The sequence below is a fragment of the Micromonospora sp. NPDC049274 genome (assembly GCF_040678875.1).
Lineage (GTDB): Bacteria > Actinomycetota > Actinomycetes > Mycobacteriales > Micromonosporaceae > Micromonospora.
On record NZ_JBFAQS010000007.1, the window covers coordinates 1 to 57,104 of the forward strand.

A 57,104-nucleotide genomic window follows, 5' to 3' on the forward strand; every position below is an offset into this window, starting at 1 on the left:
GTGCCGGCTGCGGGTCCGGTTCCGCCGCCTCCGGCGAGGTTGAGGTACTCGACCGAGTCGGTGAAGACCGTGCTGCCGGACTTCGTGGTCGACAGCTGCAGGTAGACGCGGCTGCCGGTGGCGGGGGCGGTGAAGGACACCGGTTGGGTGACCCGTGAGCCGAGCGGGACGGTCAGGGTGGTGTTGCCGGACGCGACGACCGCGCCGGTGGGGCTGTCGAGCCGGGCCGTCCAGGTGAAGCCCACCGAGGTGTTGGTCACGTCGTCGTTGAACACGGTGATGGTGCGGGTCACCGTGGCGTTGCGCGCGTAGCTGGGCACCGCCTGCGGCAACGGGAAGGTGCCGTTGGAGTCCGAATTACCGGACGCCGACCAGTACGGCAGATCGACCGCGGCCACCGGGTTGAACGCCGCCTGCACCCGCTGGATCTGCGCGTTGCTCCACGGATCCGGCAGATTGTCGACGCCGTAGACCGGGCGAGTGTTCTCCTCCGGGGTGAAGTCGGTGGACCGCACGCCCGGCACCACGCTGGCCCAGGCGGACAGCAGCGTGTACGGGCGCAGGTCGCTGGCGTCCTTGCCGCGCTTGGCAGCAGTTGCGGTGGCGAACCATGTGAAGCCCTGCTTGGTGCTGCAGGCGGGCCAGATGTACTCGCCTTCGCCGTCCGGACGCCCGGAATTGCGATTCAGGGCCTCGCCGTACCGGCCGACGCCGTCCAGGTAGTGCGCGAAGATGGCGAAGTTGGAGTAGTTCATGGCCGGGTACCGGCTGGGCGAGTCCGCGCCCGGGCCGGCGTCGATGCTGATCGGCCGGGTGCCGTCATTGCCGTTCATCGCCGCGTAAAGGTCCTGTTGGAACTGCTGCGAGTCGTTGTTGTTGGAGCTGGGCTCGTTGATCTGGCTCCAGCGGATGATCGCGGGGTGGTTGCGGTCGCGCAGGGTCAGCGCACGAGCGTGGGCCACCATGTTGTCGCGTCCGGACACGAAGTCCTGGGAACCACTGCGGATGGCCGTTTCGTCGATGACCATCAGGCCCATCTCGTCGGCCACGTCGAGCATGTACGGGCTGGCCGGTTCCATGTGCATGCGTACCACGTTGTAGTTGAGACGCTGGTAGTTGTCCACCGCCTGGGGCCAGCCGCCGTTGCCGGACGACGGCGGCAGGAAGCCGGGCAGGGTGTCGTACGCGTCGCCCTTGCCGCCGTAGTTGACCCGGTCGTAGTCGGCGCCCTGCAGGCTGTCGCCACGGAAGTTCACCCGCACGCCGTTGAGGTAGTAGTACTCGCCGTTCTGTGTGCTCTCCCGGAACCCGAAGCGGTACGTGGCGTCACTGGTGCGGCCGTCGTCAGCGGTGGCGTGGATCGCCAGGCGGTGCAGTTGGGCCCGGTATCCGGACCGGTACGGCACGTTGGGCCACCAGTACGAGGTGGCGCCGAGGTCCCACGCCACCGGGCCCACCGTGACCTTCGCCGTCGAACGGGCCGCCACCGTCAGGGTCTGCTGCGGCAGCTGGGGGTAGCTGAAAGAGCCCGCGCCGTCGGACGTGAGCGACCCGCCCAGGGTGATCGTTCTGGTCGTGGCCGAGGAGTTGGTCACCGACACGTCGTAGCTGAGGGTGCGGTTCGCCACCGAGGTACGGACGAACGCGTCGCTGACGTACACCGCCGGGTACACCCGCAGCGACGCGGACCGGTAGATCCCCTGCGGTATCGCCTCGGACCAGTCGGCCGCTATGGGGACCAGGTACTTGCCGCCCGACGACTTCAACGCACCGCGGCCCTTCACCTGCACGCTGATCGTGTGTGTGGTGCCCGGTGCGGCGTAGCTACTGATGTCGAAGTTCGACGGGGTGAACGCGGTGGTCTGGGTCGCCACCACGCGGCCGTCGACCGACAGTGTCGCCTGGTGGTTGACGGCACCGAACTCGATCCAGGTCGACTGCGGCTGCCCCGAGTCCGGAACCGTGATGCTGCGCGAGTACACCGCCTCGTTCACGTCGGTGAAACCCTGCTTGTACCAGCCGCCACCGGGCACCGCGATCGAGGTCGTCCCCCGACCCGCGGGCGTGAAGTTCCACGTCCCGCTCAGATCGACCGAGGCGATCGCGGCGTTGCCGGCCGCCACACCGTCAAGCCCGGCGGCCGAGACACTCCGGGTCGCGACGGGCGCGGCCAGGGCCGACCCGGGGGTCGCCAGGGTCAGGCCACCCAGCGTCAGGGGCAGGGCGAGCGCCACGGTCGCGGCCAGTCCTCTGGCCGACGTCGACAATCGGCCGCCCCGGCGGACGTTCGTATGATGCACGGTTACCTCCTGTGACTTACCCGATGGCCTTCGTGACTTCGAGTCAAGGCATATGCGCCGGCTGTAGTCGAATCGATTCGACGATCGGCCGACGTCGTCGACCGCCCGGGCGGGTGAACACAGCCGACATGTAGATGTGATTAACCGGCAACACGGGCACTGAGTCAAGGATTTCAACTCATCTATCTTGTGTCAGGGCTTGAAGTTCCATCAATCCCGACAAAAGCCTCGGCAAAGGTAGGACGAAAGGTGTGTCGGTGCCACCGTCGACGCACCGGTCTCCGACTGGGGCGCCTCGGGATCTCGTCACAACGCGGTACGGTCGCAGCGATCGGATTCCAGGAGCGCACCTGTCGCTCGGTCCCGGCAACGAAGGACGAGTCCATGTCCACTCTGTACGAATTTGCCGGCGGCGACGAGGCGCTGCATCGTCTGGAGGAACTTTTCTACACCAAGGTGCTGGACGACCCCGTGTTGCGCACGGTGTTCCCCGCTCGCCAGCCGGACCATGTCGAACACCTCACGTGGTTCACCGCCGAGTCCTTCGGCGGCCCCGACAGGTTCACGACCGGACTGGGATTTCAGTACATCATTGACGCCCATCGCCATCTGAAGATCACCGACGAGCAGCGGGAGCGGTTCGTCGCCCTCTATCTCGAAGCGATCGATGAAGCCGGCCTACCGGACGACGACGCTTTCCGCGCGGCGGTGCGCGAACACCTCGAGTTCGGCGCCCGCGTGGCCCAGCAGAACTCGCACGCCAAGAGCGATGACCAGCTGCATCCGATCCGTGAGGTTCCCGCTTGGACGTGGCCGCGACAGTCTGAAGACTGACGGGCACCAGCGGACCCTGACGTCCTCGAGGCTTCCTCCGGCGGGCTGCCACGGACGTCCGCGCGTAGTCTGCGTGGATCATTGACGCTGGAGGCGGAAGATCGATGGGCGCGAAGACCGCACTGCTCGCTTTCACCGAGGGTGATTTGCGCCCTTCTCTCTGGGGAGCGGTCCGGTCGGATCCGCTGGGGGCCATCGACCTCGTGCGCGAGCTGCATCCCGGCTACGAGGTGACACCGATCGGCGACGGCTCGCTCGGTGACCACAGTTATCCGCCGGACGACACCAGCTACGCGACGGTCCTTGCTGGCGCCGAACTGTTCTGCGACCTTCGGCTCGTCTGCGATCTCCCATCACAGCTACCGGCCAGGCTGCTCCGGGCCGGCGCGGGCCGGCGGATCATCATGCACGGGATGCACTCGGCCTCCGATTGGCTGTGCTTCGCGGTGTGGGAGAACGGCGAGCTCGTCCGTTCGCTGAGCCTCTCCCCGGATGCCGGCATCGGGGAGAACATCGGCGAGCCGTACGACTTCGAGCTGCCGTACTGGGCGGGCGAGCATCCGGTCGAGCCGATGTTCTCCGAGGATCCGTACCCTCTTCCCTTCCACCCCCTGGATCTGGGTGAGCAGGCCCTGCGCGCACTTTTCGGTTTCACCATCGAGGGTCGTCCCGACCCGGACGACATCGATCCGTTCGACATCCACCTGCACGGCTTCCGCGTCGCCGACCCGAGCGGCCGGGAACAGGCGGAACGCGAGGCCAGGATGGAACAAATCCTGCAGAGCATGAAACCGCCACGCCGCTACCGCATGATGCCGGACGGCACGCTGCGCGAACTTGGCGACGACGACTTCTGACGCCGGGTGAGGCGTCCTGAGGGAGTGTGGACAGGTCAAGGCGGTAAGCAGTGCAGCGCCGCCGTGGGGGTGCGGAAGCACTGCAATGGCTCGCCGAGCACGTCGCGGCTGGGGCACCGGGTCCACGTCGTCGAGGTATGTCTGCCGGACGCGACGAACTCGCGGGTGACGACCGGCAGCCGGTCCGCTGTGGTCCCTTGAGTTGCCGACATCCGGCGCTGTACGGGCGAGGTTGCAGGCCCAGGAGCGGAACCTGGGATGGGCGAGGACGACCAACGGCCCAGGGTCGTGCGCCTGACAGGCGATCGTGCCGCTGTCGACGGTCACGTGTTCGGTCATGGCGATCTCCAGAGCGTCCAGTTCGCTCAGTGGTCAGGTCGATAGGCGTTTCTGTTGAGGGACGAGGCCGTCGATGAGGCAGGAGCGAAGGTCGGTGGGGTCACCGGTCGAGCCTGTCCGCAGCCGGTTGTAGACGGCGTCCTTCTCGGGATCGCCCTGTGTCAGAACGAATGGGACGGGATCAGGCATCGCCATCTCCGTGTCCGCCGTGGCGGCCGATCCGTGCGCGAGTGTCTGCAACCAGACGACCACCAGGCCGGCGACACCGAGGGCCAGGAGGAACAGCGTTCGCTGCCACCACGGCACGTTGATGCCGCGTATCGCGACGGCGGCGACGGTTACGAGCGTCGCGAGAAGAACGGCTGCGGAAACCCACAACGCGGGGGTGACGGGCCAGGCGCCGAGAGCAGAGGCGCCGAGCAGAACAAAGGGAGCGACGACCGTCACCAACGGGCCCAACGAGGCCCGCAGCGCGTGGCGCAGCTCCGGACCGTTCAAGAACCGATCGTGTACTGCCAGGTGTGAGAGCGCGTCGGCGGTGAGTGCGGCGACCACGGTCCCGGTGGTCGTGGCGAGCAGAACGAGTGCCGCCGCAAGAGGTGTCCCGGGGTGGGAGGCCACGACGAGAGTCACGGAGAGCGCGGTGAAGGTGACGTAGATCCCCTCGCGTAGGGAGTCGGTCTGCTGCGCGGGGGTCGCGGCCGGAGTGAACCGCTGGCGTCGAGAGAATTTCCTGTCAGTATTAATGACTACAGCGTATCCATAAATCCTCGAGCAGGCCAGTGAATCCCCCTGCGATTTCGAACTCCGCTGCTGGGGTAGCCGTCGTCGACCCGGGCGCGCGGGGATCAACGGCCCGGCCAGGCACCGGTACGGAGGCAGCCGAGGCCAGAGCGCCGCGACGCCGGAGCCGCGGTCTGCAAGCGGCCCCTTGAGTCCGGCAAATGCCCGCATCCACCTCTCCTGGCCCCAGGCGTGTAGCGTCTTCGTACTGTCCTGACCCGAAGGTCGTGGCCTCGAACTCGTGATGGGAGACGCGATCGAATGGACGGGCCGGCCAGGGAAGAACCAAAGCGGCCACGAGGACGTCCCGCCGTCGGTCGCGCCCGCATCATCGAGGCGGCACTCGGCGTCCTCGACGAGGAAGGCGCGGACGCACTCACCTTCCGAGCTGTGGCAAAGCGTCTCTCCTCGAGCACAGCGACGCTCTATCGTCATATCGAAGGCCGCTCTGAACTGCTCGGGCTTGTCATGGATCACCTTCTTGGCGAAGCTGACGGGCAGATCCGAGCCCAGCTCGGCACGAACGCGAACTGGGACGAGGTCTGCCGCAACTCCGCCAGAATCTCGTACCGGGTCATGTCGAGCCACAACGCCTCAGCGCACCTGTTCACCAACAAATTTCCGCTTGGGCCGAACGGCCTGGTCATCCGGGAACGAATGCTGGCCGCGCTGTTGCAGGCCGGGTTTCCCCCTCTGATGTCCGTGAACACGGTCGCGATGATCTCCCATTACGTGGTGGGGTTCGCGATGCAGGACGACGCGACGGTCAGCCGTTCGACACTGGAGGACACCTTTCTGGGGAAAGGCGGCGATCGGTACCCCGCCACGGCCTCGGTCGTGCACCTCCTGCCCCGTCCGCTGGACGAGGAATTCGAGTTCGGGCTCGATCTGATCCTCCAAGCTCTGAACAACGGACTCCCGGGTCCCGCACCTCCGGTGGGGCAGCGACAGCGACCACCACAATCACGCGAGGGTGCATAGGAGGCCGCTCCAGGGGGATGGGCCTTAAAAGGTGATCTTCGCGGCGCTGCTCGGCAGCCCGTCGGAGGAGCCGATGAAGAGGTGGTCTGCGTACTCGGCCGGTAGGTGCATCGAGTGGGTTACCCGACCGGTCAGGTCGACCACGAGCAGGCGGTCGTACTCGTCATCACCTGGTCCGAGGACTGGGGCGGGCTGGTCCGATGCCGGTATCCCGCCCGCGTCGTGGACGACGCGGATCAGCAGCTGCCGATCGTCCGTCCAGCCGATCAGGCCGCCGGAAAGGGGCACCTTGAAGCTGTGCTGGACCGCCCCGGTGACCGGATCGACCACCGTGACGGAGGTCTGCCGCACCCCATCGGAGTACGGTGCCAGCGCCAGTTGCCCGCCGTCCGGGAAGAAGCTGACGGCGTCCAGCGGGCCGCCGCTGGCGGGAACGGTACGCACCACTCTGCCAGCCAGGTCGTAGATGCGGATTCCGGTCACCGTGGGCTCATCAACAGACGTGGAGAGCGTCAGCGCGAGCCCCTTACTGTCTGGCGTCCAGATCAGGCCGGTGGCCTGGTCGTTCTGCGCGGCCAGGTCGGGCAGCGGGACGAACGTTGTCGTGAGCGTGTCCGAATCCACCAGCACGAAGCCGGGCGTACCCGTGCGCGGCATGTGGGTGAAGAGTATGCGCTGCCCGTCCGGCGACCAGCGTCCGTCGTTCGAATCGGCGGGAAAGCGGGCGCCGCCGGTGCTGCCGGAGTCGGCGATCCACCGTACGTTCCCGCTGGCCCGGTCCAGTACGCCCGCCCGGGTTGGATGGCGCGGACTGTTGTCACCCGTCGCGACCAGCACCTGGCTGCCGTCCGGGGACGGCATGGCATACCGGTATGGCACCCGGTCGTACCGGCCGGTCTTCGCGTTCAGCAGGAGCGAGTACTGAAAGTGCGGGCTCGGATCATCGATTTTCGGATCGCGGATGCCGCTGTACGCGGTCACCACGAGTGGCCTCAGCCCGTTATCGGCGAACTGGTCGCCGGCCGTACCGCTGATCGGGGCGATGACGGCGACCACGCCGATCAGGGCGGCGCAGATCGCCGCGGCGAAGCCACCGCCGACGGCCAGCCGGGTGACCCGTTGCCGGCGGGCGCTGACCAGTGCGGCCTGGGCCAGCCCGACCGGCGCGGGCGCGGTCTCGGCCAGTTCCTCGAAAGCGGTCCGGAGCGCGGTGGTGAGGTGCGGGTTCATCGGTCTGCCGCCTCCTTCGTGGCGAGGATGTCGAGCCTGGGACAGAGTTCGCGCAGCCGGGCGAGAGCCCGTGCGGCCTGGCTGCGTACCGTGGATTGGGTGCAGCCCAGAATCTCCGCGATCTCGCTGTCCGGCCGGTCTTCGAAGTAGCGCAGCACAAGCACCGCCCGGTGTTTGGGCGCGAGCTGCGCCAACGCCTGTCTGAGCGCCAGGTTCAGGTCGACGGTGGCGGTGGCATCGGCCGTCGCCGCGACCTCCGGCAACTGTTCAGTGCTCACCTCGCGCCCCCGCCGGAGGCTGCGCCACCAACTCGTCTGCTGGCGGTACAGCGCGGTGCGCAGGTACGCCTCGGGGTTTCCGCTGCGGATCCGGCCCCAGTGCCGGGCGCCCTTGGTCAGTACCGTCTGGAGTAGATCCTCGGCCTGCTGACGGTGCCCGGTCAGGGCGAGCGCGGTCCGGAACAGTGCGTGCGAGCGGGCCGCGACGAAGTCGCTGAACTCCCGATCGAGGTCAGCGTCCATGGGTGTACCTATCCCTCATGCCGATAACAACGCCAGGCCCGCGGCGGCTGCTGCTCTGCCGGCCAAGACACTTGCCGCCTGACCCCGCCTGGGCCTCGGACGAGCACCATCTCAGACCCGAATCTGCGGGCGCGGACTACGCACCGAACCCTGATCGGAACATGCATAACGAACTTATATAGAACTGCTATGCTTCAGGCGTGAGTCGCCGAGACGCCGCGCACAGCGCTTCCGATGCCATCGGGTCAGCCCTCTACGGTCTGGCCACCAGGGCCGTGCGACGCCTTCCCCGCGACATGAGCCTGACGTCCGCCGCCACCCTGGCCACCTTGGACAAGACCGGCCCGCGACGGATCACCGATCTGGCGGTGGCCGAGGGCGTCACCCAGCCCGCGATGACCGTCCTGGTCCGGGTGATGGAGGAATCCGGGCTGGTCGAGCGGAAGGGTGATTCGTCCGACAAGCGGGTCACGCTTGTGTGCCTGACGGAGGCCGGCGCGTCGTACGTCCGGACGCGACGCCAGGCGGGCGTGAACGCGTACGCGCGGTTGATCGACGAACTCACCGGTGACGAGGTCGCGGCCCTGGCGGCGGCCCTTCCGGCGCTGCTGCATCTGGCGGAGCTCGACAGCCACGCCCGAGAGAAGTCGGACCGGTGACCGCGGCGCAGGCCGATGGCCAGCCCCTGAGCACTGCCCCGATACGTTCCGAGGCACGTCTGCTGGTCCCCGCCCTGATGTTCGTCGCACTGGTCGTGGCGGCGGTCGCCAGCCTCGGAACGCCGCTCATCACCAGCGTGGCGACCACGTTCCACGTCTCCCTCGACAGCGCACAGTGGACGCTGACCATCGCCCTGCTCAGCGGTGCCGTCGCCACACCCGTCCTCGGTCGACTCGGAGCCGGTCCGCGCCGGCGGGCCACGATTCTCGCCACGCTGGCGATCGTCGTCGGCGGCAGTGCGCTCACCGTGTTGCCACTGCCGTTCGCGTGGCTGCTCGTGGGCCGGGCGGCCCAGGGCATCGGCCTCGGTCTCACGGCGCTGATGATGGGCGTGGCCCGCGACCATCTTCCCGAGGAGCGCAGCGCGCCCACGATTGCCCTGATCTCGGTGGTCTCCATCATCGGAGCCGGCGTCGGCTACCCGCTGGCCGCGCTGCTCGCCGAGTTCGGCGGACTGCGGGCCGCGTACGGGCTCGGCCTGCTCGTCACCGCCGTCGCCTTCGTGGCCGCCTGGCGCTCCATGCCGGCAGCTCCCGAAGGCCGCTCCGCTCACGTGAACGTGGCCGGTGCCCTCGTTCTGGCGGGTGGACTGCTCCTCGTCCTGTTCCTGGCGGGCGAGAGCAGCCTGTGGAGCCGGCACCTCGCCGTGGCGGTGACCCTTGCTGTCGCCGCCGTGCTCCTGCTCTGCGTCTGGACCGCTTCCGAACTGCGAACCACGACGCCCCTGGTCGACGTGCGGGCGATGCGGCACCCGGCGGTCGCCGGGGCGAACATCGCCACGTTCGTCGGCGGGATCGGCATGTATCTCCTGCTCACACTCATCACCCGCTACGCGCAGACGCCGCACGGCGCCGGCTACGGTTTCGGACTGACCACCTTCGTGGCGGGGCTGGTCCTCATCCCGTTCTCCGTGCTGGGGTTCGTCGCCGGCAAGCTCACGCCGCGGGTCCGCGAGCGGATCGACGGCCCTCTGCTCCTGGCCGGCAGCGCCGTCATCGTCGGCGGCGGGTGCGTCCTGTTCGCCATCGCCCGGTCCAACCTGGCCGAACTGCTCGCGGCCATGGGCGTGCTGGGCTTCGGCGTCGGCAGCTTCTCGGCCGCCATGCCCGGCGTCATCCTGGCCGTCACCCGCAAGAGCGAGACGTCGAGCGCCATGAGCTTCAACTACGTCGTCCGCAGCGTCGGGTACTCCCTGGGCAGCGCCGTCGGCGGTCTGGTCCTGGCCGCCGGCACCGCCACGGGCCGCCTCTTCCCGAACGACGACGCCTACACGACCGCGGCGCTGGTCGGCGTCGCCGCGATGGCGATCACGACAGTGGTCAGCCTCGCCCTCGCCCGCCGCCGCTGAGCATACTTCTGGGCATCGATTCCGAACACAGGAGGTTACCGTGGCCAAGGGCTACTGGGTCAGCGCCTACCGCACCATTTTCGACCCCGAGAAGCTGGCCGCCTACAACGAATTGGCCCGTCCGGCCGTCGAGGCCGGGGGCGGACGGGTGCTCGCCCGCGACGGTCGCGTCGTCGCGCACGACGCCGGAATCGCCGGGCGCACCATCCTGATCGAGTTCGACAGCTTCGAACAGGCGGTCGCCGCACACGCGAGTGCTGCCTACCAGGAGGCGCTGGCCGTACTTGCCGACGGTGTCGAGCGCGACTTCCGCATCATCGAAGGCCTCGACTGACGATCGAGGCGACGGGTGCTGTTCGGCGCTCGATCGACACGCCAGGTGTGTCTGGGGGGTGAGGGTGGGCTCGGCGTACTGCCGAGCCCACCCGTGTGCGGTCCGAGCGGTCTCAGGTGCGGTGGATCTGGCCCTGCGGCGCGTCGGTCCGCGGGTCCCGGATCAGGTCGTGGGCGACGTTTGCCGTGATCATCACGCGAGGGAGGCGAGCCCGAATTGTTGGTTGGTCTGTCCGTGGCAGTCGTAGAGCTGGATCTGGGCCCCGTTGGTGGTGCTCCAGACGTCGAGGCACCGTCCGGACTGAACGCTGCTGATGGTGCCGTTGGAGTTGACGTTCCATTGTTGGTTGGTCTGTCCGTGGCAGCTGTAGATCTGGACTGCGGCGCCGTTGCCGGTGCCCGCGGCGTCGAGGCACATGGTGCCGTACACCTGTAGTTGTTTGTTCGCGGTGTAGGTCCAGGCCTGGTTGATCTGCCTGTTGCAGTCGTAGAGCGTTACCCGGGTGCCGTTGTTACGTGAGGCGTTGGGTACGTCGATGCACCGGCCGGACTGGGTGCCGACGATCTGGCTGGCGGAGGTGGGTGGGACGGTCGGCGAAGCGGTGGGAGTCGGCGTGTTGGTGGGGGTCGCCGTCGGGGTGGTCGGCGTGGAGGGCAGCAGGGGGCAGGTGCTGCGGTAGGTGACCACGCCGCTGGAGTCCAGCAGCGGGCAGAGGAACTGGCTGTACCGGGCGTCGTTGTCGACGAACATCTTGACGAACGGCAGCATGGTCCGGACCAGGACCGGGTTCGACCGTCCGACCATGAACCCGTGGTCCGCGCCAGCGACCTCCAGGTAGGCGCTCTCCGTCGTGGCCGGGAGGCTGTTGTACAGGCCGGTGGCGTAGGACGGGGTGACCACCGTGTCCGCCTGCCCGGCGAAGACCATCGGCCTTCAACGACGAGCGCCGGGTTGCCGCGCTCAACGCGCCACCGCCGCCCATCGAGTGACCGGCGACCGCCAGCCGGGTGGGGTCGACCCGGTCGCGTACGGGGCTCTGCTGCGTCAGGTAGTCCAGCGCCGCGAGCAGTTGGGTGCCCCGGGCCGTGTCGAAGTCGTTGCGGCTGTTGGTCTCGATGCCGATCACGACGAAGCCGTGCGACGCCAGCCACGGTCCCATCCAAGCGAGTTCGGCGGAGAACAACGCGGTGTAGCCCGGCGAGATCGCGATGGCCCCGAACGTACCCTGGCTGGTGTCGGTCGGGTAGTAGATCCGGCCACCGTTGAAGCCGTACCCGGTCGGGACGCTTACCGACGTGTTGGCGAAGGGGCCGTTCACGGCCGTGACGCTGCTCCGGGTGGGGTCCGGGCCCCGCTGGTACGGGTTGTCGGCGGCGGACGCCGACCCGGTCGCCATCGTCATGGTGAACAACCCGACCGCGGCGGCGATCCCGACTGCGGCGAGCTTGAAAAGCCGTCCCCGAAAACGGGGGGACACCCGGTCGGCATGGGCATTCCCCGAGGGCGGCGGGTGGTTGGCGTGTCCTCGCACTGTCGGTACCTCCTGGTGGTGGGTGAGCGCGGGGCGGGCGGGCTCGGTCGTCTGCCGAACCCGCCCGCCCCGACGTTGTCCGATCGTCAGCGTTGCAGCGTCAGCGGACCCGGCCGGTACGGCGGAAGGCCGTAGTCGCCGCCGGAGCGGCGGCGCCGAAGTACCGGCCAGACTGGGCGGCGCCGCCGAGGATCGTCTCGGCGGCCCGGGCGAGATTGGGCAGCAGTGCGACGACCGGAGTCGCAACTATCGCGGCCGTTCCGGAAATAGCCGGGGTTCGGAATCGAGTGTGCCGGGTGAGACGGTTCCGGGAAATCATGCTGATCCTCCGGTGGGAGAGCCTTGTCGCCGTTCGAGGAAGCGCCGGGTGCGGGGCTAGCCGAGTGGTGAGTGGGCCGGACGGTCGCGTGCAGCGCCTCCAGAGGAAAGGATCTTGTTAACGTTCACACTGATCGATGGCTTTCAGGCTGGCAGAAATTTCCAGGATATTCAACCGGTAGTTTCGGGCCTGTTACGGATCAGCGCGGCGCGGTTCGCGCCCGTCCGGGGGCCTCGGCGTGCGGCGCTGCGAGCCGACGCCGAACTCCGGACCAGCTCTGTCGACGGCTTGGACATCATGTCGGTACGCTGCACGCCAATGACGCCTGTGAATCCGAGGAGGCACGATGTCGCGCCGGACAGGCAAGCCTTCCTACCTGTCGACACTTCCCGACAGCCGCAGGCAGCGGATCACTCGTCTGGCCGCGGCGGGCGCGGGGCTCGTCGTGGCGGCGAGCCTGCTGGGCGGCGGCATCGGCTACGGCATCGGGCGGCCGGATGCCACCGAGGCGAGCATTGCCGACCTGCGTCGAGCGGAAATCAAGCGGGACCTGCAGCAGATCGCCGATCTCACCGCGCTGGCCCGTCGGACCAGTGATCAGATCTCGCCCGTCCTCGCCGCCCTCGGGGCTGGCGGCACGACCGGGCCGGCGCCTGACCCGGGTCAGGCCCGACAGTGGCAACAGACCGTGCGCGCCGCCGCCGAACCATTCGCCAACCCGCCGTCAGGCACCACCGCCACGAACGTGGCCCGGGGTGGCCTGCGCAGCGCTGTCGATCAGGCTGCCGTGGCGGTGGACACGTACGCCCTGGTCGCGAACTCGCCGGCGGCCGATCGCAAGGCGCTGACGGACCTCGCGGCGCGGCAGGCGACCCTCGCGGCCACCACCTGGTCGGTGGCCGCGACCCAACTCGACCAGATCAACATCGACGTGGGGCACGGTCACCAACATGTCTATCTCGACACCGGCAAGGACAGCGGCGCCCTCACGCCCGACCAGGAAGCCGAGGGCACCGGAGGTTGAGCCGGTACGCCTCTGACCCCGCCGGGGCGTAGCCGCGGCAGCCCGGAGTCGAGAGAACCGGGCCGGGTGCGGCTCAGGCCACCCACCCCCCGAGGAGCCGCGAGAGCACTGCTGGGTTCGTTACCTTCGTGGCGTGACCGAATACGCCACTCTGCTGCACGCCTACGGCCTCGCCGTGGACACCCCTGGCCACCTGGCGGCGCTCGCCGGCGACGACCCGGCTGCCCGCGCGAGGGCGCTCGAGCACCTGTGGTCAGCGATCATCCACCAGGGGACACCGTGGACCGCGACCCCGCCGGCAGCCCTTGAGGTGGCCGCGCTGCTCTCCGACCCGCGGGTGACCGATCCCGGCCTGCGTGCCGAATTGCTCAACTTCCTGGCCGCGGTGGCCGAGGCGGGTCGCATGACCGAGGGCCTGTCCGAGCCGGACTTCGACGTGAATGCTGTTCTGGCAGAGGTGCTCCGCGACGGGGACGAGGAGGCGATCTGGGAGGACGAACGGCTGCCGGACGCCCTTTACCTCCGGGCCGTGCTCGGTTGCCAACAGATCGTGCCGGCATTGCTGGCCACGGCCACCGCGGCGTTGTCCGATCCGTCCCCACAGGTCCGAGCTGCGGCCGCGTACACGATCGGCGCCTGCGGTAGGGGTGATGCCTCTCGTTTGGAGCAGTTGGCGGAGGCGGCCGCTCCGGACGAGCGAGCGGCCCTGGTCCTGGCCATCGGTGACCTCGGCATCGCGCCTCGCCGTCATCTCCAAGATCCTCATCCGGGGGTACGCGCCTGCGCAGCCCTCGCCCCCGCCCTGGCCGGCGACCCCGCTGCGACGGCCGAACTGCTCGCGGCGCTGGACGACCCGACCGCCGCCGACGACTGGTTCACCAATCGGCCGCCCCAATTGCCCACCCGGATGCGGTTCTTCCTGCTGGCGGCCGCGATCGACCGGCTTCCCGCGCCCGACCCGCTGCTTCCAGCGGCCGTGCGGCTCGCCGGGGTTGCCACCGCGCACACCTGCGACCAGGACTGGGGCCTGCTGCTGCGGACCTTCTTCGCCGGGTACGCAGGCGGGCCCCTTACCGCGGTTCAGCGCGCATACCTGAGCGCGCTCACCGCCAATCTGGACCTGTGGGACCCCACCCACGGCAACGCCGCCCTGGCCTTCCGCGACGCCGGCCTGCCCTACGACCGCGAGACATGCCGCGCCCTGGCCCAGCCTTCCCGTTGTGCCACCTGATCGTGCTGGTGCTCGTCGCCGCCCTGCCGCCGCTCGTCGCGAGCACATACACCCGGGCCCGGCTGGCCGCTGTCAGACGCCCGCAAGTCCCCCGGGCGACGGGCGCAGGTACACGAACCAGGTGATGAGGAAGCAGATCGCGTAGAAGGCGATGAAGGCGATGTAGGCCGCATCAGCGGTCTTGTAGGCCAGGAAAGACTGCCGGAAGGCAAGATTGACGAGGACTCCGCCGAACGCGCCGACGGCGCCGGCGACGCCGATGAGCGCGCCGGAGAGGCGTCGCGCCTCGTGCTCCGCCGCCCGGTCGTGCGGGTCGGCCGCACCGCCGACGGTCGGCCGCACACCGCACCTGGCCCGGAAGATCGCCGGGATCATCTTGTACGTCGAGCCGTTGCCGATGCCACTGAACACGAACAGCGCGATGAACCCGACCAGGTACAGCGGCAGCGAACGTTGCTGGGAGGCGAGCAGGACGACCGACGCGCCGGCCGCCATGGCCACGAAGTTCACGAAGGTGACCCGGGCGCCGCCGAGCCGGTCGGCGAGGACACCGCCCACGGGCCGGATGAGCGAGCCGAGCAGCGGTCCGAGGAACGTCAGGTACGCGGCCTTCACCGGGGTGTCGAAGGTGTCGGCGAACTGCACCTGGAGCACCTGGCCGAAGGCGAACCCGAAGCCGATGAACGATCCGAACGTGCCGATGTAGAGCAGGGACATGATCCAGGTGTGCGGTTCGCGGGTGACGTCGCGCATGGCCCGTTTCTCGTTGCGGGCATGGCTGAGGTTGTCCATGTACATCGCGGAACCGAGCGCGGCAAGCACGATCGCCGGCAGGTAGATGCCGGCGACGATACCGGGGCTGGCCGTCCCCAGGACCGCCAGCACGAACAGGCCGACGAGCTGGACCGCCGCGACGCCGAGGTTGCCGCCGCCGGCGTTGATGCCGAGCGCCCAACCCTTGAGTCGGTCGGGGTAGTACGCGTTGATGTTCGCCATCGAGGAGGCGAAGTTCCCGCCGCCGACGCCCGCCAGCGCGGCGATGAGCACAAGCGTCGAGTACGAGACGCCGGGCCGGATCAGGAAGGCGCCGAGCAGGCTCGGGATCAGCAGCAGCGACGCGCTGATGATCGTCCAGTTGCGGCCGCCGAACCGGGCCACGGCAAGGGTGTACGGGATCCGCAGCATCGACCCGACAAGTGCGGGCACGGCGGTGAGCAGGAATTTCCCTGCCGGATCGATGCCGTACCGCGGCCCGAGGAACAGCACAAGTACCGACCACATCGTCCAGATGGAGAAGCCGATGTGTTCGGAGTAGATGGAGAAGATCAGGTTGCGCCGCGCGATGCGGGATCCCCGACGTTCCCAGAAGATGGGGTCCTCGGGCCGCCAGTCGTCGATCCAGTGGCCGCGAAGGGTCAGGCTGCGCCGGTCCTGCTCGATGCTGCCGGGCACGGCCGTGGTCATGGTTCCTCCCAGGTGAGTCCTCGGTCCGCTCGACACCGTGACTGATTCGCTCCTCACGCCGACGGCAGACCCACCACCAGGCTTCCGTCGGCGTCGGCACGGACCGGATACACGGTGAGTGGGGACTGTCCGGTGGTCGAACATCCGGTCGCCAACTCGAAGGTGTTCTGATGCAGGGGGCAGACGACGACAGTCATGTCCACCAGGCCGTCCGCGAGCGGCCCGCCGGCGTGCGGGCAGACCGCCGACACCGCGCGCAGACTGCCGTCGCGCAGCCGGAAGATCGCGATCATGTCGTCACCGACGGCGTACGCGCGCCCCTCCCCGAGGGGGATCTCGTCGACCGGCCCGAGCCGATGTTCCACGGCGATGAGCCTGGCCATCACGCACCCCTCGCGGAAGCTGGGCCGGCGCCGTTCCCGTTGTGCCCGTTGCCACGGTGCCCGTTGCCGGCCGAGCCGCCGCCCGGCACGGCGGAGCCGATCGACGGCGCCACCGGCCCCGGGACAGCAACCGGTACGGCTTCGCGGACCGGCACCTGAGGCAGGACCGCCAGCGGCAGGGAGGTGCGGAACTGCCCCGGGGTGACCGGGTCGCGCCGTTCCAGCCACGGATCCCGGTACGCGGCCACGGAAGCAGCCATGGCCGCGTCGAGCCGCGCCGCCATGCCGTCGCTGTCGTCGACGACCACCGCCCGGATGTGGTCGATGCCGAGCCGGGGCACCCACGCGTACGTGCGCTCCAACCAGTTCGCGCTCTCCCGGTAGTACTGCAGGAACCGGCCGGTCAGCGTGATGACCTCGTCGGGGGAGTCGACGACGGCGAGGAGGTCCCCCTTGCGTACGTGGGCGCCGGCGGCCCCGCCGACGTAGATCTCCCACCTGCCGCCGTCGATGGCGACCACACCGAGATCCTTCACGTACGCCTCGGCGCAGTTGCGGGGGCAGCCGGTGACGGCGAGCTTCATCTTGCCGGGGCCCTCGATGGCCTTGAACCGGTCCTCGATCGCGATGCCGAGAGCTGTGGAGTCGCCGACGCCGAAGCGGCAGAAGTCGGAGCCGACGCAGGTCTTGACGGTGCGGAAGCTCTTGCCGTACGCGTACCCGGACGGCATGTCGAGGTCCGCCCACACCCTCGGCAGGTCCTCCTTGCGGATGCCGAGCAGATCGATGCGCTGGCCGCCGGTGATCTTCACCAGTGGCACCGAGTACTTCTCGGCCACCTCGGCGATCCGCTTGAGCTGCGCCGGTGTGGTCACACCGCCCTTGATCTGGGGGACTACCGAGAAGGTGCCGTCTCGCTGGATGTTGGCGTGCACCCGGTCGTTGATGAAGCGGGCGTCGCGTTCGTCGACGTACTCGTCGCCCCACATCATCCGCAGCAGCGAGGCCAGGCCCATCTTGCTCTTCGCGTCCTCCTCGCCGCCGGGCACGAGGGTGGCGAACACCGCGGAGACGGATTTCAGGCCGTGTTCGCGGATCGCCGCCATCAGCTCCGCCTTGGGCATCGGCACGCCGGGGACGTACCAGCTCGCGGCCGGATCGTCCTCGACCTCGCCGTCGGCGGCCCACTCGACGATCTGGGCGACCAGCCCCTTGCACGACCCGCAGCCCTTGCCGGCACGGGTGGCGTCCATGACCCCGGTGAGCGTCTTCACGCCGCCCTGCACGGTGCCGACAAGCGCCCGCTTGGTGACGCCGTTGCAGTTGCACACCTGCACGTCGTCGCCGAGCTCCGCGGCACTCACCTCCGCCGACGGGGCGCCGAGGTCGAACAACATCTCGACCCGCTCCTTGGGCAGGGCGAGGCCACGGTCGAAGGCCTGCATGAGGAATGCGACCTTCCGCACGTCGCCGAGGAGGGTCGCGCCGACGAGCCGGTCGTCGCGGATGATGATGCTCTTGTAGACGCCCTTGCGCGGCTCGGCGAAGACGACCGTCTCGTCGTCGTCGCGCTCGGCCTCCTTCAGGCCCATCGAGGCGACGTCCACGCCCGCCACCTTGAGCTTCGTGGCCAGCCGAGAGCCGTGGTACGCAGCTTTCGGGTTCGTCCCGGTGATGTGGTCGGCGAGCACCCGCGCCTGTTCCCACAGCGGAGCCACCAGGCCGTACGTCTCGCCGCGGTGCTGGGCGCACTCGCCGACCGAGTAGATGTCGACCTCGTCCTGCACGCGCATCTGGTCGTCGACGACGATGCCCCGCTCCACCGGCAGCCCGCTGGTCGCGGCCATCTCGGCGTTCGCCCGGATGCCGGCGGCCACGACGACGACGTCGCAGGCGACGGTCCGACCGTCCTTGAGCTTGACCCCCGTCACGGCGTGCTTGCCGAGCACCTCGGTGGTGTGCGCGCCGAGGACGACCTCGATGCCGAGTCGCTCGATGCTGCGCCGCAGGATCGCGCCCGCCTGGGCGTCCAGCTGAGCGTTCATCAGATGGCCGGCGGCGTGCACCAGTGTCACGTGGGCCAGGTGGTTCTGCAGGCCGCGGGCGGCCTCCAGACCGAGCAGACCCCCGCCGATCACCACCGCGCGCTCGTGCTCGCGGGCGTACCGAATCATGTTGCGGGTGTCGTCGATGGTGCGAAACGCGAACACTCCCTGGTGGTAGCCACGCCCAGGGCGGTGGATGCCGGGAATCGGCGGAACGAACGCCCGGCTGCCGGTGGCGATGATCAGCTTGTCGTACGGCGTCTCGGTGCCGTCGTCCGCGTAGATCCGTCGCGCGAAGCGGTCGATGCGGGTGACCCGGGTGCCGACGTGCAGGGTGATGCCGTTCTCGGCGTACCACGACATGTCGTTGAGGAAGATGCCCGCCTCGTCGTCGACCCCGGAGAGCACGTTGGAGAGCAGGATGCGGTTGTAGTTGCCGTACGGCTCCTCGCCGAACATCGTGATGGCGAACTGGTCGCCTCCGCCGCGTTCGAGGATCTCCTCGACCGTGCGGGCGCCGGCCATCCCGTTGCCCACCACGACGAGGCGCCGGCGCTTGTCGACGGCGTCCATCAGACCTCGACCAACCCCAGGTCGACGATCACGGTGCCGGACACCCCGGCGGGCGCCGCCACGTGCACCTCGATACCGGTGCCGGAGTCGAGGTCCTCGACCACCCGCAGCGGGACGTGGACGTCGGACTTGGCACCGATCGGGAAGTACCGCATCGGCTGGCCGTCGCGCATGAGCAGGACACAGATCAGCTCGTCACTGGCATTGCCGCCCCGGAAGTAGACCGGCTGGGCGACGACGCCGCCCGGCACCACGTAGCTGAGCGTGCCGTCGACGAGGCCGGGCCGGTCGAGGCCCTTGCCCTCGAAGCTGTAGACGCCTTGCAAGAAACGGGGAGTGGTGTGCACAGCGACGCTCCCTTGCTCAAAGAGATGCTGGATTGGGCGGTTGGCTGGTCAACAGGTCGGTGTCGTCCGGGCCGCCCACGCGCGCGATCGACACCGCGCAGGATTTGAAGGCCGGCATCCGCGAATGGCGGTCCAGCGTCGGGTCGGTGAGCGCGTTCACGGAGGAGCTGCCGGCCCAGTGGAACGGTGCGAAGATGGTGTCGCGGCGGATGCCGTTGGTGAGGCGCGCCCGGAAGAGAGCCCGCCCGCGTCTGCTGCGCAGTTCCACCACGTCGTTGTCGGCGATGCCGTGCCGGCGGGCGAGGTCCGGGTGCAGCTCCGCCCGAGCGTCCGGCAGCGCCATGGTCAGGGCGCCGACCCGGCGGGTCTGGTTGCCGCTCTGGTACTGCTGCATGTTGCGGCCGGTGGTCAGCACGTACGGGTAGTCGGCGTCGGGCAGTTCCGCCGGATCGCGGTGCTCCACCCGGAAGAACCTCGCCCGCCCGTCGGCGGTCGGGAATCGGTCGGTGAACAGCCGGGGCGTACCGGGATGGTCCTCGCTCGGGCACGGCCAGAAGACCCCCTGCTCCGCCTCGATGCGCTCGTACGTGATGCCGGCGTAGTCGGCCGTCCCGCCGGCGCTGGCCCGGCGCAGCTCGTCGAAGACGCGACGCGGATCGTCGTCGAAGTAGCGACCGCGCCCGAGCCGGCCGGCGAGGTCGGCGAGCATCCGCAGGTCGGTGCGGACCTGCGGCGGCGGCGACAGGGCCCGCTTACGGCGAATGACGCGCCCCTCCAGATTCGTCATCGTGCCGTCCTCCTCCGCCCACTGAGCCGTGGGCAGCACCACGTCGGCCACGGCTGCGGTCTCGGAGAGGAAGATGTCGGAGACGACAAGTAGGTCCAGTGCCCGCAGCCGGTCCATCACCCGGTTGGTGTGCGGGGCCGACACGGCGATGTTGCTGGCGAGCACGAGCAGCACGCGTACCCCGCCGTCGGTCCCGAGCCGGTCGAGCATCTCCCACGCCGACCGGCCCGGTCGGGGCAGCTCGTCCGGGTCGATGCCCCAGACTGCCGCGACGTGCGCGCGCGCCGCGGGGTCGTCCAGGCGTCGGTAGCCGGGCAGTTGATCGGCTTTCTGTCCGTGCTCGCGGCCACCCTGCCCGTTGCCCTGCCCGGTGATCGTGCCGTAGCCGGAGAAGGGCCGTCCGGGAAGGCCCAGGGCGAGGGCGAGATTGAGGTACGCCTGCGCGGTGTCCGTGCCGTTGCTGTGCTGCTCGGCGCCGCGAGCGGTGAGTACCATCGCGGACGTCGCGGTCGCCAGCAGCCGTACCGTCTCTCGCAGGTCCCGTTCCGGTACGCCGGTCATCCGCTCCACCCGGTCCGGCCAGTACGCCGCGACGGTGGCCCGGACCGCTTCGAACCCGCTCGTACGGTCGCGCACGTACGTCTCGTCGACCAGGCCCTCGCGGATCGCGACGTGCAGCATCCCGTTCGCCAGGGCGAGGTCCGTGCCGGGCAGCGGCTGCAGGTGCAGATGAGCACCCCCTGCGGTGGTCGTCCGGCGGGGGTCGACGACGACGTGCCGCGCGCCGGCGGCCCGACCGGCGTCGAAGTACTGCATGGACGGCGGCAGCGCGTCCGCCGGATTCGCGCCGACCAGCAGCACGGCCTGCGCCTGGGCGATGTCGGCCAGGGGGAACGGCAGGCCCCGGTCGATCCCGAGGGAGCGGTTGGAGGCGGTCGCCGCGGACGACATGCAGAACCGGCCGTTGTAGTCGATCGACGCCGACCGCAGCGCCACCCGGACGAACTTGCCCAGCGCGTACGCCTTCTCGTTTGTCAGCCCGCCGCCACCGAAGGCCCCGACGCTGTCGCGGCCGTACCGGTGTTGGCTGGTACGGATGGCGTCGACGATACGGTCGAGGGCCTCGTCCCAGCCCGCCGGTCGCAACGGGCTGGTGCGGTCGGCGGGATCCTTGCGGACGAGCGGGCTCAGCAGCCGGTCACTGTGGTCGAGAAGGTCGGCAGCCGTCCAGCCCTTGGCGCACAGACCGCCCCTGTTGACCGGGAATTCGGTGGGCGCCAGCCGAGGCGGCCCGTCGCCGGTCGTCAGGGAGATCCCGCACTGCATGGCGCAGTAGGGGCAGTGCGTATCGATCATGGGCGATGCGCTCACCCGTCCGATGCTTGCCGGACACTGTTTCCGATCCATACCGGGGTCGTAACGCTCTGCGACCCTCGGGCCGCCAGGAAATCGCCCGCGACATCGAAAGAGAAGGCCAGCCCCCGGCCCGGCCGCCCGGTGCGACGTTCAGTTCTCGGGCAGCCGCAGCCGCGCGATGCGGCGATCGCCGTCCAGGGCGCGCATCGCCCGGGCCAGCGTCGCGGTGTGCAGCTCGTCCTCGCCGCGTTCGAGCATGGTCTCCGCGGCCACGCCGATCGCCCTGGCCTCCGCCGCCAGCGCCTGCGCGGCGAGGACGCAACCCCGTGCGTCGAAGTGACCGCTGTCCCGAGCCGGGTTGAGTCGGGCCACCAGGTCGATGATGCGCAGGTAGCGGTCCACGAGTTCCTGCTCGGCGCGGGTCAGCGCGGGGAGCTCTCGTTCCGTCATCGCATTCCTTCCGGGGCATGCCGCGGTCAGGGGTTGAGCAGTCTCCAGTCGCCTTCCGAGATGACCTCGACGGTGCCATCGACCACCTTGATGGCGGTGTTGTCATCGATGGCGTAGGTCGGGACCGGGATTGTGGACGCCCACTTCTGGATGTGGGACAGCTCGGTGTCCTCCATGTCCGGATGGTTGAGGTGGGGGTACAGCGTGAAATCCACAAGCCCCAGCGCCCGGTCGGCGTCCTGCGCCATGTCGCTGCCGTCAGGAACGAATCCAAGGTCGAATTCGGCGTCGCAGTTGTATCCGGTGACCGCGATGCTCCCGGCGCTGACCCCCACATAAACCGTGTCGGTCAGCGACGGCAGAAGGTCGGCCAGGCCCGACTGGCGCAGCCAGTAGGTCAGGTACAACACGTCGCCGCCCCAGACGAGGATCGCATCGGCCTCGCGGACCGCCGACACCCAGTTCTCCTTCCGAATGGTCGGCAGCGCGGTGAGCTCCAACATCCCCAGGGATTTCCAACCGAGCTGGGACAGCGGGATCTGCGCGTGGCCGTGGATCGCCTTCCACGCCTTCTCGCCTCCGCCGGGGAAGGGGTAGACCCCGGTGGGGACGAACAGGGCGCTGGCCTCGGCGATCGGCTTGCCCAGCAGGTCGACGAGCGCGTCGGAGATGCTCGGGTTGCAGATGCCCCCCGACGTGAGAAGGAACTTCATGGAATCCGCCCTCCCGAAGCCATCGCCCTACCTTGCCAGTTGACCGTTGCTCGCGGTACTCGTGAACGTCAGGGGGCACACGCCGACAGAGGTCGGGGCGGGCGGTCAGGCGGATCGCCGGTGGCGGCCGAGGGACAGGAGCAGGCCGGCGGCGGCCAGGGCGACTCCGGCGGCGGCGGTGTATGCGGGGAGTTGGGTGGGAATGCCGAGGTAGACGGTGATGCCCAGGATGCGGGACAGGCCCCAGGGCAGCAGGGCGAGCTGGTCATTCCACACCGTCAGCGCGCGTTCCAGGCCCACCACCGAGACCAGGGCGGACAGCACGCCGAGGGGCACACCTGCGGCGGTGAGGGTCAGCCCGACGGCCCTTCGGCGGCGCAGGCCGTACCGGTCCCGCAGGACCACGGCGACGACCACGAACAGCCAGCAGAACGCCGCGAACGCGACGGTGACGTACGCCGCGCGCACACTCGGCGCGGTCCAGAAGACGAACCAGTAACCGCCCGGTCCGCGCCCGGCGAGCGCCGCCAGCAGCAGTACGCTGCGCAGCAGCGCGACGCCGCCGACCACCGCCCACAGGTGGAACGGATCCCGGCGGCCGACGACGAGGCGTACGACGAGGGCGAACAGCGCCCACCCACCGAGGGTGACCAGCAGGTGCGCCGGCGCGGCGAACCAGGTCAACACGAGCCGGCTCGCCACCAGCACCACCGCCGGGACCAGCCACACCAACACCCGGTCCGCCCGCGTCGTGGGCGTCGGCAGCGCGGCGACCCGCCACGGCCGGAGCGCGCCGAGCAGCAACCCGCGCGCGGCGCTCGCGCCGAACCCGCGCCCGTACCGGCCGAGCAGCGCCACCAGCAGGATCGCCCCGAGCATCACCCGGGCCGCCCAGGCCATCGCCGGGTCCCGGTCGGCGCGGCGCGCCCCGAGATCGGCGGCGGTGAAGTTGTACGCGGGCAGGTCCAGGTCGGCGCCGTAGCGCTGCCGGTGCGCGTCGCGCGCGTCGTGGTACGCCGCCGCGGCCAGCCGCCAGTCGTGGCGGGCGGCCGGGTCGCCCGTGTCCAGCCACTGCGCGTGCCGCAGCACCATGGTTCGGTACGCGCCAAGCGTCTCGAACAGGTCGACCTGGTAGTCGAGAGTCGCGGTGAAGCGCCCGCGCAGTTCGGCGTCCCGCCAGGTCGCCGGTGCGGTCGCGGCGATCAGGTCGCGCATGCGCCGGGCCAGCACGACAGCCTGCGTGCCCTCCTCGATGGCCTCGTCGACGCGGCCGCCGGTCACCGCGTAGATGCTGTCCAGCGCGGCGGAGTCGCCGGTCGGGATGTCCCACTCGAAGATCCACATCATGGGTGGCGGTTCCAGTCCGAGCGCCCGTACCGACCGGTCGGCGTACGGACCGATGTAGAGGCCCTTGGTGATCGCCTGCCGGGACAGCGCCATGGCCTGCCCGATCGCGGCGACGGTGGCCGGGTCGCCGGAGAACGTGCGGTACGCCCAGTCCGCCGTGACCTGCGCCGGGTCGGCGGTCGGGTCCCAGGCCAGGCGGCCGACGGCGTAGGTGTTGAGGTCGTAGAGCTGCCAGAACCCGGTGCGCAGATACAGCGACATGGGCCCGGCGCGCAACGGACCGCCGTCCTGGGTCCAGTTCCAGACACCCTCGACGTTCGGGTTGGCGGCAAGGAAGGCGCGCAGCGCCTCGCGGTGCAGCGGGCCGAGGTCGTTGGGCAGCGAGCCGAACCCTTCGAACTCGCGTCGCGCCTGGAACTCCACGATGCGGCGGTGCCTGCCGCCCAGCAGGGTGGTGTTCAGCGGCAGATGGCTGTAGAAATCGCCCAGGGTGTACTTGGTGGACACGATCAGGTGCGGGTCGTCGAGGCCGCCGAGGACCTTCGCGTACGACACCGGGTTGGTGTGCAGGTCGCCGACGGCGCCGACGCCCACCGTCCACGTACGGAAGATGATCTCCTTCCCGGCTGGGCCCGCGGTGTCCAGCAGCGCCCGCAGCATCGCGCGCACGGACGCCTCCGTGGTGACCGCGAGCCGTGACGAGTAGTCCCAGCCGGTTCCGGCGTACACCTCGCCGCCCTCACCGACGCGGACCATCAGGCCGTCGACGAACGGCATGCTCTCGAACAGCTCGGCCAGACCGGCCTGGTAGACCGCCCACAGCCGAGGGTCGGCCGCGTCGAGGCCACCGACGGTCCGCGTCAGGTACGCCTCCAGCGGGGGCGACACCGCGAGCATGTCGGTCAGCAGGAAGACCCGCACGCCCATGTCCTCGGCGTACCGGAAGACGGGACCGAACGCCGCGACCATCGCCCGTGCGCGGTCGACGTGCGGGTCCCCGGGCGGGTAGACCGCGCGCCCGTCGCCGACCTTCGCGAACGTGACGTACTCCAGGAATCCGGGCACGACGATTCCGTTGTATCCCTGCGCCACCGAGTTGTCGACGAACTGCCGAAACTGCGCGTCGATGCGGGCCACCGCGCCGGCGTCCACCCACGGCGCGCGAGGCAGCACCGCCGACCCGACCACGTCGGTGTTCAGGCCATAGTCGTCGCCGGGGGCGAAGACGGCCGGGTCGGGCTCGCGCCCCACCGAACCCGCGTCGGTCAGCCGCAGGCCGAGCCGGGGGATGACCACCCGACCCGCGTCCGCCGCGGGGAGCGCCTCGGCACCGGAGCGGATCCGGTCGGCCAGCCGGTACATCCCGGCTGCCACGCCCGCGACGTCACCGCCCTGGACAGCCAACTCGGTGCCGCGCACGTCGAGCCGGTACGACTCGGGCGTTCCGCCGAGGGTGGCCAGCACGCCCGCCCGCAGCGTGCTCACCGCCGACAGGTCCGGGGACGCGACGCGCGCCGTGTCGGGCGCCGGCACTGCCGTCGCGGACCTGGCCGGGCTCGACGCGGCCGGGGTGAGCACCGGCCGCGGCAGGCCGCGGAAGACGACCGCGTCGGCGACGGCGGCTGCGGCCTTCCGGAGGCGCGGCTCGTCCGGCACGACGAGGGACGCCAACGGCGGGACCGGCGCGGGGGCGAGCGCCGGCGCGGCGGCGGCGTCCTCGTGCGGCACGGCGGCGGGAGCGTGGCTCAGGCCCAGCGTGTCGCCGACAGCCCAGGCCGTGGCCGCGCCGAGCGCCAAGAGGACCGCCGCGGCGACGAGCAGCGGGTACGGCCGGCGGGCCGGGGCAATGCGAGCCACGCTCGCATCGTAGTGGCCGCACCGGCCATCGTCCTCGACGAGCAACGGGTTGCACTGAACGCTTCGAGGTCAGACGCACTGACCATCGCCCCGTGGGCTCCGAGATGCTACGAAGGGGACATGGCTGACGCGACGATCTCCCCTGACGCCACGTCCCTGGAGACGTCGCGGCTGCTGTTGCGCCGCTGGCGAAGCGATGATCTGGACGGGTTCGCCGCGGTCAACGCACAGCCCGAGGTGATGCGCTATATCCATGACGGCCGCACCCTGGACCGGGCCGCGACCGCGAAGCGCCTGGTTACCTATCAGCGGCACTGGGACGAGCACGGCTTCGGCCTGTACGCGGTGGTGATCAGGGAGACCGGCGAGCTGGCCGGTTTCACCGGACTGGCGGTGCCGACCTTCCTGCCCGAGATCATGCCGGCCGTGGAGATCGGCTGGCGGCTCGGCCGCGCGTACTGGGGCCGGGGTCTGGCAACCGAGGCGGCCCAGGCCGTTGTCGCCCACGCTCGTGCCCGGTTGGCCCTGCGGCGGCTGGTCAGCATCCACATCGTCGGGAACGAGGCGTCCGCACGAGTGATGGTCAAGCTGGGCATGTCGCTGGAGCGCGAAACGGTGCAGCCGGACACCGGCCGCCAGGTCCGGGTCTACGCGATGGACCTGTAGAACAAGAGGCAGGCGCCTGCGACGTGCTGGTGGCGGTGATCGGCGGTCAGGTGCTGTAGAGCCCGTCCCACGGTTCGGTGAAACCCGAGGCGGTCCGGGTACAGCTCGATCCGGTCGCCTCGCTCAGCGTCAGACTCGTCTATCAAGCCAAACGTGACACCGTCATGGACCACGCGAAACAGTTGGACGGCGATGTCGCCGTACTGCCAATCGGGTAGCTGATCGAGCAGGCCGGCCAGACGGGCCTCGGCCTGGGCGCCAAGCTCACCTCGCAGATACGGAGCTGTCGCCACCAGCGAGATGTCGGACCGGCGGTGACGGCCGTCGACGTCGAACAGGTGCAGATAGGCGTACCAGCGGATCCGTTCCCGGTCCGGATCCGGCTCGGGGTCATCGTCGCGGTGCGCGCCGTGTATCCCCGCGTAGAACTGGCCGTCGGCGTATCGCCCCACCCTGTCGGTGCGGTAATCCGGCTCATGCGAAATCGGCACCAGATCCGGTAGCGACACACCGGCGACGATACCCTCCAAAGCTGTCGCGCAGTGTCGACGACGCCCCGTGTTGGCGCCGGTCAGGCTCCCGCCGGGCGTCAGCCGAGGGTTCGTACGCCGGCGGTGGTCCTGGTCACTGACCTGCGTACCGGTCTGTGGCAGCGTGCAGGGCGACCGTCGCCGTACCGAGAGAAGGCCATGCTTCCCAGGATCGCCGAGACGCAACCGCCGCCGCCCGTCGTCGAACTGCGCGACGTCACGTTCCGGCGGGACGGCAAGCAGATCCTGCACGGCATCGACCTCACCGTGCGCGAAGGGGAGCACTGGGCGCTCCTCGGCCCGAACGGCGCGGGCAAGAGCACACTGCTGGGATTCTGCGGCGCGCTGACCCATCCGACCTCGGGAACCGTGCGGATCCTCGGTCAGCAACTCGGCCGCGTCGACCTGCAACAGCTGCGCAGGGCGATCGGTCACGTGAACCCCCGCCATCCGCTGCGATCGCCCCTGACCATCCGTGAGGTCGTGCTGACCGGGCTCGTCGGATCGATCGACCTGCCGCCGCGCTGGCAGCCGACCCTGGACGACCGTCATCGGGCGGACTCCCTGCTGGGCATGTTCGGGCTGGTCGACAGGGCCGACGAACGCTGGCCCACCCTCTCACAGGGCGAGCGGGGTCGCGCCCTGATCGTCCGGGCGCTCATCAGTCAGCCGCGACTACTGCTGCTGGACGAGCCCTCGACCGGTCTCGACGTCGCGGCCCGGGAACAGCTGCTCGAAACCGTCGACCTGCTCCGCGAGACCCACCCCCGCCTCGCTTCGATCATGGTCACCCACCACCTCGAGGAACTTCCGGCGACGACCACCCACGCGATGCTGATCAGCGGCGGCAGCGCGGTCGCCGCCGGCCCGGCCGATGAGACGGTCACGACCGCCCAGGTGTCGGCGGCCTTCGCACACCCCATCGAGGTACGTCACGAGGACGGGCGCTGGGCGGCCCGCGCAGGGTCCGTCCGCCGGTTGGCGGCCGCTACCGGCTGACACCCTTCCGGTACGCCTGCGACAGACCGGGGCCGAGGCGACCGTCGGACGGTGGCCGGGCCGGGCGGTCAGAGACGTGACACCAGGCCGGATTCCCATGCCCACGCGGCTATCCGGACGCGGGTGACGTTACCGAGCTTCATGGAGATGTGGCTGACGTGGGTCTTGATGGTGCCCGGAGCGATGTGGAGTGTCGCGCCGATCTCGTCGTTGCTCAGTCCGCGTGCCAGGAGCTTGGCGACGTCACGCTCCCGTGCGGTCAACGGCGGGTCGGGCTGGAGTGGCTCCCGGCCGGCTCTGAGCCTTTCCAGTAGGCGGACGGTGACTTCCGGGCTGATCAGGGCGCTGCCGGCGAGCGCGGCTCGAACGGCCTCGACGAGCAGCCCAGGTGCCGAGGTTTTCAGCAGGAAGCCGCTCGCACCGTCGCGCAACGCCCTGGTGATGTACTCATCCTCGTTGAAGGTGGTCACGACGATCACCCTGGTCGCCAATTCGGATGTGGTGGCTATGCGGCGGACGAGCTCGAGGCCGTCGATTCCGACGGCACCAGGGGCCACGACCCGCAGGATCTGCGACGCCGCCGCGCCTCCGCCTGGATCCGTACGGGCAGGATCGCAACCTACGTCGCGATGGCGTGCCCGCTGCCCTACGCGCTGATCCGGCTGGCGTGGTCACGAGGTTGGGCCGTCGGAGCACCTGAGCCGTTCGTCGCCTCCCTGCTCCGCAACCAGCCGGAGAACGTGTACATCGAGCCGACCCTCGCGTCGTTCGCGATAGGTGGCGTCGTCCTTACCTCTGGGCTGCTGTCTCGGTGGGGAAGGTTGTTCCCACGCTGGATCCCCGGACTGCGTGGCAAGGTCGTACCGATGTGGTTCCCCCTGCTGCTCGGCGGGTCGGCCGTCGTCGGCATCTTCGCGTTCGGCCGTGGACTACTGCTGGCACAGTTGGGCGTGCAACTGCCTGGCCAACTCGACACATTCCAGTTGTGGGGAGAACCGGTCTACGACCGGGCGTACTGGGGTGCGGGCGGGCTCGGCTGGTGCCTCTTTCCGCTGTGGTCGACCTCATTGGCGGTCGCACTCGCCGGCTACTACTACCGCTACGCCCCGTCCGACCAGGAGTTGGTGCGGCGATAATCGATCATGTCGGGGAAGTGGCGATCACTCGTCCCGGCGGGCAACACCACACCTCGTCATATGGGGACGGCAGGTCGCTGTCGCTGCTCGGCGTCAGGACACGTCATGTCCGGTCCCCGGTCCAGGCCGCTTCGAGGATCGCGGTGAGACTGGCGGTGTCGGTCGGGCCGGGATGGTTCTGGATCAGGCGGGTGACGCCACCGGCCATCTCCGCGAAGCGCGGGAGGTCGGCGCGTGCCACGCCGATGTCCGCCAGGGTGGGCGGGATGCCGATGTCGGCGAGGAGCCCGTCGAGCCAGGTGAGGAACGTGTCGGCGGCCTCTGCCTCCGAGGCGTCGGTGACGTCGAGCCCGCACACCCCGGCGAGGATGGCCAACCGGTCGCTGATGGCATCCCTGGCCGCGTCCAGCGCGTAGGGCAGTAGCAGTCCGACGCCCAGGCCGTGCGGCGTGTGCGTGGCCGCGCCGATGGGGTACTGGAGAGCGTGCGGGGCCGCGTTGCCCGCGTGGGAAAAGGCGAGCCCGGCGAGCATGGACCCGTAGGACATGTCCGCGCGCGCCTCCGTGTCGCCTCCGTTGTGGACAGCACGACGCAGGCTACGGGCGATCCGCTCCGCGGCCAGGAGCGCGTAGTGGTCGGTGATCGAGTTGCGGCCGAGGAAAACCTGCTCCACCGGGTCGCGCGGTCCAAGGGCGCGGGGTCGCGCGGTGTAGCTCTCCACCGCGTGACAGAGCGCGTCGATGCCGGAGTGGGCGGTGACGGTCGCCGGGCAGGTGTAGGTGAGTTCGGGGTCGACGATGGCGAAGTCGGGCACGATGTGGACGCTGGAGACCCCGACCTTCAGCTCGCGGTCCGGGTCGGTCAACACCGAGACGGGGGTGAGCTCGGAGCCGGTGCCCGACGTCGTCGGGACCGCGACGAGAGGAATCGTCGGCCCCGGCACCTTCGACTCGCCGTAGAAGTCGCGCGGCGTCCCACCGTGGCGGCGGATGACTCCGACGATTTTGGCGAGGTCGATCACCGTGCCGCCCCCGATGGCGAGGATCACGTCGGCGTCCACCCTGGCGGCGGCCGAGACGGCCAGGGCGACGTCGGCGAGTGGCACGTCGGAGGTCGCGTCGGAGAACACCTCGACGGCGTCGACCTTCTTCCGCACGGCGGCCACGATCTCGGCCACGCCAGGCTGCCCCAGAAGAACTTGGTCGGTCACGATGAGGACCCGCGAGCCGCTCTCGGCCACCACTCGCGGGATGTTCTGCGCGACCCCTTCACCCACGATCAGCTGGCGTGGTCCGCGGACGGTCTCAAGCATGTCGGTGCCTCTCCGGAACGTCGGCGGCGATGTGCTGGGCGGACGTCGAGGTCACCTGCGCGACTCCGACGGCATCGGCAGAGTCGGCCGCTCGGGTGGCGCGGGCGCGCGTTGCAGGCGCGCGGAGCAGCGGACCGGTCACGGTAGGTCGATCGCCGCGTAGGTGAGGTCGAGGTACTCGAGGATGCCCTCGTGTGATCCCTCCTTGCCGATCCCGGACTGCTTCACGCCTCCGAACGGAGCCGACGGGTCCGAGATCAGACCACGGTTGACACCGACCATCCCCGTATCCAGCCCCTCGGTGAACTTCAGCGCCCGCTGGAGGTCACGGGTGAAGACGTATCCGACCAGGCCGTGCTCGGTGTCGTTGGCCTTCGCCAACACCTCGTCGTCGGATGTGAACGAGATGATCGGCGCCACCGGGCCGAAGATCTCCGCCCTGAGCATCCGCGCATCGTCGGGCACGTCGACGAGGACCGTGGGTGGGTAGAAGTGGCCCGGCCCGTCCGGGCGCTCGCCGCCCACCAGGACCCGGGCGCCGCGATCGACCGCGTCGGCGACGAGCCCGTCGATCGTGGTGACCGAGGCCTCGTCGATCAGCGCTCCGACGTCCACGCCGTCGTCGAGACCATGGCCCACCGCGAGCGCGCCCATCCGCTCCACGAAGCGCGCCGTGAACTCCTCGCGTACCGGCTCCTCGACGTAGATCCGGTTGGCCGCGATGCAGGACTCCCCGATGTTGCGCATCTTGGCCACCATGGCGCCGTCGAGCGCGACGTCCAGGTCGGCGTCGGCACAGACGATCAAGGCCGCGTTGCCGCCCAGCTCCATGGAGGTACGCAGGACGTTGTCCGCAGCCTGTCGGAGCAGCACGCGTCCGACCTCGGTCGACCCGGTGAACGACAGCTTGCGGGTCCGACTGTCGGCGAGCAGTGCGGCGACCACCTCGCCGGAACGCTTGGTGGTCACCACGTTGACGACGCCCGGGGGGACGCCGACCTCCTCCATGATGCGAGCCAGGAACAGCATGGTGAGTGGCGTCTGGCCCGCCGGCTTGGTGATCGTCGTGCAGCCCGCGGCCAGCGCGGGAGCGATCTTGCGGGCACCCATGGCCAACGGAAAGTTCCAGGGCGTCACGAAGACGCACGGTCCGACCGGCTTCGGCACGGTGAGGATGCGATATCCACCTGCGGGAGCGGTGCTGTAGCGCCCCTCGACGCGCACCGCCTCCTCGGCGAACCAACGGAAGAACTCGGCGCCGTACGCCACCTCTGCCCGCGCCTCGGCGAGCGGCTTGCCCATCTCGAGCGTTATCAGCCGGGCGACCTCCTCGGATCGCTCGGTCAGCGCCCGGTACGTCGCGGTCAACAACTCGGACCGTTTCCGCGGCGGGGTCGCCGCCCACTGGGCCATTGCCGTGCTCGCCGCGTCCAGAGCGGCGAGCCCGTCGGCGACGCCGGCGTCCGCCACCTCGGCGATGGTCTTGCCGGTGGCCGGATCCTCGACGGCAAAGGTCGCTCCGCTCGCGGCGTCGCGCCAGGCGTCGCCGATCCGGAGCCGCCGGTGCTCGGGGGCCAGGACGTTCATCGGGTCACTCATCGCGTCGCCTCCTGTGCTCTTCTTGGTGCTGTCCGGCGTGCTTCAGCGGGCCGCACGCTGCGCATGGACGGCCGGTTCACACGCCCTCGTCGGGGACGAGGGCGCCGAGCGGGTCGAAGGTGGCCGTCGCCCCGTCCGAAGGGCGACGGCCCGTGCCACCGATCGCCTTCTCAGGCCGCGCTCACCGGTGACGGTCCGTCGACGCTCGACTGCCACGTGCGGGCGCATGGGTCGTCGCCGCCCGCCGTGGCTACCGCCCAGCCTCGGAGAGCGACAACCCGGTACCCGCGTCGAACAGGTGTGCACGGTCCAGGTCGACAGCGACAACCAGCCGCTCGCCCGGCGTACCGGTGACTGTGGGTCGTGCCTTGACCTTGAGGATCTCCGTCCCCACTCGGACGTCGACGACCGTTCGGTCACCGAGCGGCTCAAGCCCGTAGAGCTCTCCCGACAACGACGCGTTTCCACGCTGCTCGACGGACAGGTCCTCCGCGCGCAGGCCCAGCAGCAGCGCACGACCGTCCTCGGCCGTGGTCCAGTGGGGCCGCGGCAGCGTCCAGCCTTCCGCACCGACCAGGCGATCTCCCTCGACGCGGCAGGCGAGCAGGCTGATCGGCGGGCTACCGACGAATCCCGCGACCCACTGGTTGGCGGGACGCTCGTACACCTCGGTCGGCGTTCCGACCTGTTGCACCTTCCCCTCCTTCAGGACCGCTACCTGGTCGGCCATGGACAGGGCCTCGACCTGGTCGTTCGTCACGTAGACGAAGGTTGCTCCGAGGCTGCGGTGGATGCGGGTGAGCTCGGTGCGCATCTCGACGCGGAGCTTGAGGTCGAGGTTCGTAAGCGGCTCGTCCATGAGAAACGCGCGCGGGCTACGGACCAGCGCCCGGGCCAGGGCAACACGCTGCATCTCACCGCCGGACAACTGCGCGGGACGACGCTGGAGCAGACGTTCGATGTGCAGCAGGCTCGACATCCGCTCGACGGCGGCGGCGATCTCGCTCGACGAACGGCGGCGTGCCCGCAGCGGCGATGCGATGTTCTCGTACACCGTGTGTCGCGGGTAGAGGGCGTAGCTCTGGAACACCATGGCCAGGTCGCGTGCGGCCGGGGCGTCAGCTGTCGCGTCCCTACCGTCCAGATGCACCGACCCGGCGTCAAGATTCTCCAGGCCCGCGATCGCACGCAGGGTCGTCGTCTTGCCCGCACCGGAGGGCCCGAGCACGACGAAGAACGAGCCGTCCGGCACGTCAAGCGTCACCCCGTCCAGGGCCTGGACCTTGCCGAAGGACTTGCACAGCCCCTGCGCTGCCACGGTTCCCATCAGGCCACCAGTTCTTCCGTGCGCACGTCGTAGACCGCCGGCGTCGCGCCGGTGTGCCGCAGTCCGACCGGCGCGTCAGTGGCGAAACGGACGGTCGGTGGCATCCGAACCCGTACGTCGTGCTGGCCGCCGTGGTCGACCACGTAGATGATTTCGTCGCCCAGCCACTCCGCCGAGACCACGCGGGCCGGGATCGAACGTTCCGCCCCTGGTTCGGTGACTTCCAGCGCCTCCGGGCGGACGCCCGCGACCAGGGAACGGTCGCGCGGCAGGCCCGGCGGTGGCGTGAGGGCCAGGCCGCCCTTACTGCGCAGCGCCCCGTCGGCCACCTCCACCTCGATCAGATTCATCGGCGGAGAGCCGATGAATGCGGCGCAGAAAAGGCTCGCCGGACGGTCGTAGACCTCCAGCGGCGTGCCGATCTGCTCGACGCGGCCCTTGTTGAGGATGGCGATTCGGTGGCCGAGCGACATCGCTTCGACCTGGTCGTGGGTGACGTAGACCATCGTGGCCCCGAGCTCGCCCTGCAGGTGCTTGATCTCCGTGCGCATGTCCGCCCTCAGCTCCGCGTCCAGATTGGTGAGAGGTTCGTCCATGAGGAATGCCCGCGGCCGGCGTACCAGGGCGCGGGCGAGCGCGACGCGCTGCTGCTCCCCGCCGGACAGCTGGCGCGGTCGCCGGTCCAGGAGCGGACCAAGCCGCATCAGCCGGGCGGCCTCCGCGACCCGCTCGTGCACCTCCGCCTTGGGCAGTCCCTCGGCCCGTAGGGGGAACGCCAGGTTGTCGCGGGTCCTCAGGTGTGGGTAGAGGGCGTAGAACTGGAACACCATGGCGATGTCGCGATCGGCGGGACGCAGGTCGTTGACCAGGGCGTCGCCGATGCGGATGTCGCCGGTCGTCTGCCTCTCCAGGCCGGCGATGGCCCGCAGCGTGGTCGTCTTGCCGCACCCCGACGGGCCGAGCATCACGAACAGCTCGCCGTCGCCGATGGAGAGGTCGACGTGCTCGACCGCTACCGTCCCGTCCGGGTAGCGCTTGTGCAGCGCTGTCACCTCGATGCCCGCCATCAGCGTCGCACCGCCCCGAGCGTCACGCCTGCGACGAGGTGCTTGCGCACCAGGTAGGCGAAGACGAGCACCGGTAGGGCGAACACCACGGAGGCGGCGGCCACGAGACCCCAGTCCGTGGTGGTGCCACCGATGAGGCCGGCGATGGCGGGTGGAGCTGTCCGCACGTCGTCGCTGGAAGTGAGGAAGATGGCGAACACGAACTCGTTCCACGAGAAGATGAGTGCGAAGACCGCCGTCGCGGCGATGCCGGGCACGAGCAGGGGGAGGGTGTACCGCCAGAACGCCTGCAAACGGGTGTAGCCGTCGAGCATGGCGGCATCCTCGTACTCCGCGGGCACCTCGTCGACGAACCCCTTCATCATCCAGATCGTGAACGGGACGTTGAAGGCCGCGTAGATGAGGATCAGGCCGAGCTTGCTGTCGATGAGCCCGACCTGGCGGTACATGAGGAAGATCGGAACGACGACCACCACGGGCGGCATGAAGCGGGTGGACAGGATGAAGAACAGTTGGTCCTTCCTGGCCCGCACGGCGAAGCGTGAGTAGGCCCAGGCCGCCGGGACCCCCAGCACGGTGGCCAGCAGCGTGGAGACTCCGGCGACCACGACGGAGTTGAGGAACGCGACCGACAGTGCCGAGCGACCACCGCCGGGCGCGACGAACACGTCCTTGAAGTGGTCCATGGTGACGTTGAAGCCGAAGAACTTGGCCGGGATGGCGTAGACGTCGCGGTTGTCCTTGATGGACGTCTCGATCATCCACAGCACCGGAAAGAGCATCACGACGGCCAGCACGATCAGCAGCGTGACCTCCAGCCCGGAGCGGCCCCGACCGCCGAGGCGGCGCGCGGCGGGCGTGTGATCCGGGGCAGGACCTGTGGACACGGCCTCGTCGACGGAGACGGCCATCAGCCCTCCTTGAGCTTGTTCAGGTAGCGCAGGTAGAGCTGCGTGAGGACGATGACGACGAGGACCATGAGGATCCCGTACGCCGAGGCGGTGCCGGTGTTGAAGCCCAGGAACGCGACCTTGTAGACGTGGAACGACAACGTCTCGGTGGAGACACCCGGGCCCCCGCTGGTGAGGATGTAGACCAGGTCGAACAGCCGGAAGGCCTCGATGCCCCGGAACATCACGGCAATGAGCAGCAGCGGCCACACAAGCGGAAGAGTGATGGTGCGGAACCGGAACCACTCGGACGCCCGGTCGATCGAGGCGGCCTCGTACAGGTACTTGGGAACCGCGGTGAGGCCCGCGAGCGCGATGAGCATGATGAACGGCGTCCATTGCCAGGTGTCGACAACGATCAGGGAGAGCAACGCCGTCCGCTGCCGGGTGAGCCACTCCACCTGCCCCAGGCCGAGGGAGCCGAGCATGCTGTTGACCACGCCGAACTGCGCGTCGAGCATGAATCGCCAGAACAGCCCGACCACGACCGGCGACAGCATCATCGGAACCAGGAACAGGGTGGTGAGCGCTCCTCGCCCGTGCGTGCGCCGTGAGATCAGGTAGGCGATGCCGAAACCGAGCACGGTCTGCAGGGCGACCGCGCCGACCACGTAGATCAACGTCGTCAGGGCTCTCTGGTGGACCTGCGCCGACGTCAGAATCGCGGTGTAGTTGCCGAACCCGATGAAATTCGCGGGCCCTCCGCGGGTGGCCGAGTAGTCGGTGAAGGACAGGTACAACGCCCACAGCAACGGAAACACCGACATCGCGAGCAACAGCAGCAGCGCCGGGGAGATGAAGGCCACGGCGAGCCCGCGGTCGCCCAGCCGGCGGGACCGACCCGGCGCAGGTGGCGTCGCGGACGCCACCTGCCCGGGGTGGTCGGTCGTCAGAGGGACGGAGTCACTCACAGTCCGCCGCCGCCCTTGCGGCCGCTGGAGTCGAGCACGCCCTGCTGCTCCTTGGCGATGTCGTCGAGCGCGTCCTTCGGCTTCTTCGCGCCGTTGAGGGCCGCGTTCACGTTGGTGTTCTCGATGTTGACGAGGCGCGCGTACTCGGGCACGTTCCACATGTCCCGCATCCGCGGAACCGAGTCGGTGTACACCTGGTTGAACGGCCCGGCGTTGAGGAACTCGGGCGACTGCAGGGCGTCCGTACGCGATGGCACGCCACCCGCTGCGGCCCACTTCTTCTGGACGTCAGCCCGCTCGAACCACTTCATGAAGTTCAGGGCCTCGGCCTGGTTCGCCTTGGCGGAGTACGCCGACACGTGCATCCCCATACCGCCGAGAGGGACGAGGTTCGTCTTCTGGCTCGGCAGGGTGGCGAAGCCCAGCTTGTCGAGGATCTGCTTCCGCGTGGTGCCGAGCGTCGACTGCTTCGGGTCGAGCAGGCCGCCGCTCGCGGCGATCCAGTTGAACGCGATGCATGCCTTGCCCTGGGCGACCGCCGCGTTCGTCTCGTCGATGAACCAGTTGCCGGAGCCCTTGGCGGTCAGCGGCTTCATCTTGTTGACCAGGACGTCCATCGCCTCCTGGCCCGCAGCGTCGTTGATGACGCCGTCGATCTTGCGCGTCTTGGAGTCCCAGAGGTTGCCGCCGTAGATGCCGTTGACCGTGTTGTAGGTGACAGCCGCGGCGTCGGAGCCGTTGGCCTGGTGGAAGGCCAGCCCGCTGACGCCGGGGTTCTCCCTCTGGCACTTCTCGGCGGCGGAGATCATCTGGTCCCAGGTCTGCGGCGGCTTGTCGCCGATCAGGTCCTTGCGGTAGATCATCGTCCAGGTGTCGCCGAGCAACGGCAGTCCGTACAGGCTGGCGTTCTCGTCGCGCTTGCCGGTCTCCGCCTGGGGGAACTGGCCGTAGGCCGCCAAGAGGTACGGGTTGTAGGCCGCGACCTCGATGTTCTGCTTGACGAAGTCGGTGAGGTCGAGGATGTTGCCGTTCGTCACGGCCTCGCCGATGTGTTGCGAGTCCAGGACCGCGATGTCGAAGTCGGTCTTGTGCGCGGCGAACTGGGTGAACATCGCGTCGTGCCAGTTCGCGTTCGGCACGGTGTTGACCTTGATGGTCGCGTTCGGCCGCTCCTTCTTGTACTCCGCGTTCGCGAAGTCCTCCAGCGCGTGGGCGGGCGGCCAGTCGAACCAGATGAAGCTGAGGGTCAGCGGGTCCTTGGTGAGCTCCGGGATGGTCGCCGGCGCCTTGGGCGCGCTCGTCTTCGCGTCGTCGTCCTCGCCGCCGCCGCAAGCCGTGACGGTCGTCGCGAGCAGCAGCATGGCCGCCGCCGCCAGCCGTACCTTTCGCCCGGAAACGGATGTTCGTCGTGTTCGCCGTGGGTGCCGCATAGTCCTGCCTGCTTTCCGAGTGGGGACTTCTAGGGCCTCGCTATGTGCTTCGCCGAGCAGTTGCTGTGTTGTTCAGGCGCGTTGCCGGGGTGCTGCGGGAGTCGACCCGCGGGCCGGCGGCACGAGATCGAGGTAGAGCGATGGCGGGCGGCTCCGCGATGGTGCAGGATGCCGATCATCCGACGCTTTTCCTATAGGATCCAGTGGGGGCGTCAGCATCCCGCAGCGTTGTGACTGATGTCAACAGGTTCCCGAAGGCGCAAGAAAGGTCCTCACGCCACGATGGACGACGAAGCGATGATCGCGCGGGGCCGTAGGGCCGGGACGGGCGGAACGCCGCCGGGAAGAGCGGGCGGCCGGCTTGCCGACGAGGTGTACGACAGGCTGCTCGGACAGTTGATGTCGCTCCGGATCGAGCCTGGCGCCCGCGTCACGATCGACGTCCTGGCGCGGGAGCTGGGGGTCTCGCAGACGCCGATCCGAGACGCCCTGAACCGCATGGAGGCCGAGGGCCTGGTCGTGCGGGTGCCGCATGCCGGTTACCGCATTCCGCCCCAGATCACCCGGCACCGATTCGAGGACATGCTCGAGGTGCGACTGCTCCTCGAGCCGGCAGCGGCGCGCCGATCCGCCGAACGCGCATCCGCGGAACAGGTGGCCGGCCTGCGACGGATGCTGGAGGAGATGGCCGAGCTGGAAGGAGGCAACGGGCCGACAGCCTATGGCGCCTTCGGGCTACGCGACGCCGCGTTTCACGACCTCGTCGCCCTGAGCGCGGAGAACCAGGTCATCCGTGAGGCGCTCGCTCGCCTGCACAGCCACGTGCACCTCTTCCGGCTGCACCACGACACCCAGGTCACCCACCTGGCGATGGCCGAGCACGAGGAGGTGGTGGCCGCGATCGCCGCGCGTGACCCCGACGCCGCCGCCTACGCGATGCGTCGGCACATCCTGCGGTCCGGTGAGCGGTTCCGGCGATTGTTCGACGAGGCCAGGGACGCGGACGGAGTAGCGGTAGAGGCTTGACGGGCGGACGGGGCCGAGGAATGCTAACTCAATCGATCGGATCGGATTGGATCCACCTCACCCGTCCCCCCATGCGAGGAGAAGCAGGTGCCCAGAGCGCTGCTCCTGACCGGCGACGCCGCCGAGGAACTCGACACCATGTATCCCTACTATCGAGTCCAGGAGGGCGGCTGGGACGTCGACGTCTCGTCGCGGACGACGCGTGACGTGCAACTGGTCATCCACGAGTTCGACCCCAACTCGGACGCCTATGTGGAGAAGAACGGTCGGAAGCTGCCTGTCGACGTGCCCTGGGCCGAGGTCGACGTCGAGCGCTACGACGCCCTCATCATCCCCGGGGGACGTGCCCCCGAGTGGATCCGGGTCGACGCCGACGTCAGGCGCATCACCGAGCACTTCTTCGCGCGCAACCTCCCCATCGCGCTGGTGTGCCACGGCGCGCAGGTGCCAGCGGTGTACGGGCTGCTGAAGGGTCGAAAGACCGCGTGCTTCCCGCCCATCACCGGTGACATGGAGAACGCGGGCGCGACGGTCATCGACGCTCCCGACGTCGTGGACGGCAACCTCGTCTCCTGCCGTGGATGGCCCGACATGCCGCAGTTCGGCAGGGCGATGATGGAGCTCTTCTCGAAGTCGGTCAACTCCGCATCGGCATGAGCGCACCTGGCCTGTCCCGGTGACGGCACTTCGGACCGTCACAGTCGACGGCTCACCCGTCCACGTCCTGGAGGGCGGCACCGGGCCCGCGGTGCTGATGCTGCACGGCTCCGGACCCGGCACGACCGGGTCCGGCGCCTGGGCAGCGACGGCGCGAGCGCTGGGCACCTCGTTGCACCTGGTGGCTCCTGACCAGGCGGGGTTCGGCCGTACACCCGTTCCGGCGGGCTCCAGGGGCGGGCTCCGGACGTGGACGGAGCAGGCCGGGGGCCTGATGGACGCTCTCGGTTTCGAGCACTACGCCGTGGTGGGCCACTCCATGGGCGGCGCCGTGGCGCTGGCGTTGGCGGCCGCGCGCCCCCAGCGGGTCACCCGTGTCGTTGCGGTCTCGACGATGGGCGCCCCCGGGGCGCCGCTGTCCGCCGATCTCGACGCGGTCTGGGCCGCCCCCGCCGGCCCGACCGGGGCGCGGGACATGCTGAGTCGCCTCGTCCTCGACCAGGCGCTCGTCACCGATTCGGCAGTCGATGCCCGCGCGGCCGCGATGCGAGCGGGGGCCGCCGCGTTCGCGTCGTTGTTCCCTCCGCCCAGGGCACGATGGGTCGACGACCTCACCCTCTCGGCGCACACGCTGGCGGCGGTGCGCGCGCCCGTGCTGCTCGTGCACGGTGCCGAGGACCGGGTCACCCCGCTCGGGACGGCAGCCCAGCCCCTGCTCGCACACCTGGCCGATGTCCGTCTGCACGTGTTCGGCCGATGCGGGCACGTGCCGGCGATCGAGCACCCGCACGAGTTCAGGCAACTGCTGTCGTGCTTCCTCGGCCGGGACGCGGCAGGCCCTTGATCCAGGATCGACAACTGCGCGGGCTGACTCCCTGGTTCGGGTCTCAGGTTTCGGCGGCGGGCGTGACGACCGGGCGGGTCAGTCGCGCCACCACTGATGCCAGCCGGTCGTCGAAGGCGGCGGCGTCCAGTGCCGCACCGAGTTCGGCGCGGCTGACCCGGGTGGCCGCGGCGTGCCGCTCGGCGCCCAGGTCGGTGATCTGGCAGTAGACGCCGCGGCGGTCGTGGTCGCAGCTGACCCGGGCGGCGAGTTGTTTGGCGGTGAGGCGACTGACCAGGCGGCTCATCGAGGACTGGTCGAGGGCCACCGCGTCGCTGAGGTCCTGGATGCGCATGCCGCGCGGGTTGCCGCGGGTCAGTTCGTCGAGCACCAGCAGCTCGGTGAGGGTGAGGTCGAACTCCCGCACGAGGCGCTTGTCGAGCGTCTGGCCCAGGCGGCCGGTGAGGACCGTCAGTTGCCGCCACAGGTCGAGCACGTCCGGCTGACCGCCGCGTCGTTCCGCCATCCCGCCCTCCGAGTCGTCGCCGCATACGTTACACGTCCATGTGAAGTCAATGTAAACACATTCGTTATTCGTGAGCTCAGGGCCACCAGTGAGGCATGACAGGGCTTTAGGTGCCTGATGATGTGTGCGCCTGCATGTATTCTGTGCGCGTCAATCCGGACCGTACTGCCGCTCGGAGGTAACGACCATGGCCAGCGACACCAGTGCGCCCCGGCGCGCTCCCGGTGACAAGCCCGCTGTCCCGGAGGGCGACCGCCTCGATCCCGCATTCCTCAAGATGGCCGGAGTCCTGCTGCTGGCGCTGCTCATGGCCCTGCTGGACGAGACCATCGTCAACGTCGGCGTGGACCGCCTCGTCACCGTCTTCGGGACCTCGCTGTCGACCATCCAGTGGGTCACCGCCGGATACCTGCTCGCCGTCGCTGTCGCTACCCCGATCTCCGGCTGGGGCGTGGACCGGTTCGGCGTCCGTCAGATCTGGGTGTTCGCGGTAGTCCTGTTCACCGTCGGTTCGCTGCTGTCCGGCCTGGCCTGGTCGGCCGGCAGCCTGATCGCGTTCCGCCTGCTCCAGGGGCTCGGCGGCGGCATGATCTTCCCGGTCGTCCAGGCCGCGATCGCCCGCGCCGCGGGCCCGGCCAGGATCACCAAGGCGATGGGTCTGATCTCGATCCCGCTGACCGTCGGGCCGGTGCTGGGCCCGATTCTCGGCGGCTTCTTCGTCGACGACATCAGCTGGCGCTGGATGTTCCTCATCAACCTGCCGGTCGGTGTCATCGCACTGCTGCTCGCCCTTCGGACGCTGCCTGCCGACGCGCCGGACTCCGCAGCGCCGCGGCCACGCCTCGACGTCATCGGCCTGGCCCTGCTCTCACCCGGCTTCGCGGTGCTCATCTACGGGCTCACCACCGCGGCCCACCGGGGCGACTTCGGCGATCCGGCGGCGGTCACCGCCTTCGCCGTCGGCGCGGCGCTGCTGCTGGCGTACGTGCTGCACGCCCGCCGCGCGGCCGAGCCCCTGATCGACGTACGGCTGTTCACCCAGCGCGGATTCACGATGTCGGTGGTCACCATGCTGCTCGTCGGGGCGGTCGCCAACACGTTGCTGTTCCTGACTCCGCTGTACTACCAGCAGTCACGCGGATTCGGCGCCCTGCACGCGGGCCTGCTCATGGTGCCCTCGGGCATCCTCGGCGCCGCCGGGGCGATCTCCGTCGGCAAGGCCGGCGCCCGGCTAACCGCCCGCGTGACCGCTCCGATCGGGATGCTGCTCGCCACGATCGCCGCGCTGGTGCTGTCCGGCGTCGGTGACCACACCTCGACGGCCCTGACCGCTGTTGCGTTCGGCATCGGCGGCTTCGGCATCGGCTTCACAGTGCCCGGCCTGATGGCGTTCATGTACCTCGCGGTCGGCCCCGACGACGCCCCCCGGGCCACCAGCGCCCTGTTCATCCTCAACCAGATCGGCGGGTCGTTGGGCATCGCGGTGGTCGCTGTCGCATTGCAACAGCGGCTCAGTGGCGCATCGGGCTTCCCCTCGGAAGCGTACGGCCGGACGTACTGGCTGGTGGCGGGCTTCGCCGTGGTGGCGGGGCTCGCTGCGGCCCTGGTGCCCGGGCCGTGGCGGACCCCGGAGCACCAACGCGCGTGACGCTCGGCCCTTCCTCGACCGCGGAGTGCTGACGTGACAGTAGGAGGTGGCCTCGCGTCCTCCCGCAGAGTGAAACCTGAACGAATCTCCTCTTATGTCACGGATTTCCTTTGCGCGTCAGTACGGTGAGGATTGGGCGATCAAGCGAGTCTTCGCGGCACCGAAGCCCGGCCGCTGTCGGTGCGCGCGCCACTCCGCGGTGCTCCCGACCGGTTGCGGCTGTGGCGGGGTCGCGTTGGCAGCCATCCGCACCCGCCCGCGTTCGGAAACCACTGACCAACGAGGGAGAAGAGACGTGCTCGGTATCTCGCTACGTCGGCCGAAGACCATCGCCGCAACGCTCGCCGCCGCAACGCTGGTGATGGTGCTCGGCGCAGCCGCTCCAAACGTGTACGCGGACGGCGGCGTGCGACCAACCCCCGACGAGGGGCAGCGCCACAAACCGACAATCGTCCTGGTCCACGGCGCCTGGGCCGACGGCTCGAGCTGGAGTGGCGAGGTCCGCAGACTCCAGGCGCGCGGTTTCGAGGTCCAGGTCGCGCCGCAACCCGGCCGGGGACCGACAATCGACAGCGGATACCTGAAGGACTTCCTGTCCACCATCGAGGGTCCCATCGTGCTCGCCGCCCACTCGTACGGCGGCTTCGTGGTAAGCGACGCCGCGACCGGCAACAAGAACGTCAAGGCACTCGTGTTCGTCGACGCCTTCGCCCCGGACAAGGGGGAGACCGTGGAGGAACTCACCGCCGGCTCCGGCTCGGTGCTGGAGCCGGCCCTGACCGACCCCACGAGCGTCTTCAAGCTCGTGCCGTTCCCCGGTGCCCCGGAAGGTGCGGTCGACGCCTACGTCCTGCCGAAGGTGTTCATCCCCGGCTTCGCCAACGGTCTGCCTCGGCGGCAGGCGGAGGTGCTCGCCGTGACGCAGACCGCCCTGGCCACGAACGCCCTTGCGGAGCCGGCCACGGAGCCGGCGTGGAAGACGATCCCGGTATGGGCGGTGATCGGTGAGGAGGACCGGGTCATCCCGCCGGCCCGCCAGGAGGAGATGATGAAGCGGGCGGAGGCCGACATCACCCGGATCGACGCCGGTCACCTGGGCCTGATCTCGCATCCCGATCAGGTCACCAAGGTCGTCCTGGAGGCGGCCCGGACGACCGCCTGACCGACCCCGTGACACCGACGGCAACCGTGGCCGCGTTGGCCGACTCGGCCAACGCGGCCACGTGACGGAGCGGCCGGCCGTGGCATCGCCCAACGCGAGGCTACGGCCGGCCGCTGTGTCAGTTGGTCGCCTTGGCGGCCGCCTTGATCTGATTGGTGACCGCGCCGGCGGCGGTGACCCTGGACAGAGGGGATGGTGCGCCAGGCCGGCTCGCCGGACTCCTCGACCAGGGCGTTCAAGGCCAGCGGACGCTGCCGGGCGGCCAGCACCGCAACGTCCTTGGCGGGAATGCTCTTGTCGGCGAACGCCTTGCCGAAGATCGACGGCTGCACGTAGAGGTTGACAATTCCCGGGTCGGCACCGGCACCCGATCGGCTGGACGCACGCCGAGCAGGTAAAGGTCCACGGCTGTCGAGATCGACGCATCCCACGCTGTGGCGGTCTCTCGGCCCGGCCCGGTCGCCGACCTCATCGACACCGCCGCACGCGCCACAGTCCGCGAGGCGGTCGCCGGGGGCCGAGTGGGGCGGTAGCAAAACGACGGGGGGCGTACCCCGGCGTGGACGGCCGCTGGTACGCGGCCGTCCACCGTGGTGTCACGGATGTCGGGGGATCGACCCCGGTTCAGCGGTTCGTCACCCCGCTGCTCGCGGGTGGCTGGACCTGCTCGAACCGTACCCGGCTCAGCCATCCCGGGAGATCGCTGGTCACGTACAGTTCGCCGTTCGCATCGGTGCCGATCGCGGTCGGCTGGGTGGGGAGGTTGCCGATCGTCGCGGATTCGTAGCCACCCGTGGCCCTGGGGCGGACGGCGAACGCGAGGGTCGAGCAGTAGTCGCTCGCGAGGTACGTGCCCCGCGCCTCCGGGGTGGCGGACCCTCGGTACACCACGCCGCCGATCACCGAGCAGTTCTCCGTCAGGTAGTGCTCGTACTCGAAGACCGGGTCGGTGAGCCGCACGCCCGGCCGGCACTGCGTCTGGTCGAAGACCGGCGTGCCCTCTCGACAGGACCAACCGAGGTTCGCTCCACGCTGCGACGGGCGGATGTGGTTGATCTCCTCGACCAGCCCCTGGCCGACGTCACCGATCCACAGCGAGCCGTCGACCGGGTCGATGGAGAACTTCCACGGGTTGCGCAGCCCGTAGACCCAGATCTCCGGCCGTGCACCGGGTGTGCGGACGAACGGGTTGTCGAAGGGTACGCAGTAGGGCTTGCCCCCGCAGGCGCGGTTGACGTCGATCCGCACGATCTTTCCGAGCAGGGTGCCGAGGTTCTGGCCGCTCTTGAACGGGTCGTTCGCGTTTCCGCCGTCGCCGGTGGACCAGTAGAGGTAGCCGTCGCGGCCGAAGGCGACCTGGCCGCCGTTGTGGTTGCCGAACTCGGCGTGCTCCTGGGTGAGCAGCACCTGCAGTCGGTCGGGAGCACCGATGGGCACTCGCGCCAGGGTCAGCGTGCCGGCCGGCAGGCTCGTGTAGGCCACGTAGAGGAGCCCGGTCCGCGCGAAGTTCGGCGCGGGCGTGATGCCGAGAAGGCCGCGCTCGTTGTCCGACGTGTCGATCCGGGCGGTCAGGTCGAGCACCGGCTCCGCCGCCAGGCCGGTGTCGGGGTGGTACGAGCGGACGGTGCCGTTCTTCTCCGCGATCAACATGCGCCCGTCCGGCAGTCCGGTGAGCGCGATCGGACGCTGCAGACCGAACGCCACCCGTTCGGATACCACTGTCAGTTCGGCGAGTGGCACCGCGCGGGTGTGGGACGTTCCGGCTGCCGCAGGGCTGGCCACCGGCGCCGGTGGCACCAGAAGCGCGGACAGGGTCAGGATGAGCAGCCCTGCCAGCATGGTGGCCGGGCGATAACGCCGTCTCTGCATGTTCAGCTCCTTGATCAGTGGGTGAAGGGCGGGCACTCCGGCCCAGGGCGTCAACGCGCCCTGGGCCGGAGTGGTTGCTGCCCTACCGGTCGGACCTGCCGATCAGGCGATGGTGATGTCGCTGCACCACATGTAGGTCTGGTCCAGGTGCGACGCCTTCCAGAGCACGAACAGGATCTGGTTCCCGCTGCGTGCGGGGAGCGAGACGTTGAACGAGATGTTCTGGGCCGGCGCGTACCGCCCGGTCGTCGCGATCAGGTCGAGGTTGCCCCACCCGAGCCGCTGGGTGGCGGGGTTGAACCCCTGCTTGGTGACGTAGACCTGGAAGTAGTCAGCACCGTGGCTGGCCTGGTCGTACATCTGGACCGTGAGATTGCGGCTGACGGCTGTCGTCTTCCATGCCCCGGGCTGGTTCACCGCGTCGTTCCGGGCGAGGGCATTGCTGCACAGTTGCCCATCCGGCGTGCGGGCCTGGTACTGACCGGCGAGGCCGTCCCGCAGTTGGCTCATCCAGTTCCACATGGTGTCCGGGTTGGCCTGGAACGCCTGCCAGCACATCGGGTCCTGCTGCTGCATGGCCGGGTTGGTGTGCTGGTTGCCCCAGGTCTTCCAGCACTGGTAGGCGCGGGTCGCCGGACCGATGACGGTGCCGTGTGCCTGAGCTGCGCCGACCGAGGGCAGCGTACCGACCACCAAGGCGGCCATCAGGACGACCGCCTGGAGGGACCGACGGACTGTTGACCGCTGCCGTCCGCCGGATTGATGGGGCTTGTGTAAACGCACTGTTCATCCTCCGTTCATCGGTACGAGACATCGATGTGGGAACGCTCCCAAAGCCACTGTTGCATCCATCAACTCAAATATCAATGTTGATCTATCTTTAGACGGATGTGGAGCGAGCTGTCCGGATCGCCGGATCGATGGCGGATCCGCGTACCTGCTCGGCTGCCCGGCCTGGTCAGAGCCCGGCCGCGGCGTCGTACCGCCGGCGCTGTTCGGCCATCTCCGCCGGGGTCAGCGCCTCCTCCTGTGCCAACGTCGCGTACCTGGCCGGGAACATCTCCCGTAGCCGGTCGATGAACCTGACGTCGGCGGTCGCCTCGACGACCTGGATGCCCGGAGGGTTGGTGGACATATCCATGATCAAGGGACCGGCCAGCTTGACCGCCACGTCCCACGGGCGCTTCTGCTCGGCGACTCCGCAGAGGTGGAAGCCGTAGACCTTCCGGACGTCGGCGAGAGCGGTGGCGTCCGCCGGCTCGTAGCCGTAGACGCGGATCCCGCAGATCACCGGCGGCTTCTCCGCGGTGGCTCCCGGTTGGGCGCTGTGTCCGGCGTGGTTGTGCTGCCCAGGGTCCGCCTGTTCAAGCGTGGTACGCATCCGGGCCACGATCTGCGCCTGCAGATCCGCCGGCGCCGTCTCCTGGTCGGCCCGGTTGACCAGTACGACCGTGCCGGCCGACACCGCCAACAGGATCACCGCCACCCAGAACAGGCGGTGGCGGTACCACCTCGCGAGATTCTCTCGGGAAATCATCGTCGCTTCTCACCTCGTCGCCGGTTCTGGTGCGCTGGCAGACCGAATCGGAAGCCCCCGGGGGTCTGGCGTCGAGCGCGTCGGCCGTCGGGGACGCGTGCCGGGGGCACGTGTGGCGAGCGAGGATGCCCGCCCGGCGCGATGCGCGCCCTCGTGGCGGTGGCCCGACGCAGGGGCCGCGAGCGTCTGTCACAGTGACGCGCTGCCGGCCCTGCGATGCTCCCGTGCTGGCCGTTCTCAGCACGGTTGCCCCCGCGCTGCGGCGATATGAGCCATTCCAGCACATCTGGGTCCACACTCGCAACATAGACGCACGTCAGTGTTGGTCCCGCCCGGTCGCGCCGCTTGCCGATCGCAGGCCGGCCGGTCGGTCCCCGATCGCGCAGCGCCGCGGGCGCAACACCATCGGTCGACGACCGCGCAGATCGAATTGATTCGATATAGCATCACGGGCAGGGCAGTGTCACTCCGCAGGGCGTACGGCGCGGAGTGCTCACCATCCACCGGGCGGGCCGGGCAGCCTGCGGTGGTCACCGATTCGGGCGCGGCGGGGTTGTCGCCGGCCCGGCGTCACCTGCGGCGTGCTGGTCCAACGGCGAGCGCGGTGCTCCCTTCGCCGGCCGTGCAGCGATCGTCGGGTCTGCGCCTCGCGTCGGCAATGGACCAGACAGAACATCGAGGGGAAAGCACAGATGAACGACGTACCCGCTCAACCGAAACGCCGAACCAGGGGTGCCGCCAGGCTGCTTCTGGGTGGGGCCTGCGCCCTGGCGATCACCGTGTCCTCGATGGCCCTGGCGACCTTCGCCCGCGCCGATCTCAGCGGACCGCCCGGGACCACCCTGAGAGCCGCAGTCGAGCGCAGCGGCCGGTACTTCGGCGCCGCCATGGGGTCGGACCGTCTCACCGACTCGGGCTTCCTGACCATCGCGAACCGCGAGTTCGACATGATGACGGCCGTCAACGAGATGAAGCCCGACGCGACCGAGCCCAACCCTGGCCAGTTCGACTTCCGTCGCGGTGACGCGATCTACAACTGGGCCACCGAGCACGGCATGCGGTTCCGTGGCCACACCCTGGCCTGGCACGGCCAGCAGCCCAGGTTCTGGGGAAGTCTCAGCGGCAGCGCCCTGCGGGCCGCGATGATCAGCCACATCAACGGCGTCATGGCCCACTACAAGGGCAAATTCGCCTACTGGGACGTGGTGAACGAGGCCTACGCCGAGAACGGCAGCCGGCGGTCGTCGAACCTGCAGGCCACCGGGAACGACTGGATCGAGGTGGCGTTCCGGACGGCGCGCGCCGCCGACCCGAGCGTGAAGCTGTGCTACAACGACTACAACATCGAGAACTGGACGTACGCCAAGACGCAGGGCGTCTACAACCTGATCAAGGACTTCAAGGCCCGCGGCGTCCCGGTCGACTGCGTCGGCCTCCAGACCCACTTCACCGGTGGCAGCTCACTGCCGGGCAACTTCCAGCAGACGCTGTCCAGCTTCGCGGCCCTCGGGGTCGACGTGGCGTTGACCGAGGCCGACGTCACCAACGCCTCGACCAGCCAGTACCAGGGCCTGACCCAGGCCTGCATGAACGTTCCCCGCTGCGTCGGCATCACGACGTGGGGGATCCGGGACAGCGACTCCTGGCGTGGCAGCGAGAACCCGCTGCTCTTCGACCGCAACAGCAACCCCAAGGCGGCGTACACCGCCGTCCTCAACGCTCTCAACGCCGCCTCCACCACCGTGCCGGGCACGCCGCCGACGACTGCTCCGCCGACGACTGCTCCGCCGACGACCGCTCCGCCGACGACTGCTCCGCCGACGACTGCTCCACCGACGACCGCTCCGCCGACCACTGCTCCACCGACGACTGCTCCGCCGACGACTGCTCCGCCGACCACTGCTCCGCCGGGTGCCTGCACCGCGACGTACCGCATGGTCAACAGTTGGAACGGTGGCTTCCAGGGCGAGGTCACCGTGGCCAACAACGGCTCCACCACCCTCAGCGGCTGGACCGTTCGGCTGACGCTGGCCGGTGGGCAGACCATCGCCAACGTCTGGAGCGGCATCAACACCGGCACCAGCGGGACGGTAAGCGTCCGCAACGCCGAATACAACGGGTCTCTCGGCGCGAACGCCTCGACGACCTTCGGCTTCCTGGTCAACGGCAGCAGCAGCGCGGCGCCCAGCGGCCTCTCCTGCACCAGCCCCTGACCGGCGACACGTACCCCTCCGTCGGCTCAGGACGATGATCGGGCCCGGAGCCACCGGCTCCGGGCCCGGGTGCCGTCGTGGTCGGTCGGGCCCCGATCACGGCTGCCGACCGGCCGAGGCCAACCTCTTCGCACACACCGACTCATCGAGATAGCCGGATCTGACGCGGTCGTGCCGGAGTAGCCCGGATCACCGCGGCGCGAGGCCAACCGCGCCGCTGGCGGTGCGAGCGCGAGCATGGCGGCCTCGGAGGGCCGGAAAGTTCCTGCTGGCCCGCCTCTTGGCGGGGCCACCCGTCATGGAGGATGACCATGCGCAAACTTCTCGCGGTGTTCAGCGCCGCCCTGGTCCTCGTCGCCGCGGCCGGCAGCGTGCCGGCCGCCGCGTCCGGGGCCGCCCCGCCCTCTTGCCCCCGTGGACTGCTCTTTTGTGAGGACTTCGAGCGACTGTCTCCCGGGGGACCCAGCACGTTGAAGTGGGGTGTCGACACCCGCCACGGCACGCTGACCGTGGAACGTGCCCGCCGGGGCAACCAGGTGCTGCACATCCACACGGTCGACAACGGGCGCGCCTTCCTGCGGGTCGACGACTTCGCCGCGCCGGGTAACCGCTTCTACGGCCGGATGCGTCTGCGCGTCGATGCCTTCCCCACGGCCCCGGACTGGGCGCACTTCACGCTCGTGGAAGCGACAGGCGCCGGCAGCGCGGAGGTCGTCCGTCCGGTCGGGGGCCAGTACGCGCCCACGGTCCCCGGAACCTTCTGGGGGGTCGGCGCCGACGGCGGTCCGACCGGCGACTGGACCAACTGGCGGGAGTCCGCCCCGGTCGCCGAGGACACCTGGCAGTGCTTCGAGTGGAAGATCGACGCGGCGGACAACCGCGTCGCGGTCTGGATCGACGGCGTGGCGAACCCGGAGCTGACCGCCTCCACGAGCAACCACGGCGGCAACGACGTTCCCTTCGTCCTGCCGACTGTCGACACGGTGAAGATCGGCTGGCAGCTCTACCAGGGTGGCACGACACCTGGCGAGTTCGACCTCTGGATCGACGACATCGCCCTGTCGAGCAAGCGGCTCGGCTGCTGACCTGAAGCCCCGGGTGGCTCGAAGGAACTTCGGTTCCGACGGCGACGAGCACCCCGGATCGCCACACCGAGGCGCGCCCCGCCGGCCGCTGAAGGCCTGCGGGGCGCGCCTCGGTGCGCAACCGTCACTCACTGTTCGCGGCAGAACTCCTCAATGGGGTAGCCGACGTGCCGATCGGCGGTGGGCAGATGGCCCAGGATCCGGTCCCCGGGCTGCAGTTCGGTCGAATTGAGCACCACCGCGTCGGGCCCGAGCACCCGCACGTGCCAGTCGTCCTGAAGGATCAGGTTGACCGTCTGCCCGTTCGGCGCGACCGCGTCGATGGAGATCAGTGGCCGGGTCTCGATCTTGACTCGGCCGACCGTGACCAGCCGGGTCTGGCCCTTGGTGGTCACCGCGAGCACCTTGCTGCCCGCTTCCAGCTCGCTCAGGTAGTGCGTCCGCCCGTCCGCCGCGACGGTGTACGAGTGGATGGCGCCGGCGTTCACCCGGAACGGCCGGGTCGGCATGTACGGCAGGGGATGCGTCTCGCTGACACAGAGCACCATGCCCTTGGAGTGGGAACCCACCAGGATCCCCTCGTCCTGCCCGAAGTACGTGCACGTGTCCACGCAGGCACGTTCGCCCATGCCCACGTGCCGCGTCCGGGTGACCTCCAGCTCCACCAGCGGGATCTCCCCGTGCTGGCCGGTCGCCGCGCGACGCAGGGCGGTCGCGTCCCCCACCGAACGGGCAGCCATCAGCACCCCGTCGGAGCCGACCTCCAGCACCCCGAAGAGAATCTCGGCTTCGGGCACGTCGTGGGCCACAGTGACGATCGTCCCCTGGGACTCGGCCGCCGCGGCGAGCACGATCTCCAACGGGATCTTGGTGGGGTCGCGGAAGTCCAGGACGGCGAGCTCCTCCTCACGGGCCGCCGTACATGCCTCGGCGAGGGTCGGCGCGTCGACGATCTCGACGTACCGACCGAAGCGCACACCGGGGTGCGCCTCCTGTTGCGCGGCCCGCTCGGCGCTCGGGCCGGGCAGCACCACCGTGTCGGCCTCCCCGAGGTCGTCCGGCAAATCCGCGCCGCGCAGCAGCAGAACCTTGCCCAGCGTCGGGGGCAGGCCCGCGAAGGCCGCCGGGTCGGACGCCACCACGGCGTCCAGACCCTGGTGTACGGCCTCCTCGAGAATGGCTGCGGTCGCCCCGCCTGCTGCCCGAATGTCAAGCCAGCACAGTCTGTTGCCCGTCATGGTGTCCTCCCTCTAGGTCGTCGATCTGTTCCATCGGGTAGCGGTGCACCAGCCGCGCCACCCTGCGCGCCAGCTGCTCCGGGTCATGGGCCTGGAAGAGGTTGCGACCCATCGCCACACCGGCGGCCCCGCCGGCCAGCGCGTCGGCGACGAAGCGGAGCAACTCGGCCTCGCTGCCCCGTCGCGGCCCGCCGGCCACCAGGACCGGGATCGGGCAGATGCTGGTGAGGTCGAGCATCCCCGCCACCGAGCCGGGGTAGACCGTCTTGACCAGGTCCGCGCCGAGGTCGGCGGCGATGGTGACCGCGTGTGCGAGCAGGGCCGGATCACGGGGATCGTCGATGCGTGGCCCGCGCGGGTACATCATCGCCATCAGCGGCAGGTTCCACCTGTCGCACGAGTCGGCGATCCGGGCCAGATCCTGGATCTGCTGGTGCTCCTGCCGCGAGCCGACGTTGACGTGCACGCTGACTCCGTCGGCACCGAGGCGGATCGCTTCCTCCACCGCCGTGACGACGTACTTGGCGTCGGGGTCGGGGGCCTGGCTGGTGCTCGCGTTGAGGTGCACGATGAGCGACATGTCGGCGAACCGGTCCGGGCCGATGTGTCGCACGCTGCCCTTGTGCACGACGACCGCGTCGACACCGCCGCCGGCGAGCTGGCCGACGAGCCGGTCGATGGGCTGGCTTGGCGTCACCACCGGGCCGTCGGCGATGCTGTGGTCGACCGGCGCGACGACCAGACCGGCGGTGCTGTGATGGTGCAGTCGGCGTAGTCGCAACGACCGTGCCGAATGGCTGTGTAGTGGCATTCTCATCCTTCCTGTCCCGAAGGTGTGCGGCCCGGTCCGGTGGGCCGGGAGTCTCTTTCGAGCAGGTCAGGATCAGACGACTCTGAATTGGGCCATCATGCCCATCCCGCTGTGGTCGACCATGTGGCAGTGGTAGGGGTAGACACCGCGCCAGGTGTTGAACGTCGCCTGTAGGCGCACCGACTGGCCGGGAAAGATGGTCACGGTGTCCTTCAGGCCGGACTCGGTGGGGTCGGCCGGGTTGGGCCCGCGATCGAGCACTCGGAACTGCACCAGGTGCGTGTGGAAGTTGTGGGGAATGGTGGCGCTCGCATTCGTCACCGTCCATTCCTCGGTGGTGCCCCACGCGATGGTGGTGTCGATCCGGGCCGGGTCGAAGACCTTCCCGTCGATGTACGCCTGGTGGCCCGTCCCCGGCTCGTCCATGCGCAACTCCACCTGCCGCCGTACCGTCGGGGTGGGCAGTGCCGGCAGCGTGCGCAGCCGGGCCGGCACGGCGCTGCGATCCCGCGCTGCTGCCGGTACGACGTCGAAGCGCATGACCTGGCCGACCTGGTCCGTCGGGCCCGGACCCATGAGGTTCTCCAGCACCACAGAGCTGCCGGGTGTGTAGCGGGCGAAGTCGACCACCACCTCCAGGCGCTCCCCCGGGGACAGCAGCAGGTACGGCGTGTCGACAGGCGCCTCCAGCAGTCCGCCGTCCGAGCCGATCACGGTGAAGATCCCGCTGTCGGCGAGCCGCAGCAGGAAGATACGCATGTTGCTGGAGTTGACCAGCCGCAGTCGGTACCGCCGCGCCTGCACCGTGAAGCGGGGTGTCGGCCGGCCGTTTACCAGGATGGTGTTGCGGTTCTCGACGTCGTCCATGGTCCAGACCAGTTGCGCGTCGGCGCCGAAGTGGGCGTCGCGCAGCACCAGCGGTACGTCGAAGGACCCGCGCGGCAGTGGCAGGGCCTCCTCGGTGGCGTCGGTGAGCAGGTAGAGGCTGCTCAGCCCGCGGTAGAGGTGCTCGGCCTCCATGTGGTGGGCGTGGTCGTGCATCCACAGGGTGCCGTGCGGCTGGTGGTTGGGGTAGGTGTAGACGCGCTCCCCACCGGGCGCGATCGTCACACCGCCGGAACCGTCGTCGCTCGGCGCGGTAGCTCCACCGTGCAGGTGCACCGCTGTCGGCATGTCGAGCCGGTTACGCTGCCGGACCACCACGCGGCGACCGGAGCGGGCCCGGATGGTCGGGCCGGGCAGGTCACCGTTGTAGGTGTAGACCTCGGTGCGAGTGCCGGGCAGGATCTCCAACCGGCGGCGGTGCATGGTGACCGAGTAGTAGTCGGTGGTGGCCGTACGACGGATCGGCCGCAGTGTCTCAGGGACCGTGAGCGGAACGGTGAACGGTGCCGCGACGGTGGCCGCCGCGGCGGGCGTGTCGGCCAGCCGGTCGGCGAGGCTGGCGAGGCCACCGGTCGCGCCGAGGATGCCCGACGCCGCACCGAGGCGCAGCAACTGACGACGAGTGGACACGGTGGTCCTTTCCTGTAACGGGGTGGAGCGAATTCCGGTGCGTCCGGCGGCCCGGTCCGGGCCATTGCGCCACGCCTTGATGATGAGGCGCGAAAGGCCTTCCGTAAGGTGTGGACGGCCCGGTCGGGGACACTTGTCATCGTCACGCTGACGTTCCGTCATGTGCGTTTTTCACAGCCGCACACAAAGCGGGGTGACACTTGTCAGCGGATCGTTTCAAGCACTTTCCCGCGGTGCTCGCATGCCCGGATGATCCGAGGCGGAACGGCCGCCGGCAGTCGGCGGAACCCCTCATCCGAACCGGCACCAGTGGACGGTTTCCGATGCCTATGGGAGGTCATGGAGATGCTGGCTGACGCCGTGCCATCGCACACTGTGGAACTGGACACCACCGGCGTGACCGGTCTGCGCCTGTACACGCGTGGGCCGGTGAGCCTGCCCTGGCTCGCCGACCACGTCGTACCGGTCGCGCGAACCCTCGCCGAGGGCAGTGGACGCATCGTCTATCTCAGGCGGGGCTGGTTGCACGGCCCACACGTGGACATCATCGCGCGGCGTGCCTTCGGGCCGCCGCCGCCATGGCACTCCATCGCCGCGCGGCTCGACGCGGGGCCGCTGGATCCCGCCACCGCACTCACCGAGGAGGTGTACCTGGCGCAGGCGGAGGAGTTTGGCCGGCTGGAGGGGTTGCCCCATCCGTACGGCACCCTGCGGACGCACGGCCTGGTGGAGTTCCTCTGGGCCGCCGGCATGGAGGAGCCCGCGCCGGCGTTCAATCAGCTCAAGGATGTGGTCCGCAGCATGCTCGGCCGGCCGCTGATGCGTCTGGTCGACGAGCTGTCCGCCCACCCCGAACGGGCGACCGTACGCCTCGCCGAGGCGTTCGTCGCGCTCGCCGACACGCACGCCCTCGGCACCGCGTACGGGGCTCTCTCGTTGCGCTGGCACGCGGAGGCCTTCCTGGCCTGGGCGAAGCCGGCCGGCAAGGTCCGGACCACCTTCGCCAATCGTCTCGCCAAGGATGCCGACCAGATCCGGCAGGTGGTCGCCGACCGGCTCGCCGACGCGCCGTCGCCGGCCGCGTCGGGTTGGCGGGCCTCGCTCGGCTACTGCGCGGGCGCACTCGACAACGCGGCCGCGAGCGGGGTGCTCACCCCGGACCTGGTCGACTCGGTGGGCCCGGACGGTGGGCCGCGGCGGCGCCTCGCCGGCGAACCGGACAGCGACTTCCACCGGGCGGTGGGGGAGTCGGGCGTGGTGGAGTCTCCGTCGCCGTTCTTCGCCTCGTACAGCTTGCTGACAAACCTGTTCTACCAGCAGTTGCCACTGTTGACGGTGTCCCCGCTGCAGCGCTACTACATGTGCCACGCGATCGCGGAGACAGTCGACGACGTGCTGGGAGAGCCCTGGCAGGAGCGACTGCGCAGCCAGCGCTGGAACCTCACCGCCTTCGCCCACTGACGCCGACGCCCGGCGTCTACTGCGCCCGATCCACTGCGCCCGATCCACGGCCTCGGCCGAGGGTCGGGCGCAGTCGCCTGTGCCGGACGACGCGGCCAGGCGGTGTCGCGCGGACGCCCGACCCGCGGCTTGGGCAGGGGGTAGTCGGCTGCTGGCGGGCGTGTCGGTCGTCAATAGCGCTCACTAGCGGGCTATAGTCGGCGTTGTGAACTTGAAGGAATGGGCAGCGGCCACCGGGATCTCGTACGCGACAGCACGTCGGCGTTACGAGTCCGGAACGCTACCCATTCCCACCTACCGGATCGGCCGCCTAATCATGGTCGGAGATCCGGTCACCGGAACGGCGGCGGAGGCCGGGCAGACCGTGGTGTACGCCCGGGTGTCGTCAGCCGATCAGAAGGCGGATCTGGACCGTCAGGTCGCCCGGGTGACCGTGTGGGCCACCGGCCAGAAGCTCGGCGTGGACCGGGTGGTCACCGAGGTCGGGTCCGCGTTGAACGGGCACCGTAAGAAGTTCCTCGCCCTGCTCCGCGACCCGGATGTGTCAACCATCGTGGTCGAGCACCGCGACCGGTTCGCCCGCTTCGGTGCCGAGTACGTTGAAGCCGCGCTGGCCGCGCAAGGCCGGCGTCTGCTGGTGGTCGACCCGGCTGAGGTCGATGACGACCTGGTCCGCGACGTCACCGAGATCCTGACCTCGCTGTGCACCCGCCTGTACGGTCGTCGCGCCGCCGCGAACCGCGCCCGCCGCGCAGTCGAAGCCGCCACCGAGGCTCCGGTGTGAAGACGATCCAGGCGTACCGGTTCGCCCTCGACCTCACCCCGGGCCAGGAACGTGACGTGCTCGCGCATGCCGGGGCGGCCCGGGTCGCGCATAACTGGGCACTGGCGAAGGTCAAGGCGGTCATGGACCAGCGGACCGCCGAGCGATCCTACGGCGTGCCGCACGAGGCGTTGACGCCGTCGCTGTCATGGTCCCTCGCTGGGTTGCGGAAGGCGTGGAACGCCGCTAAGCCCGGGGTTGCGCCGTGGTGGGACGAGGTGTCGAAGGAGGCGTTCAACACCGGCTTGGACGCCCTCGCGCGCGGCTTGAAGAATTGGGCCGACTCCCGTAAGGGCGCACGGGCCGGGCGGCCGGTCAGGTTTCCCCGGTTCAAGTCCCGCCGCCGCACCACACCATCCGTGCGGTTCACCACCGGGGCAATCCGGGTCGAACCCGACCGCATGCACGTGGTGCTGCCCCGACTGGGCCGGTTGAAGCTGCACGAGTCGGCCCGCAAACTCGCCCGCCGCCTGGACAACGGCACCGCCCGGATCATGTCCGCGACTGTGCGGCGCGACGGCGGACGCTGGCACGTTTCGTTCACCGTTGAAGTCGAACGGGCCGAACGCGCCCCTGCCCGGCCGCAGTCGGTCGTCGGCGTGGACGTCGGGATCAAGCACCTTGCGGTGCTGTCCACTGGCGAACTGGTCGACAACCCGCGCCACCTAGTCGCCGCGCAGCAACGCATGCGCTCGTTGGGTCGGGCGCTGTCACGCAAGACCGGCCCGGACCGGCGTACCGCAAGACGAGCCTCGAAGCGGTGGGAACGGGCAGCCGCCCGGCTCGGCCGCGCTCACGCCCGCGTGGCGAACCTGCGCCGCGACGGCCTGCACAAGCTCACCACCCGCCTGTCCCGCGAGCACAGCATGATCGTGGTCGAACACCTCAACGTGGCCGGCATGCTCGCCAATCGGCGGCTGGCCCGGCACATCGCAGACGCCGGTTTCGCGGAGATCCGCCGCCAGTTGGCGTACAAGACCGGATGGAACAATGGTCAGCTACTGCTGGCCGACCGCTGGTATCCGTCCTCCAAGACCTGCTCGGGCTGCGGCACGGTGAAAACCAAGCTGGCCCTGTCCGAGCGCGAATACACCTGCGAGGCGTGCGGT

At 69.5% G+C, this 57,104-nt stretch carries 50 protein-coding genes (1 of these 50 running past the window's edge); 21 read left to right on the plus strand and 29 right to left on the minus strand.

The features are described from left to right. Positions 1-2,300 (minus strand): glycoside hydrolase family 2 TIM barrel-domain containing protein (locus tag AB0K10_RS15050; RefSeq protein WP_363683651.1); only part of this gene is annotated, 2,300 nt, incomplete at its 3' end. A gap of 384 nt (positions 2,301-2,684) precedes the next feature. On the opposite strand from AB0K10_RS15050, the gene AB0K10_RS15055 reads away from it, so the two are divergent. Both AB0K10_RS15055 and AB0K10_RS15060 read left to right on the plus strand, forming a co-directional pair. Then, positions 2,685-3,134, plus strand: coding sequence for a group II truncated hemoglobin (locus AB0K10_RS15055; RefSeq protein WP_363683653.1), 450 nt, complete (start codon positions 2,685-2,687; stop codon positions 3,132-3,134). Between the two features lie 104 nt (positions 3,135-3,238). Further along, positions 3,239-3,991 (plus strand): hypothetical protein, encoded by a 753-nt coding sequence (locus tag AB0K10_RS15060; RefSeq protein ID WP_363683655.1) that lies wholly within the window; start codon positions 3,239-3,241, stop codon positions 3,989-3,991. Positions 3,992-4,363: 372 nt separating this feature from the next. Here AB0K10_RS15060 and AB0K10_RS15065 read toward each other — a convergent pair whose 3' ends face one another. After that, on the minus strand, positions 4,364-4,828 hold the full coding sequence (locus AB0K10_RS15065) for a hypothetical protein (RefSeq protein ID WP_363683657.1): 465 nt from the start codon (positions 4,826-4,828) through the stop codon (positions 4,364-4,366). Positions 4,829-5,374: 546 nt separating this feature from the next. Between AB0K10_RS15065 and AB0K10_RS15070 the strand changes: the two genes are divergently transcribed. Further along, positions 5,375-6,094 (plus strand): TetR/AcrR family transcriptional regulator, encoded by a 720-nt coding sequence (locus tag AB0K10_RS15070; protein ID WP_363683659.1) that lies wholly within the window; start codon positions 5,375-5,377, stop codon positions 6,092-6,094. A gap of 24 nt (positions 6,095-6,118) precedes the next feature. Here the strand turns inward: AB0K10_RS15070 and AB0K10_RS15075 are convergent, their stop codons facing one another. Continuing rightward, a complete protein-coding gene (locus tag AB0K10_RS15075; RefSeq protein WP_363683661.1) occupies positions 6,119-7,324 on the minus strand; it encodes a hypothetical protein in 1,206 nt (401 codons plus the stop codon). Beyond that, positions 7,321-7,845: a SigE family RNA polymerase sigma factor gene (locus tag AB0K10_RS15080; protein ID WP_363683663.1), complete on the minus strand. Its 525-nt coding sequence runs from the start codon at positions 7,843-7,845 to the stop codon at positions 7,321-7,323. Before AB0K10_RS15080 ends, AB0K10_RS15075 begins: the two co-directional genes overlap by 4 nt. A gap of 200 nt (positions 7,846-8,045) precedes the next feature. Here AB0K10_RS15080 and AB0K10_RS15085 point away from each other — a divergent pair, with 200 nt between their 5' ends. The 3 genes from AB0K10_RS15085 to AB0K10_RS15095 all read left to right on the plus strand — a co-directional run bounded on the left by AB0K10_RS15085 (position 8,046) and on the right by AB0K10_RS15095 (position 10,247). Continuing rightward, positions 8,046-8,504 (plus strand): MarR family transcriptional regulator, encoded by a 459-nt coding sequence (locus AB0K10_RS15085; RefSeq protein ID WP_363683665.1) that lies wholly within the window; start codon positions 8,046-8,048, stop codon positions 8,502-8,504. A gap of 77 nt (positions 8,505-8,581) precedes the next feature. After that, entirely contained in the window at positions 8,582-9,913 is a 1,332-nt protein-coding gene (locus AB0K10_RS15090) for an MFS transporter (protein ID WP_363683666.1), read from the plus strand. Between the two features lie 40 nt (positions 9,914-9,953). Next, entirely contained in the window at positions 9,954-10,247 is a 294-nt protein-coding gene (locus AB0K10_RS15095; RefSeq protein WP_363683668.1) for a DUF1330 domain-containing protein, read from the plus strand. 192 nt (positions 10,248-10,439) lie between these two features. Here the strand turns inward: AB0K10_RS15095 and AB0K10_RS15100 are convergent, their stop codons facing one another. Next, the gene (locus AB0K10_RS15100; protein ID WP_363683670.1) at positions 10,440-11,174 is read right to left on the minus strand and encodes an RICIN domain-containing protein; all 735 of its coding nucleotides are present in this window, start codon (positions 11,172-11,174) and stop codon (positions 10,440-10,442) included. Positions 11,175-12,443: 1,269 nt separating this feature from the next. Here AB0K10_RS15100 and AB0K10_RS15105 point away from each other — a divergent pair. Both AB0K10_RS15105 and AB0K10_RS15110 read left to right on the plus strand, forming a co-directional pair. Continuing rightward, positions 12,444-13,121: a hypothetical protein gene (locus AB0K10_RS15105; protein ID WP_363683672.1), complete on the plus strand. Its 678-nt coding sequence runs from the start codon at positions 12,444-12,446 to the stop codon at positions 13,119-13,121. A 133-nt stretch (positions 13,122-13,254) separates the two neighbouring features. Further along, a complete protein-coding gene (locus tag AB0K10_RS15110) occupies positions 13,255-14,352 on the plus strand; it encodes a hypothetical protein (protein ID WP_363683674.1) in 1,098 nt (365 codons plus the stop codon). A 72-nt stretch (positions 14,353-14,424) separates the two neighbouring features. Here AB0K10_RS15110 and AB0K10_RS15115 read toward each other — a convergent pair whose 3' ends face one another. From AB0K10_RS15115 to AB0K10_RS15150, 8 genes are all read right to left on the minus strand, one after another. Then, entirely contained in the window at positions 14,425-15,816 is a 1,392-nt protein-coding gene (locus AB0K10_RS15115) for a nitrate/nitrite transporter (protein ID WP_363683676.1), read from the minus strand. 53 nt (positions 15,817-15,869) lie between these two features. Beyond that, positions 15,870-16,199, minus strand: a complete 330-nt coding sequence (locus tag AB0K10_RS15120; RefSeq protein WP_363683678.1) for a Rieske (2Fe-2S) protein — start codon at positions 16,197-16,199, stop codon at positions 15,870-15,872. Further along, positions 16,199-18,817 carry a nitrite reductase large subunit NirB gene (nirB, locus tag AB0K10_RS15125; RefSeq protein WP_363683680.1) on the minus strand — a complete coding sequence of 873 codons (2,619 nt, stop codon included), beginning with the start codon at positions 18,815-18,817 and terminating at the stop codon, positions 16,199-16,201. Before nirB ends, AB0K10_RS15120 begins: the two co-directional genes overlap by 1 nt. Continuing rightward, on the minus strand, positions 18,817-19,164 hold the full coding sequence (locus AB0K10_RS15130; RefSeq protein WP_196924121.1) for a molybdopterin oxidoreductase: 348 nt from the start codon (positions 19,162-19,164) through the stop codon (positions 18,817-18,819). The genes nirB and AB0K10_RS15130 overlap by 1 nt, the downstream gene beginning before the upstream one ends. A gap of 16 nt (positions 19,165-19,180) precedes the next feature. Continuing rightward, positions 19,181-21,307: a molybdopterin oxidoreductase family protein gene (locus AB0K10_RS15135; RefSeq protein ID WP_363684247.1), complete on the minus strand. Its 2,127-nt coding sequence runs from the start codon at positions 21,305-21,307 to the stop codon at positions 19,181-19,183. Between the two features lie 150 nt (positions 21,308-21,457). Further along, positions 21,458-21,757, minus strand: coding sequence for a hypothetical protein (locus AB0K10_RS15140; RefSeq protein WP_363683682.1), 300 nt, complete (start codon positions 21,755-21,757; stop codon positions 21,458-21,460). Positions 21,758-21,783: 26 nt separating this feature from the next. After that, a complete protein-coding gene (locus AB0K10_RS15145; RefSeq protein ID WP_363683684.1) occupies positions 21,784-22,470 on the minus strand; it encodes a Type 1 glutamine amidotransferase-like domain-containing protein in 687 nt (228 codons plus the stop codon). A 105-nt stretch (positions 22,471-22,575) separates the two neighbouring features. Further along, the gene (locus AB0K10_RS15150) at positions 22,576-25,674 is read right to left on the minus strand and encodes a hypothetical protein (RefSeq protein WP_363683686.1); all 3,099 of its coding nucleotides are present in this window, start codon (positions 25,672-25,674) and stop codon (positions 22,576-22,578) included. Between the two features lie 120 nt (positions 25,675-25,794). Here AB0K10_RS15150 and AB0K10_RS15155 point away from each other — a divergent pair, with 120 nt between their 5' ends. Beyond that, positions 25,795-26,340 carry a GNAT family N-acetyltransferase gene (locus tag AB0K10_RS15155; RefSeq protein WP_363683688.1) on the plus strand — a complete coding sequence of 182 codons (546 nt, stop codon included), beginning with the start codon at positions 25,795-25,797 and terminating at the stop codon, positions 26,338-26,340. Here the strand turns inward: AB0K10_RS15155 and AB0K10_RS15160 are convergent. Further along, on the minus strand, positions 26,322-26,849 hold the full coding sequence (locus AB0K10_RS15160) for a hypothetical protein (RefSeq protein WP_363683690.1): 528 nt from the start codon (positions 26,847-26,849) through the stop codon (positions 26,322-26,324). The genes AB0K10_RS15155 and AB0K10_RS15160 overlap by 19 nt on opposite strands. Before the next feature lie 180 nt (positions 26,850-27,029). On the opposite strand from AB0K10_RS15160, the gene AB0K10_RS15165 reads away from it, so the two are divergent. Next, entirely contained in the window at positions 27,030-27,869 is an 840-nt protein-coding gene (locus AB0K10_RS15165) for an ATP-binding cassette domain-containing protein (protein WP_363683692.1), read from the plus strand. A gap of 68 nt (positions 27,870-27,937) precedes the next feature. Here AB0K10_RS15165 and AB0K10_RS15170 read toward each other — a convergent pair whose 3' ends face one another. Further along, positions 27,938-28,426, minus strand: coding sequence for a response regulator transcription factor (locus tag AB0K10_RS15170; protein WP_363683693.1), 489 nt, complete (start codon positions 28,424-28,426; stop codon positions 27,938-27,940). Positions 28,427-28,498: 72 nt separating this feature from the next. On the opposite strand from AB0K10_RS15170, the gene AB0K10_RS15175 reads away from it, so the two are divergent. Next, positions 28,499-29,005: a hypothetical protein gene (locus tag AB0K10_RS15175; RefSeq protein ID WP_363683695.1), complete on the plus strand. Its 507-nt coding sequence runs from the start codon at positions 28,499-28,501 to the stop codon at positions 29,003-29,005. Positions 29,006-29,108: 103 nt separating this feature from the next. Here AB0K10_RS15175 and AB0K10_RS15180 read toward each other — a convergent pair whose 3' ends face one another. The 7 genes from AB0K10_RS15180 to AB0K10_RS15210 all read right to left on the minus strand — a co-directional run bounded on the left by AB0K10_RS15180 (position 29,109) and on the right by AB0K10_RS15210 (position 37,532). Further along, positions 29,109-30,317, minus strand: a complete 1,209-nt coding sequence (locus AB0K10_RS15180; RefSeq protein ID WP_363683697.1) for an iron-containing alcohol dehydrogenase — start codon at positions 30,315-30,317, stop codon at positions 29,109-29,111. A gap of 138 nt (positions 30,318-30,455) precedes the next feature. Next, positions 30,456-31,916: an NAD-dependent succinate-semialdehyde dehydrogenase gene (locus AB0K10_RS15185; protein ID WP_363683699.1), complete on the minus strand. Its 1,461-nt coding sequence runs from the start codon at positions 31,914-31,916 to the stop codon at positions 30,456-30,458. A gap of 250 nt (positions 31,917-32,166) precedes the next feature. Next, positions 32,167-33,243 carry an ABC transporter ATP-binding protein gene (locus AB0K10_RS15190; RefSeq protein WP_363683701.1) on the minus strand — a complete coding sequence of 359 codons (1,077 nt, stop codon included), beginning with the start codon at positions 33,241-33,243 and terminating at the stop codon, positions 32,167-32,169. Continuing rightward, positions 33,243-34,310 (minus strand): ATP-binding cassette domain-containing protein, encoded by a 1,068-nt coding sequence (locus AB0K10_RS15195; RefSeq protein ID WP_363683703.1) that lies wholly within the window; start codon positions 34,308-34,310, stop codon positions 33,243-33,245. Before AB0K10_RS15195 ends, AB0K10_RS15190 begins: the two co-directional genes overlap by 1 nt. Next, a complete protein-coding gene (locus tag AB0K10_RS15200) occupies positions 34,310-35,221 on the minus strand; it encodes a carbohydrate ABC transporter permease (RefSeq protein WP_363683705.1) in 912 nt (303 codons plus the stop codon). The genes AB0K10_RS15195 and AB0K10_RS15200 overlap by 1 nt, the downstream gene beginning before the upstream one ends. Then, positions 35,221-36,129, minus strand: coding sequence for a sugar ABC transporter permease (locus tag AB0K10_RS15205; protein ID WP_363683707.1), 909 nt, complete (start codon positions 36,127-36,129; stop codon positions 35,221-35,223). The genes AB0K10_RS15200 and AB0K10_RS15205 overlap by 1 nt, the downstream gene beginning before the upstream one ends. A 38-nt stretch (positions 36,130-36,167) precedes the next feature. After that, on the minus strand, positions 36,168-37,532 hold the full coding sequence (locus AB0K10_RS15210) for an extracellular solute-binding protein (protein WP_363683709.1): 1,365 nt from the start codon (positions 37,530-37,532) through the stop codon (positions 36,168-36,170). A 351-nt stretch (positions 37,533-37,883) separates the two neighbouring features. On the opposite strand from AB0K10_RS15210, the gene AB0K10_RS15215 reads away from it, so the two are divergent. The 3 genes from AB0K10_RS15215 to AB0K10_RS15225 all read left to right on the plus strand — a co-directional run bounded on the left by AB0K10_RS15215 (position 37,884) and on the right by AB0K10_RS15225 (position 40,128). Then, positions 37,884-38,627, plus strand: a complete 744-nt coding sequence (locus AB0K10_RS15215) for a GntR family transcriptional regulator (protein ID WP_363683711.1) — start codon at positions 37,884-37,886, stop codon at positions 38,625-38,627. 87 nt (positions 38,628-38,714) lie between these two features. Further along, positions 38,715-39,284 (plus strand): DJ-1/PfpI family protein, encoded by a 570-nt coding sequence (locus AB0K10_RS15220; protein WP_357103282.1) that lies wholly within the window; start codon positions 38,715-38,717, stop codon positions 39,282-39,284. A gap of 19 nt (positions 39,285-39,303) precedes the next feature. Then, complete coding sequence (locus tag AB0K10_RS15225) at positions 39,304-40,128, plus strand: alpha/beta hydrolase (RefSeq protein WP_363683713.1); 825 nt, start codon at positions 39,304-39,306, stop codon at positions 40,126-40,128. Positions 40,129-40,171: 43 nt separating this feature from the next. Here AB0K10_RS15225 and AB0K10_RS15230 read toward each other — a convergent pair whose 3' ends face one another. Then, complete coding sequence (locus AB0K10_RS15230) at positions 40,172-40,633, minus strand: MarR family transcriptional regulator (RefSeq protein WP_363683715.1); 462 nt, start codon at positions 40,631-40,633, stop codon at positions 40,172-40,174. Between the two features lie 187 nt (positions 40,634-40,820). Here AB0K10_RS15230 and AB0K10_RS15235 point away from each other — a divergent pair, with 187 nt between their 5' ends. Together AB0K10_RS15235 and AB0K10_RS15240 are read left to right on the plus strand one after the other, a co-directional pair. Then, a complete protein-coding gene (locus tag AB0K10_RS15235; protein ID WP_363683717.1) occupies positions 40,821-42,281 on the plus strand; it encodes a DHA2 family efflux MFS transporter permease subunit in 1,461 nt (486 codons plus the stop codon). 295 nt (positions 42,282-42,576) lie between these two features. After that, positions 42,577-43,443 (plus strand): alpha/beta hydrolase, encoded by an 867-nt coding sequence (locus AB0K10_RS15240; RefSeq protein ID WP_363683719.1) that lies wholly within the window; start codon positions 42,577-42,579, stop codon positions 43,441-43,443. Between the two features lie 624 nt (positions 43,444-44,067). Here AB0K10_RS15240 and AB0K10_RS15245 read toward each other — a convergent pair. The 3 genes from AB0K10_RS15245 to AB0K10_RS15255 form a co-directional block, all read right to left on the minus strand. Further along, a complete protein-coding gene (locus AB0K10_RS15245; RefSeq protein ID WP_363683721.1) occupies positions 44,068-45,312 on the minus strand; it encodes a PQQ-dependent sugar dehydrogenase in 1,245 nt (414 codons plus the stop codon). 102 nt (positions 45,313-45,414) lie between these two features. Then, the gene (locus AB0K10_RS15250) at positions 45,415-46,017 is read right to left on the minus strand and encodes a lytic polysaccharide monooxygenase (RefSeq protein WP_363683723.1); all 603 of its coding nucleotides are present in this window, start codon (positions 46,015-46,017) and stop codon (positions 45,415-45,417) included. 253 nt (positions 46,018-46,270) lie between these two features. Next, positions 46,271-46,849 carry a hypothetical protein gene (locus tag AB0K10_RS15255; RefSeq protein WP_363683725.1) on the minus strand — a complete coding sequence of 193 codons (579 nt, stop codon included), beginning with the start codon at positions 46,847-46,849 and terminating at the stop codon, positions 46,271-46,273. A 788-nt stretch (positions 46,850-47,637) separates the two neighbouring features. On the opposite strand from AB0K10_RS15255, the gene AB0K10_RS15260 reads away from it, so the two are divergent. Both AB0K10_RS15260 and AB0K10_RS15265 read left to right on the plus strand, forming a co-directional pair. Next, positions 47,638-49,062, plus strand: a complete 1,425-nt coding sequence (locus AB0K10_RS15260) for an endo-1,4-beta-xylanase (protein WP_363683727.1) — start codon at positions 47,638-47,640, stop codon at positions 49,060-49,062. Between the two features lie 311 nt (positions 49,063-49,373). Then, positions 49,374-50,147: a hypothetical protein gene (locus AB0K10_RS15265; RefSeq protein ID WP_363683729.1), complete on the plus strand. Its 774-nt coding sequence runs from the start codon at positions 49,374-49,376 to the stop codon at positions 50,145-50,147. 128 nt (positions 50,148-50,275) lie between these two features. Here the strand turns inward: AB0K10_RS15265 and AB0K10_RS15270 are convergent, their stop codons facing one another. From AB0K10_RS15270 to AB0K10_RS15280, 3 genes are all read right to left on the minus strand, one after another. Beyond that, positions 50,276-51,385, minus strand: coding sequence for a 3-dehydroquinate synthase II (locus tag AB0K10_RS15270; RefSeq protein WP_363683731.1), 1,110 nt, complete (start codon positions 51,383-51,385; stop codon positions 50,276-50,278). After that, a complete protein-coding gene (locus tag AB0K10_RS15275) occupies positions 51,357-52,196 on the minus strand; it encodes a 2-amino-3,7-dideoxy-D-threo-hept-6-ulosonate synthase (protein WP_363683733.1) in 840 nt (279 codons plus the stop codon). The genes AB0K10_RS15270 and AB0K10_RS15275 overlap by 29 nt, the downstream gene beginning before the upstream one ends. A gap of 72 nt (positions 52,197-52,268) precedes the next feature. After that, positions 52,269-53,711, minus strand: coding sequence for a multicopper oxidase domain-containing protein (locus AB0K10_RS15280; protein ID WP_363683735.1), 1,443 nt, complete (start codon positions 53,709-53,711; stop codon positions 52,269-52,271). A 345-nt stretch (positions 53,712-54,056) separates the two neighbouring features. On the opposite strand from AB0K10_RS15280, the gene AB0K10_RS15285 reads away from it, so the two are divergent. From AB0K10_RS15285 to tnpB, 3 genes are all read left to right on the plus strand, one after another. Further along, positions 54,057-55,172, plus strand: a complete 1,116-nt coding sequence (locus AB0K10_RS15285; protein ID WP_363683737.1) for a hypothetical protein — start codon at positions 54,057-54,059, stop codon at positions 55,170-55,172. 205 nt (positions 55,173-55,377) lie between these two features. Beyond that, the gene (locus AB0K10_RS15290) at positions 55,378-55,956 is read left to right on the plus strand and encodes an IS607 family transposase (protein ID WP_363683739.1); all 579 of its coding nucleotides are present in this window, start codon (positions 55,378-55,380) and stop codon (positions 55,954-55,956) included. Next, on the plus strand, positions 55,953-57,104 hold the 5' portion of the coding sequence (gene tnpB / locus AB0K10_RS15295) for an IS607 family element RNA-guided endonuclease TnpB (RefSeq protein ID WP_363683741.1). Its footprint extends 228 nt past the window's final position; only the first 1,152 of its 1,380 coding nucleotides appear in the window; the start codon lies at positions 55,953-55,955; its stop codon lies off the right edge, out of view. The genes AB0K10_RS15290 and tnpB overlap by 4 nt, the downstream gene beginning before the upstream one ends.

Bases quoted from the DNA above. Each gene is read 5' to 3' on its own strand.
- AB0K10_RS15080 (WP_363683663.1), bottom strand. From the start codon at position 7,845: ATGGACGCTGACCTCGATCGGGAGTTCAGCGACTTCGTCGCGGCCCGC.
- AB0K10_RS15120 (WP_363683678.1), bottom strand. From the start codon at position 16,199: ATGGCCAGGCTCATCGCCGTGGAACATCGGCTCGGGCCGGTCGACGAG.
- AB0K10_RS15270 (WP_363683731.1), bottom strand. From the start codon at position 51,385: ATGACGGGCAACAGACTGTGCTGGCTTGACATTCGGGCAGCAGGCGGG.
- AB0K10_RS15090 (WP_363683666.1), top strand. From the start codon at position 8,582: ATGTTCGTCGCACTGGTCGTGGCGGCGGTCGCCAGCCTCGGAACGCCG.
- AB0K10_RS15215 (WP_363683711.1), top strand. From the start codon at position 37,884: ATGGACGACGAAGCGATGATCGCGCGGGGCCGTAGGGCCGGGACGGGC.
- AB0K10_RS15275 (WP_363683733.1), bottom strand. From the start codon at position 52,196: ATGCCACTACACAGCCATTCGGCACGGTCGTTGCGACTACGCCGACTG.
- AB0K10_RS15230 (WP_363683715.1), bottom strand. From the start codon at position 40,633: ATGGCGGAACGACGCGGCGGTCAGCCGGACGTGCTCGACCTGTGGCGG.
- AB0K10_RS15265 (WP_363683729.1), top strand. From the start codon at position 49,374: ATGCGCAAACTTCTCGCGGTGTTCAGCGCCGCCCTGGTCCTCGTCGCC.
- AB0K10_RS15165 (WP_363683692.1), top strand. From the start codon at position 27,030: ATGCTTCCCAGGATCGCCGAGACGCAACCGCCGCCGCCCGTCGTCGAA.
- AB0K10_RS15105 (WP_363683672.1), top strand. From the start codon at position 12,444: ATGTCGCGCCGGACAGGCAAGCCTTCCTACCTGTCGACACTTCCCGAC.
- AB0K10_RS15180 (WP_363683697.1), bottom strand. From the start codon at position 30,317: ATGCTTGAGACCGTCCGCGGACCACGCCAGCTGATCGTGGGTGAAGGG.
- AB0K10_RS15185 (WP_363683699.1), bottom strand. From the start codon at position 31,916: ATGAGTGACCCGATGAACGTCCTGGCCCCCGAGCACCGGCGGCTCCGG.
- AB0K10_RS15210 (WP_363683709.1), bottom strand. From the start codon at position 37,532: ATGCTGCTGCTCGCGACGACCGTCACGGCTTGCGGCGGCGGCGAGGAC.
- AB0K10_RS15135 (WP_363684247.1), bottom strand. From the start codon at position 21,307: ATGATCGATACGCACTGCCCCTACTGCGCCATGCAGTGCGGGATCTCC.
- AB0K10_RS15250 (WP_363683723.1), bottom strand. From the start codon at position 46,017: ATGGCCGCCTTGGTGGTCGGTACGCTGCCCTCGGTCGGCGCAGCTCAG.
- AB0K10_RS15115 (WP_363683676.1), bottom strand. From the start codon at position 15,816: ATGACCACGGCCGTGCCCGGCAGCATCGAGCAGGACCGGCGCAGCCTG.
- AB0K10_RS15255 (WP_363683725.1), bottom strand. From the start codon at position 46,849: ATGATTTCCCGAGAGAATCTCGCGAGGTGGTACCGCCACCGCCTGTTC.
- AB0K10_RS15200 (WP_363683705.1), bottom strand. From the start codon at position 35,221: ATGGCCGTCTCCGTCGACGAGGCCGTGTCCACAGGTCCTGCCCCGGAT.
- AB0K10_RS15285 (WP_363683737.1), top strand. From the start codon at position 54,057: ATGCTGGCTGACGCCGTGCCATCGCACACTGTGGAACTGGACACCACC.
- AB0K10_RS15060 (WP_363683655.1), top strand. From the start codon at position 3,239: ATGGGCGCGAAGACCGCACTGCTCGCTTTCACCGAGGGTGATTTGCGC.
- AB0K10_RS15190 (WP_363683701.1), bottom strand. From the start codon at position 33,243: ATGGGAACCGTGGCAGCGCAGGGGCTGTGCAAGTCCTTCGGCAAGGTC.
- AB0K10_RS15260 (WP_363683727.1), top strand. From the start codon at position 47,638: ATGGCCCTGGCGACCTTCGCCCGCGCCGATCTCAGCGGACCGCCCGGG.
- AB0K10_RS15155 (WP_363683688.1), top strand. From the start codon at position 25,795: ATGGCTGACGCGACGATCTCCCCTGACGCCACGTCCCTGGAGACGTCG.
- AB0K10_RS15055 (WP_363683653.1), top strand. From the start codon at position 2,685: ATGTCCACTCTGTACGAATTTGCCGGCGGCGACGAGGCGCTGCATCGT.
- AB0K10_RS15195 (WP_363683703.1), bottom strand. From the start codon at position 34,310: ATGGCGGGCATCGAGGTGACAGCGCTGCACAAGCGCTACCCGGACGGG.
- AB0K10_RS15140 (WP_363683682.1), bottom strand. From the start codon at position 21,757: ATGACGGAACGAGAGCTCCCCGCGCTGACCCGCGCCGAGCAGGAACTC.
- nirB (WP_363683680.1), bottom strand. From the start codon at position 18,817: ATGGACGCCGTCGACAAGCGCCGGCGCCTCGTCGTGGTGGGCAACGGG.
- AB0K10_RS15145 (WP_363683684.1), bottom strand. From the start codon at position 22,470: ATGAAGTTCCTTCTCACGTCGGGGGGCATCTGCAACCCGAGCATCTCC.
- AB0K10_RS15070 (WP_363683659.1), top strand. From the start codon at position 5,375: ATGGACGGGCCGGCCAGGGAAGAACCAAAGCGGCCACGAGGACGTCCC.
- AB0K10_RS15175 (WP_363683695.1), top strand. From the start codon at position 28,499: ATGGCGTGCCCGCTGCCCTACGCGCTGATCCGGCTGGCGTGGTCACGA.
- AB0K10_RS15245 (WP_363683721.1), bottom strand. From the start codon at position 45,312: ATGCAGAGACGGCGTTATCGCCCGGCCACCATGCTGGCAGGGCTGCTC.
- AB0K10_RS15075 (WP_363683661.1), bottom strand. From the start codon at position 7,324: ATGAACCCGCACCTCACCACCGCGCTCCGGACCGCTTTCGAGGAACTG.
- AB0K10_RS15235 (WP_363683717.1), top strand. From the start codon at position 40,821: ATGGCCAGCGACACCAGTGCGCCCCGGCGCGCTCCCGGTGACAAGCCC.
- AB0K10_RS15100 (WP_363683670.1), bottom strand. From the start codon at position 11,174: ATGGTCTTCGCCGGGCAGGCGGACACGGTGGTCACCCCGTCCTACGCC.